A 56,468-nucleotide genomic window follows, 5' to 3' on the forward strand; every position below is an offset into this window, starting at 1 on the left:
CGGCACCGCTCATTAACGGAGAAAGGCATGCAATTCGACAAGCGCGCCTGGCTCGACAAGATCAAGCAGATGTTCGCGGGCTTCGACCGCCCGCTCGCCCTCATCGTGTTCCTGCTGCTGTGCGTCGGCATCGTCACGCTGTACAGCGCATCGATCGACATGCCGGGCCGCGTCGAGGACCAGCTGCGCAACATCCTGCTGACGTTCGTGCTGATGTGGGTGATCGCCAACATCCCGCCAACGACGCTGATGCGCTTCGCGGTCCCGCTCTACACGTTCGGGGTCACGCTATTGGTCGCGGTCGCGCTGTTCGGGATGACCAAGAAGGGCGCGAAGCGCTGGCTGAACGTCGGCGTCGTGATCCAGCCGTCGGAAATCCTCAAGATCGCGACACCGCTGATGCTCGCGTGGTACTACCAGCGCCGTGAAGGCGGGCTGCGCTGGTACGACTTCATCGCCGCGTTCGGGATCCTGCTGGTGCCGGTCGGGCTGATCGCGAAGCAGCCCGACCTCGGCACCGGCCTGCTCGTGTTCGCAGCCGGCTTCTTCGTGATCTACCTCGCCGGCCTGTCGTTCAAGCTGATCGTGCCGGTGCTCGTCGCGGGCGTGATCGCGGTCGGCTCGATCGCCGTGTTCGAAGAGCGCATCTGTCAGCCCGAAGTACAGTGGCCGCTGATGCACGATTACCAGAAGCACCGCGTGTGTACGCTGCTCGACCCGACCTCCGACCCGCTCGGCAAGGGCTTCCACACGATCCAGGCCGTGATCGCGATCGGCTCGGGCGGCGTGCTCGGCAAGGGTTACCTGAAAGGCACGCAGGCGCACCTCGAATTCATTCCGGAGAAGCACACCGACTTCATCTTCGCGGTGTTCTCCGAGGAATGGGGGCTCGTCGGCGGGCTCGTGCTGTTGACGCTGTACATGGCGCTGATCGCACGCGGGCTCTATATCGCCGCGCAGGGCGCGACGCTGTTCGGCCGCCTGCTCGCGGGCTCGCTCACGCTCGCGTTCTTCGTCTATGCGTTCGTCAACATCGGGATGGTGAGCGGCGTGCTGCCGGTCGTCGGCGTGCCGCTGCCGTTCATGAGTTATGGCGGCACCGCGCTCACGACGCTCGGCATCGCGATCGGGATGATCATGAGCGTCGGGCGGCAGCGGCGGCTGATGAAGAGCTGACCGCGCGACATGCATCGCACAAAGAAAACGGCGCCTCGGCGCCGTTTTTTTCGACTGCTCATGCCGAACGCGGTCCCGCTCACTGCGCCGGCGCGTGCGGCCCGCCCGGTTCGGCACCGGCGCCCGATGCCGGCCCCTGCGCCTTCAGCCGCGCGCTCAGTTCCTTGAATTTCAGCCCGGCCGTCTCGTCGCCCTGCGCGGCCGCCGCCGCGTAATACGCCCGCGCGATGTTCAGGTTCTGTGCGACGCCGTCGCCGCCGCGCTCGTAGAACGACGCGGTCACGTACTGCGCGGTCGGCTCGCCCGCGTCGGCGGCCTGCTTGTACCACGTGAACGCCTGCCGGTTGTCGCGCGGCGTGCCGCGCCCGTCGAGGAACTGGTTCGCAAGCGACAGCTCGGCCTGTACATGCCCCTGCCTGGCCGCCCGCAGGAACCAGCGATGCGCTTCGGCCGGATTGCGCGCGACGAACTCGCCGTCGTCGAGCATCCGGCCGTACACGTACTGCGCGTGCGACATGTTCGCGTCGGCCGCGCGCTTCAGCCAGCGCAGCCCTTCGTCGACGTTCGCCGTCACGCCTTCGCCCGTCAGCAGCATCATCGCGTAGTTGAATTGCGCGAGACGATCGCCGCGCTCGGCCGCGTCATGGAACTGCACCAGCGCCGCGCGATAGTCGCCGGCGTTGTAGTCGGCGACCGCCGATTGCGTCTCGCGCGACGGATCGGGTTTCGCTTGCGGCGCGCCCTGCGCGGCGGCCGCGATACACACGACCCACAGGCCGAGCATCGCGCCGATCCGCCCGCGCACCCCGATCCCGCCCTGCGCGCGCCCGCGGCACGCGCCGTCGCCACCGTTCATGATCTCACCTCCTGCAGCGCCTGCCGCGTCGCACGCAACAGCCAGCTGACGTCGGCCGACAGCGTGATCATCCGGTAGCCGGCCTCGCGATACTGGCGCGCGGCCGCCGTATCGCCCGCGAAGATCCCGACCGCGACGCCGGCCTGCCTGCCGGCCGCGAGCACGCGCGCCATCGCGGTTTCGACGTCCGGGTGGCGGACGTCGCCGAGATGCCCGAGGCTCGCCGCGAGATCGGCCGGGCCGACGAACAGGCAGTCGACGCCGGGCAGCGCCGCGATCCGCTCGACTTCGTCGACGCCGCGCGCCGATTCGATCTGCACGATCACCGCGACCTGCGCGTTCGCCGTCTGCACGTAATCGCGGCGCATCCCGAACGCTGCCGCGCGCACCATGCCCGCGACGCCGCGCAGCCCGTCGGGCGATTCGGGCGACGGATAGCGCGTCAGCCGCACCGCGTGCGCGGCGTCGTCGAGCGTCTCGATGCACGGGAACATCAGCGTGCGTGCGCCCGCATCGAGCGCACGCTTCACGAGCCACGGCTCGCGCGCCGGCACGCGCACGACGGGTTCGCTCGGCAGATGGGCGGCGGCAATCGCGCGCAGCTGCGATGCAACATCGCGACTGTCGTTCGGCGCGTGCTCCATGTCGATGCAGAGCCAGTCGTAGCCGGCATGCGCGAGCGCTTCCGCAGCCGAGTCGCTGCCGAGCGACAGCCACAGGCCGTACAGCGGATCGTCGCCGTCGCGCAGGCGTTGTTTGAGGGAATTGGTGAGCGTGCTCATCGATACGGCCTCCTGGACGGAACGGCAATCGAACGGGACAAGCAACGGGCAAAGCGGGGCGCGACACGCCGGGCAGCGAAGCACGGCGGCGCCAGGACCGGGCCCTGGAACGTTGGTCGGCCGTGGGCGGCCGATCTGGCAGCGCCGGCCGCGCAATGGCGCACGGCTGCGTTTTTCGGCGCCACGCAACGATCATAGCGCGGCGTTACGCGGAATGTGGGAACGGACGGGGAGCGCGGCGGAACGAAGCCGCGAGGTGCGGCGTCAGGCAGCCCGCGCCGGCTGGCGGGGCTGCCGGGAAGGCGGGATCAGCGGCCGGGCTGGCGCTCGACGTCGGCCCAGCAGTTCGGCGTTTCGTACAGGCGCACGCGCTCGAGCCGCAGGTTCACGCCGTAGTGTGCGTCGTACACGTTCGCGAGGATGTCGAACGCAATCGCCGCGAGGTTCTCGACGGTCGGGATCCGGTCGATCACGACGGTCTTGTGGTCGGCCATCTGCTCGAGGAACGAGCGCACGACGTCGTCGCGCGCGTAGACCAGGAATGCGTGGTCCCACTTGCCGACCAGGTGCTCCATCGCGAGCGCCTTCACGTCGGCGAAATCCATCACCATGCCGCGGTCGGGCGCCCCCTCGGTATCGACGAGATCGCCGCGCAGCGTGACTTCGAGCACGTAGCGATGGCCATGCAGGTTCCGGCACTGGCTGCGGTGATCGGGAATGCGGTGGCCCGCGTCGAATTCGAGTTTTCGGGTAATCAGCACGATGTCAAAAGCCGTGGCTCAGGGAATGTTCAGATATTTGTGGGTCTGCATCGACAGCCGCCACTGCGGATGACGCTTGCACCAGTCGATCGCGAGCTTCGTATTGAGGTCGCGCGACGGGCCGTCCATCGGCTGGACGAGGAAGTACTCGAAGTCGAGCTTCGCGTAGTCGGCCAGCCGCTGGTTGTCCTGCGGGATCACGACCTTCAGCTCGTTGCCCTTCGTGACGACGAGCGGCGCATCGGCCTTCGGGCTCACGCAGATCCAGTCGATCGATTCGAGCACCGGCAGCGAGCCGTTGGTCTCGATCGCGATCTCGAAGCCGGCCGCGTGCAATGCGTCGACGAGCGGCTGGTCGAGCTGCAGCATCGGCTCGCCGCCCGTACAGACGACGAAGCGGTGCGCCTCGCCCTCCGGCCACAGGCCGGCAATCGTCGCGACGAGCGCTTCGGCATCCTTGAACTTGCCGCCGTTCTCGCCGTCGGTGCCGACGAAGTCCGTATCGCAGAAGCGGCACACGGCCTCCGCACGATCCTCTTCGCGGCCCGACCACAGGTTGCAGCCGGCGAACCGGCAGAACACGGCCGGCCGGCCCGCATTCGCGCCCTCGCCCTGCAACGTGTAGAAAATTTCCTTGACCGCGTAAGTCATCGTCCTTCGTCCGGCTCGTGCCGCTCGTTGTCGATCAGAATCCGTTATCCATCCAGCGCTGCCGGCGCACCCGCGTCACAGCGGCGCTTCGGTCACCCGCTCGCCCTTCAGGTAAGCCTCGTAGCCGCGCTTGCGCAGCTTGCAGGCCGGGCATTCGCCGCAGCCGAAGCCCCAGTCGTGCAGTTCAGCGCGCTCGCCCACGTAGCACGTGTGCGTCTCGACGCGGATCAGTTCGACAAGCGCTTCGCCGCCGAGCTGTTCGGCGAGTTGCCAGGTCTGCGCCTTGTCGAGCCACATCAGCGGCGTCTCGAGCACGAAACGCGTGTCCATTCCGAGGTTCAGCGCGACCTGCAGCGCCTTCATCGTGTCGTCGCGGCAATCGGGATAGCCCGAGAAATCCGTCTCGCACATCCCGCCGACCAGCACGCGCAGCCCGCGGCGATAGGCGATCGCCGCGGCGATCGTCATGAACATCAGGTTGCGGCCCGGCACGAACGTGTTCGGCAGGCCGTTCGCCGCCGTCTCGATCTCGATCGTGCGCGTCATCGCGGTATCGCTGATCGCACCGAGCACCGACAGGTCGACCATGTGATCGTCGCCGAGCCGCTCCGACCATGCGGGAAACTCGCGCTTCAGCGCTTCGCGCACGCCTTCGCGGCATTCGAGCTCGACGCGATGGCGCTGGCCGTAATCGAAGCCGAGCGTCTCGACCGTCTGGTAGCGTTCGAGGGCCCACGCCACGCATGTGGCCGAGTCCTGCCCGCCGGAAAACAACACGAGCGCGCCGTCTTTAGCGTCTGTCCGAATCACCGTGAAACTCCGTGAATGTGTAGGCTCGCGTCGCGCTGCGCCCCGGGGCCGGCTGCCGCCGGGCGGCCCGACGCGTGCCGGCCTGGGCCGGCTCGACCAGTATAGGCAGCGCAATCGGCCGCGAACGCGGCGGAGCGCTTATACCGCCCATCGCGCGGCATCGTTGCCGCGCGCCACGGCGGCGCCACGCTGGCAGCCTGCCGTGCGCATGAAGCGATGCGCTAAGTCATTGAGCGGACACGGATTTTATCATGCCCTCACGAATGCTGCCGGGCACGCGCCCATGACGCAAACCTCACCACAAACGAAAAACCCCAAGAACCTTCCGATTCTTGGGGTTTTAATTCTGGTGGCCTGGGACGGAATCGAACCATCGACACGCGGATTTTCAATCCGCTGCTCTACCAACTGAGCTACCGGGCCAACGAAGAAGAGAAAGTATATCCACCCTTCGTTACTTGATCAAGTGTTTTCGCGAAATATTTTATACGGCGCCTTCGGACGGCTTCTTGCCGAGCTCGACACCGAGCTGCTTGAGCTTGCGATACAGGTGCGTCCGTTCGAGGCCCGTCTTCTCCGCGACGCGCGTCATGCTGCCGTTTTCGCGCGCGAGGTGATATTCGAAGTACGCGCGCTCGAACGCATCGCGCGCTTCGCGCAACGGGATGTCGAATGGGATCGCGGCCGTCTGCCCCGAGAGGCCGAGTGCCGAAGCCATGTCGTCGCCGAGCGTCGGCAGCGCGGCCGCGGACGCAACCGCCGCGGGCCCCGCCGCCGGCCCTGCACCGGCCTTCGCCGCCGCGTTCGCGGACACCGGCGCTGCGCCGCGTGCGAGACCGTGCTCGACGGACTTCAGCAGCTTCTGCAGCGCGATGGGCTTCTCGAGGAAATCGAGCGCGCCGATCTTCGTCGCCTCGACGGCCGTATCGATCGTCGCGTGCCCGGACATCATGATCACGGGCATCGTCAGCAGCCCCTGCGCCGCCCACTCCTTGAGCAACGTCACGCCGTCGGTATCGGGCATCCAGATATCGAGCAGCACGAGATCGGGCGCCTGATTCAACCGGTATTCCCGCGCGGCCTGCGCGTTCTCCGCCGCCTCGACGACATGTCCTTCATCGCTGAGGATCTCCGAGAGCAATTCCCGGATGCCCATTTCATCATCTACCACCAGGATGGTTGCCATTTACGCTGCCTTTGTCTGCTCACTTGCTTTTGTCTTGGCGGGGGCCGTCCCGTCCTGCACGCCCGATTCGGCGCCTGGCGCATCGCTCGCCATCTGCAGGAACAGGATCGACACCTGCGCACCCTCGACGGTCTCGCCGTGCATGCGATTGCGCAGATCGATCCGCGCACCGTGCTCATCGACGATTTTCTTGACCGTGGCCAACCCCAGCCCCGTGCCCTTCGCCTTCGTCGTCACATAAGGCTCGAACGCACGGGTCAGGATGCGCGCCGGAAAACCGGGCCCGTTGTCGGACACGGTAAGACGTACCGCGACGCGCGTTTTGCCCTCGGCGTCGGGATCGCCATATTCTACTGTCTTGGTTTCGATCAACACACGCGGATGCGCCGACTCCGCGACCGAATCCTGCGCATTCTGCAGCAGGTTGTGAATCACCTGGCGCAATTGCGTCGCGTCGCCGCGTATCACCGGCAGCGACGGCGCGAGCTCGGCGACGATCGGGCTCTTGCCTTCGCCCACACCGTACAGCCCGAGCACCTCGCTCGCCAGTTCGTTCAACTGCAGGTTCGCGAGCACCGCCGGCGGCGTGCGCGCGTATTCGCGGAAATCGTCGACCATCCGCTTCATCGCGGCCACCTGGTTGACGATCATCGTCGCGCCGCGCTTGAGCACATCGGCGTCGGACGCCGCGAGCTTGTCGGACAGCTTCATCTGAAGCCGCTCCGCCGACAGCTGAATCGGCGTCAGCGGATTCTTGATCTCGTGCGCGAGCCGGCGCGCGACCTCGCCCCACGCGACCGATCGCTGCGCGGAAATCACGTCGGAGATATCGTCGAACACGACGACGTAACCGGACGTCTGCGGATCGTCGGCCTGCCCCTCGACCGTCGACACGAGGCGCGTGCCGCGCACGAGCAAAGTCAACGGATCGGTTTCGCCCGGCACCTCGATCGCGAACTGCTGCTGCCAGTGGCCGCGATCGCCGCTGCCGCCGTCGGATGCCGCCTCGCGATCGGCGAACGCCTTGCGCACCATCGCACCGAACCCGGCCGCCACGCCGATCCGGTCGAGCGTCGTGCCGATCAGCGCGTTGAACGGCTGCCGGAAGATCCGCTCGGCGCCGCGATTGGCCGTCGTCAGCCGGAACTGGCGGTCGAGCACGAACACGCCGGCCGTCAGGTTCGCGAGGATGCTCTCGAGATACGTCTTCGAATGCTCGAGCGCGACGCGGTTCTTCTCGACCGCGAGCCGCGCCTCGGACAACTGGCGCGTCATCGCATTGAACGACTGCGTGAGGAAGCCGAGCTCGTCGCGCGTCTTGATCTCGCGCTTCGGCGTGTAGTCGCCTTCCGTGACTTCCTTCGTGCCCTGCGCGAGCAGGAACAGCGGCCGCGCGAGCTGCTGGCCGAGCGCAAGCGCGAGCATCATCGCAATGAAGGTCGCGAGGAACAGCGCGAGCGTCAGCGTGCCGATATACATCTTGCGCAGCCCCGTGCGGCCGAGCGACTTTTCCTGGTACTCGCGATACGCACGCTGCACGGCGTCCGCGTTGTGGGCAAGGGTGGGCGGCACCGGCTGCGTGAGCTGCAGGAAGCGCTCCGCCGGCTGCAGCAGCGACGTCGTTGCATCGGGGATCGGCCGCACGACGCGCAAGCGCAGCGCACCCTTCGCGCCGTGCGCGCGCGGGTCGCCGTCGACTTCGCCCTCGATCGCCGCGTACGCGCCGTGTTCGCGCGCCTGGTTCAGCATCAGCGGGGTCGGCAGGTCGTCCGGAATCAGCGCCGCGAAATTGCCCGACGCCTGCGCGACGATGTGCAGGTCGGGCGCCGCACCCGAGCCGCCACGGCTCGGCTCGACGATCGTCGCGTCCTGCACGCCGAACTGGTCGCGCAGCCGCAGCAGCGTGAGTGTCGTGCCGTTGGTGTTCGCATCGACGCTCGCGAGCTGGTCGGACATCAGCCGCGCCTTCGTCTGCAGATCGGACAGCGAAGCATCGAGCATCCCGCGGCCGAGGTTCAGGCCGGCCGTCAGCGCCGTCTCGACGTTCACGTCGAACCACGACTCGATGCTGCGCGACACGAACTGGTACGACACGATGTAGATGATCCCGCCCGGCACCACGCCGACGAGCGCGAAGAACACCGCGAGCTTCGCGAGCAGCCGCGTGCCGAACTTGCCCTTCCTCAGGCGCACGACGATCATCCCGATGAGCCCGAGCACCACCAGCAGGAACACGAGCGCGACGACGATGTTCGTCGCGTACAGCCACGAGTAGTAGCGATCGAAGAATTCGGTGTTCGCGCTCGCCGCCGCGAGCAGCACGAGCAGCAGCAGCGCAGTGAGCGCGACGGTCGAGACGATCACGCGAATGAGGAGGCTCTTCCCGCTGGCCGCGCGGCGCACTTTATTTAGCACGTTCGCTCACCGTGAAGTTGAAGCGCTTCCAGTCCGACCCGAGCGTCCAGTCGCGGTTGTTCACGGCATCGACCTGGAACGGCTTCGGCATCAGCGCCGTGTCGAGCTGCATCCGCACCGATGCCATGTAGGTTTCACCCGAACGCACCTGGTTGCGGTCGATCACGTGCCACGACGTGATGTGCCTGACGACCGCGAGCGCGTCCTTCAGCGACGGGAAACCGAGCTGCAGGCCGCCCGTCGACACGCGATACTCGCGCGTGAGCGGCTGAAACGACAGGCGGATCGTCTGCGTCACCGCCACCGGCTGCTCGTCGAACCAGTACCAGCGCGCACGGCTCAACTCGAAGTCGGTCGTGAAATAAAGCGGAATGCCTTTGTTGACGGCGTCCTCGAGGCTCGGATTCAGTTCGAAATCGAAGCGGGCATCGAGGGCCCAGCCACTTCCGTCGGCCTGGAGCGACGCGCGCTGTACGGCGATCGACTCGGCATGCGCCGGCCGGACGACAGCCAGGCACAGCATCAACGCGACCATCAGGACGGCCGCGAGCCGAAGTGGAAAAAGGTGTTTGATCGTCACCGTTTCTGAAACCGCGCGTAGAAAAATCCGTCGTGATCGGTGTTCTGGTCGAGCGCGCCGGCGGCCGCCCCTCCCTGCACGCCGCCCGGCAGCAGCTGGCCGGGGGCGTCCAATCGTACCGCATCTTCACAGGCCGCTTCAAACCAGCGGGCCTGCAATTCGCCTTCTTCGGGGAAGACCGAACAGGTCACGTAAAGCAGCTCGCCGCCCGGCTTCACGAGCGGCCACAACGCCGACAGGATGCGGCGCTGTTCCGCGACGAGCGCCGGAATGTCGGCCTCGCGGCGCAGCCAGCGAATGTCAGGGTGCCGACGCACGATGCCGGACGCCGAACACGGCACGTCGGCGAGGATGCGGTCGAACGGGCGCCCGTCGTACCACGCGTCGGGTGCGCCCGCATCGCCGACGCGCACGTCCGCTTCGAGCGACAGCCGCACGAGGTTCTCGCCGATCCGTGCCGCGCGCGCGGCGTCGCTTTCGAGCGCGACGACCTCCGCATCGGCGAGTTCGAGAATATGGCCGGTCTTGCCGCCGGGCGCCGCGCACGCATCGAGCACGCGCATGCCGTCGCGCGCGCCAAGCCATTCGGCTGCGAGCTGCGCGCCGGCGTCCTGCACCGACACGACGCCGTCGGCAAACCCCGGAATACGGTCGACCGGCAGTGCCGACGCGAGCCGCACAGCATGCCGGCCGATCGCGGTCGCTTCGATGCCGCTCGCCCGCAGCGTATCGAGATACGCGTCGACGCTCGCGCGGCGCGCATTCACGCGCAGCGTCAGCGGCCCCTGGCGCTCGCCGGCCGCGAGGATCGCCTGCCAGGCGTCGGGCCATGCGCGCTTCATCGAATCGACCCACCACGCGCGGTAGTTCCAGCGCGCGACGACGTCGTCCTGCAGCGCCGCGCCGAGCGCGTCGCGCTCGCGCAGGAAACGGCGCAGCACCGCGTTGACCATCCCCTTCGCGAACGCGCATTCGCGGCGGGCGCCGATCACGGTCACGGCCTGGTCGACCACCGTGAACGCCGGATACGCGGCGGCGTCCGCCGGGTCGAGCAGCAGCGCGAGCGCACCGGCAAGTACCGCGTGCACGTGCGCGGGCGGCGCCTTGCTGACGAGCCGGCCGATCAGCCAGTCCGCACTGCCGAGGCGGCGCATCGTCCGGTACGCGACGTCCTGCGTCGCCCCGCGCGCGAGTGCCTGCGTACCGGACGCCATCTGCGCGAATACCGCCGAGAGTGCCGCCGGCAGCGCGGTGCCGCGTCGCACTGCATCGACCGCCTGCCCGGCCGCGTCGAGTGCGAAGCCGAGCGAATCGGGCGCGAGATGCAGCGCGGACAGGTGCGCCGGGCGGCCGGAAGAAGTCGGAGCGGTAGAACGGGTTCGTGTCATCGGAGCAAATTCGGCAAACAAGCGCGGCAAACAGGCAAGGCAAACCAATACGGCAAACGGCGGGATCGCGGCGCCTGCGTGGCCCTGCGGTCCCAAACCGGGCATTGTAGCGTGCGACGCTGCAGCCCCTTTGGCCCCTTTACGGCACGCACAAATGAAACACCCCGCAGCGCGAAGCGTGCGGGGTGGCATGGCAGCCCCGCGCGGCAACTGCCGCGCGGCGTGCCGTGGCTTAGTCGAAGCGGCCGGTACGCGCCATCTCCATCAGGCGCGCGATGCGCTCCTCGGTGGCCGGGTGCGTCGAGAACAGGTTCTGCAGGCCACCGCCGTGCAGCGGGTTCATGATCATCATCTGCGCGGTGGCCGGATGCTGCTCGGCCGCCTGGAACGGGATACCCGCCGCATAGCGATGAATCTTGTCGAGCGCAGTCGCGAGCGACTGCGGATCGCCGGAAATCTGCGCGCCGCCGCGATCGGCCTCGAACTCGCGTGCCCGCGAAATCGCCATCTGGATCAGCGCGCCGGCGATCGGCGCGAGCAGCGCGACCGCGATACCCGCGATCGGGTTGGCCGGCCGGCCGTTCTCGTCGCGCCCGCCGAAGAACATCGCGAAGTTCGCGAGCGCCGAGATCGCGCCCGCCATCGTCGCGGTGATCGTCGAGATCAGGATGTCGCGGTGCTTCACGTGTGCGAGCTCGTGCGCCATCACGCCGCGCATCTCGCGCTCCGACAGCACGCGCAGGATGCCCGTCGTCGCGGCGACCGCCGCATGCTCGGGGTTGCGGCCCGTCGCGAACGCGTTCGGCGCATCCTCGTTGATCAGGTAGACGCGCGGCATCGGCAGGTTCGCGCGCGTGGCCAGCTCGCGCACCATCCGGTAGAACTGCGGCGCCGTGTTCTCGTCGACTTCCTGCGCGTTGTACATGCGCAGCACCATCTTGTCGGAGAACCAGTAAGAGAAGAAATTCATGCCGAGCGCGAACAGCAGCGCGATCGTCATGCCCCGCGAGCCGCCGATCATCCCGCCGATCACGATGAACAGGGCCGTGATCGCGGCCATCAGCATCGCCGTTTTGACCCAATTGAACATACCCACTCCTTATCCGTCAGGGGACCCGCCGCGCATCACAGGACGCGGCGGAAAATTGTAAGCGATTTGTTAGATAAGGTCTTGCCGGAAAAATTCAATCTCAGCGCTGCGATGTTGCAAGACGAAGGCCGAGGCCGACGAAAGCGCTGCCGACCGTGCGGTCCAGCCACTTCTTGACGCCCGGCTTGCCGGAAAAGCGCGCCGTGACACTGCCCGCGACCCAGGCGACGAGGCTGGTCCACACCGTGCTCATCGCGACGAACACGCCGCCGAGGGTCAGGAACGCCCATGCCTTGTGCGGGCTGTCGGCCGATACGAACTGCGGGAAGAACGACACGAAGAACAGCACGACCTTCGGGTTCAGCACGTTGGTCCAGAAACCTTGCATGAACAGCTGGCGCAGCGGCTTCGCGCCTTGCGTGGCCGCCGTGCCCGACGGCTCGGCCGCCTGCTTCGCGATGATCATCCGCACACCGAGGTAGATCAGGTAGGCCGCGCCGACCAGCTTGATCACCGTGAATGCGGCCGCCGACGCCGCGAGCAGCGCGGTCAGGCCGAATGCGCATGCGAGCGCGTGAACGCAGCAGCCGGCCGAAATGCCGAGCGCCGACATCAGCCCCGCGCCGCGGCCCTGCGCGACGCTACGGCCCACGATATAGGCCGTATCGGGGCCGGGCGTGACGTTCAGCAGGAAGACTGCCAGCACGAAGAAGCCGAAATGGGTGATGCCGAACATGAAAACCTCGAAACCGGAGAGCGCAAGGAAATTCTACGCGCGCCTGCCGCGCCGCGCGACTCGGCCATCCGGCCGATTGCGCACGCCCGGCAGGCCGTGTCGAATGACGGTCAGGCCGCGTCAGGCAACGTCAGTCAGCGCAAAACGCTGGCCCGCGGCAAGCGGCGAGCCGGCCAGGAATTCGCGGGCGGGTAGCCGCTTGCCGCCCGGCTTCTGCAACTGCGTGACGCGCAGCGCACCGCTGCCGCATGCAACGACCACGCCTTCCGGCGCGGCTTCGACGATCGTGCCGGGCGCCGCGTCGCCGCGCGCCGCCACGGGCTCGGCCGCCCACAGCTTGATCGCCGCGCCGTCGAGCGTCGCGACGCCGCCGGGGAACGGATCGAACGCACGCACCTGGCGCGCGAGCACGTCGGCGGGCTTGCGCCAGTCGAGCACCGCTTCGTGCTTGCCGATCTTTTCCGCATAGGTCACGCCGTCGGCCGGTTGCGGCGTCGCCGGCAGCACGCCATCGCGCTCGAGCTGCACGAGCGCATCGACGATCAGTCGCGCGCCTTCGGCCGCGAGCCGGTCGTGCAGCGTCGTGGTCGTCTCGTCAGGCGCGATCGCGACGCGCGCCGCCTCGATCATCGCGCCGGTATCGAGGCCGATGTCCATCTGCATCAGCGTGACGCCCGTCTCGGCATCGCCGGCCTCGATCGCGCGGTGGATCGGCGCGGCGCCGCGCCAGCGCGGCAACAGCGATGCATGGATGTTGATGCAGCCGTCACGCGGAATGTCGAGCACTTCCTGCGGCAGCAGCAAACCGTATGCGGCGACCACCATCACGTCATGCGGGGTCGAGCGCAGCAGCTCGATCGCGTCGGCCGCCTCGGCCGGGTACTTGCCCGCGCGGCGCAGCGACGGCGGCTGCGCGACGGGCATCCCGTGCTCGACCGCGTAGCGCTTCACCGCGCTCGCCTGCAGCTTCATCCCGCGCCCGGCAGGGCGATCGGGCTGGGTGAGTACGAGCGGCACCGGAAAACCGGCCTCGTGGATCGCGGCGAGGGCCGCCGCGGCAAATTCCGGCGTGCCGGCAAAAACTACGCGCAACGTATGGGTCATGACAGCGTTCGGGGTCGGGCAGGGCGAACGCGCGTCACATCGCGCGTTCGAGTTTCTTCATCTTCGTCTTGATGCGCGTCTGCTTGAGCGGCGACAGGTATTCGACGAACACGCGCCCCATCAGGTGATCCATCTCGTGCTGGACGCACACGGCCAGCAGACCCTCGCAGTCGAGCTCGAACGGCTCGCCCTGCTCGTTGAGCGCGCGCACGCGCACGTGGTCCGGGCGCTCGACTTCGTCGTAGATGCCGGGCACCGACAGGCAGCCCTCTTCATAGATCTGCTTCGCGTCGCTCGACCACACGATCTCGGGGTTGATGAACGCGCGCAGCTCGTTCTTCTCCTCGGAGACGTCGATCACGATCACGCGCTCGTGCACGTCGACCTGCGTGGCCGCCAGGCCGATGCCGGGGGCCGCGTACATGGTCTCGGCCATGTCGGCGACGAGCTTGCGGATCCGGTCGTCGACCTTGTCGACGGGCTTCGCGACCTTGTGCAGCCGCTTGTCGGGGTAATGAAGAATATTGAGTAAAGCCATGGCGTTCGGTATTCGGTGGAGCGGCGGGCCGCATCGGCCATCCGGCCGGCTGGCGCTGCCGCCGGGATGCAATGAAGATGAGGCAGACGCGCGGCGAATCAATGCCGCGGATCATGCCTCCTGCAATTGGCCGGGCGCCTGTGCGCACGGCCCTGTCTAGTATTTCGGATGATGAAAATTTTATCATGGCGCCACGCGGTTCGCTGGCCACCGCATTCGAGGGGCGCCTCATGTCGCCGCAAGCGCTGACCACCTCCGCGGTGCGCGCGTGGCTGCAGCTCGCACATGCGCCAGGCCTCGCCCCCGCCGTGCTGCAGGCACTGCTCGATGCATTCGGCTCGCCGGCCGCGCTGCTGCGCGCGTCCGACCAGGCCATCGCCGCCACCGCCAGCCCCGCCGCCGCCCAGGCCGTACGCGCGAGCGAGCGCGGCGATCTCGACGCGCGCACCGACGCCGCGCTCGCGTGGCTCGACGCGCCGGGCAATTTGCTCGTCACGCTCAACGATCCAGCCTACCCGCCGCGGCTGCGCGACCTGCACGATCCGCCGCCGCTGCTATATGTAAAGGGCCGGCTCGACTTGCTGCACGCGCGCTCGCTGGCCGTGGTCGGCAGCCGTCACGCAACGCCGCAGGGGCTCGCCGACGCGACGCGCTTCGCACGCGAGCTATCCGATGCCGGGCTTCCGATCGTATCGGGCCTCGCGCTCGGGATCGACGGCGCCGCGCATCGCGGCGGGCTTGACGGCCGGTCGGGCACGGTCGCGGTGATCGCGACGGGCGCCGATCTCGTCTATCCGGCGCGGCACCGCGCGCTCGCCCACGAGATCGCCGCACACGGCGCGATCGTGTCGGAATGGCCGCTCGGCACGCCGGCCCGCGCCGCGCACTTCCCGCAGCGCAACCGTCTGATCGCCGCGCTCGCGATCGGCGCGCTCGTCGTCGAGGCCGCGCCGCGCTCCGGATCGCTGATCACCGCGCGGCTCGCGAACGAACTGGGGCGCGATGTGTTCGCGGTGCCGGGCTCGATCCACGCGCCGCTCGCGCAGGGCTGCCACGCACTGATTCGCGACGGCGCGAAGCTGACGGCGGCGCCGCTCGACGTGCTCGAGGAATACGGGCTGGGCGAACCGAATACCGGCGTCGCGGGCGGTGCGGCGCGCGCCGGGCATCCGGGCGCAAACCCGGGCGACAACCACGAAACCGAGGCCGCCATTCAGCACGCCGCCGCTGGCGCCACACAAACGGGTGACGCCGCTCCGGCCGTCACGCCCGCCCCTGTCGAAGCACCGTCGTCGGCGCCACCGCTGCCCGGCAACCCGTCCGAACAGGCCGTGCTTGCCGCATTGGGATACGGCCCCGTCACGTACGAATGGCTCGCCGACCACAGCGGCCTGCCCGACGACGTGCTGCATCGCGCGCTGCTTGCGCTGGAACTGGCCGGCCGCGTCGCCAGCCTCCCCGGCGGACGCTTCGCGCGGCTTGACGCAGCGCGCACCCCGCCCGTGCACGGCGTGCTACATTCCCCCGCATAGGGGCGGCCAAGCCGCCGACGATACCCAAGGAAATCCATGCCCGCGCTGAATCTCGACACCGATGCGGATCGGATCGCCGAGCGCCTCGCCGATCCCGGCACGTTGCTCGTCGCCTGCCTGTGCGCCGAGTGGTGCGGCACGTGCCGCGACTACCGGACGGCCTTCGACCAGCTCGCCGACGCGCATCCGGACGCCTGCTTCGCCTGGATCGACATCGAAACGCATGCCGACCAGCTCGACGATCTCGACGTCGAGAACTTCCCGACGATCCTGATCGAAGATACCCACACCGCCCGCTTCTTCGGCACGGTGCTGCCGCATGCGGCGATCGTCGAGCGGATGCTGTCCGATCTGAGTGCAGTACCCGGTGCGCCGCACGCACCGAAATTGCGCAACGTCCTGACCGTCGAAGCCTGAATTTCGCGAGCCGGCCCGGTGGTTTTGCGCGCGCTTGCGCGCCCCGCCGCGCCGGGCGCTTGCCGCCGTTGCGCCCCCCCCTCTATGATGAGCCGCTTTTTGCACGCTGATCCGCCATCGCTGCGGCGTGTGCTATAAAGCGGTCGTAAAAGGGACCCACAACCGGCGAACCCGGTCTACCAACACACACCTGTCATGTCCAAAGCACTGATCATTGCGGAAAAGCCTTCTGTCGCGAACGACATCGCACGCGCTTTGGGCGGCTTTACCAAGCATGACGAGTATTACGAGAGCGACGATTTCGTCCTTTCGTCCGCTGTCGGCCACCTGCTGGAAATCGCCGCCCCGGAAGAGTACGAGGTCAAGCGCGGGAAATGGAGCTTCGCGCATCTACCCGTCATCCCCCCGCATTTCGACCTGAACCCGATCGCAAAAAGCGAATCGCGTCTCAAGGTGCTCACCAAGCTGTTGAAGCGCAAGGACGTCGACCGCCTGATCAACGCATGCGATGCTGGGCGCGAGGGCGAGCTGATTTTCCGCCTGATCGCACAGCACGCGAAGGCGAAGCAGCCGGTCCAGCGCCTGTGGCTGCAGTCGATGACGCCGCAGGCAATCCGCGACGGCTTCGCGAACCTGCGCAGCGACGCGGACATGCTGCCGCTCGCCGACGCCGCTCGCTGCCGCTCGGAAGCCGACTGGCTCGTCGGGATCAACGGCACCCGCGCGATGACCGCGTTCAACAGCAAGGGCGGCGGCTTCTTCCTGACGACAGTCGGCCGCGTTCAGACGCCAACGTTGTCGATCGTCGTCGAACGCGAAGAGAAAATCCGCCGCTTCATCCCGCGCGACTACTGGGAAGTGAAGGCCGAATTCGCGTGCGCGGGCGGCTTCTACGAAGGCAAGTGGTACGACCCGAAATTCAAGCGCGACGAATTCGATCCGGAAAAACGCGACTCCCGCCTGTGGAGCCTGCCGGCTGCCGAAACGATCGTCGCCGCATGCCGCGACCAGGTCGGTACGGTCTCCGAGGAATCAAAGCCGTCGACGCAACTGTCGCCGCTGCTGTTCGACCTGACCAGCCTGCAGCGTGAGGCGAACAGCCGCTTCGGCTTCTCCGCGAAGAACACGCTTGGCCTCGCGCAGGCGCTGTATGAAAAGCACAAGGTGCTGACCTACCCGCGTACCGATGCGCGCGCGCTGCCGGAAGACTATCTGTCGACGGTCCAGTCCACGCTCGAGATGCTCAAGGAGAGCCACAACTACCTGCCGCATGCGAAGCAGGTGCTCGACAAGGGCTGGGTGAAGCCGAACAAGCGGATCTTCGACAACTCGAAGATCAGCGACCACTTTGCAATCATCCCGACGCTGCAGGCGCCGAAGTCGCTGTCCGAGCCGGAGCAGAAGCTGTACGACATGGTCGTGAAGCGCTTCCTCGCCGTGTTCTTCCCGGCCGCCGAATTCCGCGTCACGACGCGGATCACCGAAGTCGCCGGCCATCACTTCAAGACCGAAGGCAAGGTGCTCGTCGAGCCGGGCTGGCTGCAGGTGTACGGCCGCGACGCCGAAGGCGCGGATGCGAACCTCGTGCCGGTGCAGAAGGACGAGAAGGTGAAGACGGACGAAATCGCCGCCGTCGCGCTCGTCACGAAGCCGCCCGCCCGCTACTCGGAAGCGACGCTGCTGTCCGCGATGGAAGGCGCCGGCAAGCTCGTCGAGGACGACGAACTGCGCGAGGCGATGGCCGCGAAGGGCCTCGGCACGCCGGCCACGCGCGCGGCGATCATCGAAGGCCTGCTCGGCGAGAAATACCTCGTGCGCGAAGGCCGCGAACTGATCCCGACCGCGAAGGCGTTCCAGCTGATGACGCTGCTGCGCGGGCTCGGCGTGAAGGAACTCACCGCGCCCGAACTCACCGGCGAATGGGAATACAAGCTGTCGCAGATGGAGCGCGGCAACCTCGGGCGCGAAGCGTTCATGCAGGAAATCGCCCGCATGACGCAGCAGATCGTCAAGCGCGCGAAGGAATACGATTCCGACACGATCCCCGGCGATTACGCGACGCTCGAGACGCCGTGCCCGAACTGCGGCGGCCAGGTGAAGGAAAACTATCGCCGCTTCGCGTGCACGAAGTGCGAGTTCTCGATCTCGAAGATCCCGGGCAGCCGGCAGTTCGAGATCGCGGAAGTCGAGGAGTTGCTGCGGGAGAAGACGATCGGCCCGCTGTCCGGCTTCCGCAGCAAGATGGGCCGCCCGTTCTCGGCGATCCTCAAGCTGTCCTTCGACGACGAGACGAAGAACTACAAGCTCGAGTTCGATTTCGGCCAGGACTCAGGCGGCGAGGAAGGCGAGGCGCCCGACTTCTCCGCGCAGGAGCCGGTCGGCGCGTGCCCGAAGTGCAAGGGCCGCGTGTTCGAGCACGGGATGAGCTACGTGTGCGAGCACTCGGTGGCCAACCCGAAGACCTGCGACTTCCGCTCGGGCAAGGTGATCCTGCAGCAGGAAATCACGCGCGAGCAGATGGGCAAGCTGCTTGCCGACGGCCGCACGGATCTGCTGCCGAACTTCAAGTCGTCGCGCACGGGCCGCAACTTCAAGGCCTTCCTCGTGAAGCAGCCGGACGGCAAGATCGGCTTCGAATTCGAGAAGAAGGAGCCGAAGGCCGCCGCCGCGAAGAAGACGGCAAAATCGGCGACGAAGGATGCCGAAACCGTGACGGAAGGCGCCGAAGAGAAACCGGCACCGGCTCGCAAGACCGCCGCCAAGACCGCCGCCCGCAAGACGACGGCACGCAAGACGGGCTCGTAACGGCCTGGCAGCCGGGGCTCCCCCGGCCACGCCAGGCTCCGGCAAGCAGCCCTGAAAAAAACGCGGATCGATTGCTCGATCCGCGTTTTTTATTTGTGCCGGCGGCAACCGCCGCCCGGCCGTCGCGGCGTTACAGCGGCGACGGCACCGCGACGCGCGTGCGCGACGAACGCGGCAGGCGCGGCGACAGGTTCGGGTCGGCCGATTCAGGCTGCTCCGCACGCGTCTCGACACCGATCGGCGCGAGCGCAGAACCCTGCGCGGCCCACTGCTCGCCCATCGTCGCATCGGTCGAGTGGCTGAAATGCTCGACGAGGTGGTCGATGAACGTGCGCACCTTCGCGGGCAGATGGCGCCGGCTCGGGTAAGCGATGTTGATCTCGACCTGCGGCAGCCGGAAATCCGGCAGCAGCCGCACGAGTGCGCCACGCGCGATGTCGCCGCCGATCAGGTAGCTCGGCAGGATCGCGACCCCCATCCCGAGCAGCGCGAACTGCCGCAGCATCGCGGTGTTGTTCGCGACGATCACGTTGGTCGGGCGCACGCGCACTTCGCCGTCCGGCCCCGTGAACACGCGCTCGTCGCCCCAGTATTCGGCCGGCAGGCTCAGGCTCGGGTGCTCGGCGAGATGCTCTGGATGAGTCGGCACACCGTGCTTCTCCAGGTAGCTCGGCGTCGCGCACACGGTCATGCAGCCGGTGGTCAGGCGCCGCGTGACGATGCTCGCGCTGCGCATCTGGCGCGTGACGACGATGCCGACGTCGAAGCCTTCCTCGACGAGATCGACCTGCCGGTCGACCAGCGTGAGATCCGGCACCACTTTCGGGAAATTCTCCGTGTACGACTGCAACACGGGCGCGAGGTTATGCAGGCCGAACACGACCGGCGCGACGATGCGCAGCGTGCCGACCGGCTCGTGATTGCGCGCGACGACCATCTGCTCGACGTCCTCGAGCTCATCGAGGATCTGGCGAGCACGCTCCAGATAGACCTGGCCCGACTCCGTCAGGGAAAGGCTGCGCGTGGTGCGGTTCAGCAAACGCGTGCCGAGCCGGCCTTCCAGATCGGCGACGTGACGCGTCGCGACCGCGTTGGAGATATCCATTGCACTCGCGGCCCGCGCAAAACTGCCGAGATCTGCAACCTTGACGAACACGCGCATCGACTGCAAATGATCCATAAACGACTCCTGCCGCTGTTACAACTTCAAAAAGATGAAGCAAATGCGTAATTCTCCTACGACAGCGGAAAAGATGCAGAGTTGCCTAACAGGCGGCAGAATCGAGATAAAAATAGTCAAAAATCCTCGCGTTGGGCGGATAGTTGATCCAATTATTCTGATTGAAGCAACAATTGGGTGAACCTCGTCGAGTAAGCGGCCGAATCAGGAAGGACGTATTTGATGCGACACAACAGCGCACCCTTCCGCCTGTCGCGCAAGCGGCTCCGGGTCAGGCTGCCGCCGATTGCGGCGGAGCGTAACAACCTGTTAAAAAGACACCATGAAGGCGGCCGACGTAGCATCATGTCGGCCCCGGCCGGGCGGGACGGGTGCGCGACGTGCGCCGCCGCCACCGCCGCTTTCAACGCGCGACACCCGCTCACCATGAAAATTGCCATCCTCGACGACTACCAGGACGCCGTCCGCAAGCTGAACTGCTTCGAGATGCTTGCCGACCACGACGTGAAGGTCTTCAACAATACGGTGCGCGGATTGGGACAGCTCGCCAGCCGTCTGGCGGAAGTCGAGGCGCTCGTGCTGATTCGCGAACGGACCCCGATTTCGTCGCAACTGCTCGCCAAGCTGCCGAACCTGCGCATGATCAGCCAGACCGGCCGTATTTCGAGCCACATCGATCTCGAAGCCTGTACCGACCGCGGCATCGCGGTGCTCGAAGGCACGGGTTCGCCGGTTGCCCCCGCCGAGCTGACCTGGGCGCTCGTGATGGCCGCCCAGCGCCGCATTCCTCAGTACGTCGCGAACCTGAAGCAGGGCGCCTGGCAGCAGTCGGGCCTGAAGACGTCGGCGATGCCGCCGAACTTCGGCCTCGGCCAGGTGCTGCGCGGCCAGACGCTCGGCATCTGGGGCTACGGCAAGATCGGCCGGCTCGTCGCCGGCTACGGCAAGGCGTTCGGGATGAACGTGCTGATCTGGGGCCGCGAGCATTCGCTCGAGGCCGCGCGCGCCGACGGCTATACGGCCGCCGAAAGCCGCGAAGCGCTGTTCGAGCAGAGCGACGTGCTGTCGCTGCACCTGCGCATGCATGACGACACGCGCGGAATCGTGAAACAGGAAGACCTGATGCGGATGAAGCCGACGTCGCTGCTCGTCAACACGAGCCGCGCCGAGCTGCTCGAGGAAAACGCGCTGGTCAACGCACTGTCGCACAACCGTCCGGGGATGGTCGCGATCGACGTGTTCGAGAGCGAGCCGATCCTGCAGGGCTACAGCCTGCTGCGGATGGAAAACGTGATCTGCACGCCGCACATCGGCTATGTCGAGCGCGAAAGCTACGAGCTCTACTTCAGCGCGGCATTCAGGAACATCCTCGCGTTCGACCAGGGCGACATGTCGAGCGTCGTCAACCCGGAAGCGCTGACGCCGCGCCGCGTGCGCTGAGCGACGCGGGCTGCGCCCGCCGCGCGGCCCCGCTTCCTGCTTCCCGTCTTCAGGCGGCCGCGCGGCCGCCCGTCATCGCGCCGACGCGCGTGAGGAAATGCTCGCCGTCGCGCCGCCCGAGGTCGTACGCATGCCGCATCTGCGACGGGCTCGTGTAATCCCAACTCGAAATCGGCACCTTGCTCGACGGCTGGACGTACAGCCGCCGCTGCTCGCCGTGCGCGACCGTGAACATCTGCGGGCGCGGATACAGCCGCGTGACGAGCACCAGCACGTCGCCCGGCGTCGGGTCGAGCGCGTCGACCGGCACGTTGTCGACCATCCCGCCGTCGAGCACGGGCCGGCCGCCGCGGCGCAGCACCGGCGTGAACGGTGGCGTGCAGGACGACTGCAGGATCAGGTCGGCAAGTTCGTCGACTTGCGTGCAGGCCTGCGCACGCACGAATTCGGGCCGAAAGCCGAGCGTGCGCCCGAGCGTCGGGTGCAGCGTCTTGCGCACGTACTTCTCGATGTTGTACGCGACGAGGCCGGCGGCAACCGCGCTGCGCGCGCCGAGCCAGCGCGGCACGTGCGACACGCCGATGCGGATCTCCGGCGCCGCGGCAAGCTTCGCGAACGGCTCGCCGTAGATGTCGAGCAGCGCCTGACGATAAATCCGGTAATGCGGAAACACGGGCTCGCGCCCGAACAGGTTGCCCCAGTAAGCGTTCTTCCGATTGTGGCGCAGCGCCTCTTCGTAATAGCGCATGACCCAGGCGGCGTCGCGCGTATACAGCATGCACGCGGTCGCCGCGCCGGCCGAGATGCCGGTGATCACGCGCGGGCGCAGGCCGAGCGCCGGCTGGGCGACGTCCCAGAAGCCGGCCTGCCACCAGCAGCGATTGCCGCCGCCCGCGAAGACGATCTGGTCGAACATCGCGCTACTCAGTTGACGAGCGCGTAGGTCGACGTCGCGTGGACGGCCATCTTGCCGTCTTCGTCGAACAGCTCGACTTCGCCGAATACGAGATTGCGGCCCATCCGCAGCACGCGCGCGGTGACGAGCACGTCGCCCTTGCGCACGGGACGCATGAAGTTCGTGTTCAACGACACGGTCGTCATCGGCCGGAATTCGCCGAGCGCGGCCGAGATCGCGACGACCATCGCGGTGTCGGCGGCCGCCGTGAACACCTGGCCGCAGATCACACCGCCCGAATGGCGAAATTCACCGGAAAACGGCAGGCGCAGCGTGACGCTGTCGTCGCCGATCGATACGGGGACCAGACCGAGCGAGCGGACCCAGGGGGCCAGCAGGCGATCCAGCAATTCGCGGACTGCGTTTTCGTCCATCTTCGAAAGCCCAGAAAGTGTTGCGCGACCGCCGCGCAACACGTGTGGCGTCATCATACCGGGAGCACGGAAACTGCGATCGCCCGTTATCGGGCCGACAGCTGCCGTCGCCGTGACGAAATATTTTCAGGAAATTTGCAGAAAGGGCTTGCAAGGTCTGAAATACCCATGCATAATCTTTCTTCTGTTGGGGGCGTTAGCTCAGTTGGTAGAGCAGCGGACTCTTAATCCGTAGGTCGAGTGTTCGAGTCACTCACGCCCCACCAGGAATTCCGAAGCCCGGTTAGCGAAAGCTAACCGGGCTTTTTCCTTTTCCGCCGCACTCGCGGCGCGCACCCTGTCGCAATACGTCACCGTACGCCCGTTCCGCATCGTTTCCGCTAGAATCGTCCGACAAATATCACACAACCGGCGCAGGCACTGCCGTTTGCCCGCTGGCACTGAGAGAACGTGGGACGTCAGACATGGAAGCATGTAACCGAGACGCGACCATTCATAGAGCCTGGTTGCGCCGAATTCGGCCGGTCCATCGGGACACGCCATTTCCCCGATCACACTGGAATCCGCGATGCGACGCACGAACCGGATCCAATCATGCGGGGTAAGGACGCGCTCGTCGCCATGGCGCTCGGCGTCATGCTGCTCGTGCTGGCCAGCCTGCTCGCCTTCACGGCCGGCCAGGCGACCGGCCACCTGGTCCGCGCACCGGGCACGGTCGTGCGCATCGTGCAGGACAGCGACGCGATGCGCGCGTACCGGCCGATCGTCGCGTACCTCGCGAACGACGGCCAGCGCCGCGAAGTCGCCGGCAACATCGCATCGACCGTCCCCGCCTTCGATATCGGCGAGAACGTCGAGGTATGGCTCGACCCCACCCACCCCGACCGCCCCGCACTGATCGACGATTTCACGCAACGCTGGTTTCCGGCGGCCGTGTCGGCACTGCTCGCCATCGCGTCGCTCGCGATCGGCGGCCTCCTGGTCGTCGGCGAGCGCCGTCGCGCGGCCTCCAAGCCACCGCCGACCCGCGCCGCCCCCAAGCATGTGCGGAGCCGCTGGCATATCGCGATCGCGCTGATTCCGATCGCGATCGGCACGGGCTTCGTCGCCGGCGCCGGCGCGGCCGGCCTGCGCCAGTGGCAGATCGTCCACCACTATGCGCGTTCGACCGGGCATGTCGTCGAGATCGCGAAAAACGCGCGCTCGCCCCGTGCGCGCACGTCGCTGAATTCGGCGATCGTCGCGTTCACGACCGACAGCGGACGCCAGATCACGTTCGCCCAGGGCTCGGCGTCGTCGCATCCGGGCCTGCACGAAGGCGAAGCGGTCAACGTGCTGTACGACCCCGTCACCCCCGAGCGCGCGGTCGTCGACCGCTTCTGGGATCGCTGGGGCCTCACGGCCATCCTGTTCGCGATCGGCGCGCCGTTCCTCGCGGCCGGGCTGTTCGTCGCCGCGACGCTGTGGCCGGAACACCCGCCGCACGAAGCCGCTCAATGACGCTCGCGCACCCGCCGCGCACCGCGTGGCACGACCACCGGCACGGCGCGCACGTCACCGCTCCCTGAACGCCTCCACCTTCGCGCGGTTTCCGCACGTGCGCATGTCGCACCAGCGGCGCCCGACGCCGCGGCCGCGATCGACGAAAAACCACGTGCACCGGCCGCACTGCCGCACCCGCGCGAAATCGTCGCTGCGCAGCAGTTGCTCGAAGCCGAGTGCGGCCGCATCGACCCAGCGCGACGCGGCGCGTGCGTCGGGCCGCCACGCAAACCGGCCGCCGACCGCATCGAACGCGCTGCGCCCGATCGCCTCGCGGATCGCGACGGTGAGCCGGTCCGCCGCGCGCGCACCGGCCCTGCCGCCACCGCCGGCCGTCAGGTGCGCAATCGCGATGTAGGCGTCCTCGCGAAAGCAATGCAGCGCCGCCAGCGCGTCAGCATGGTCCTGCCGTGCATGACGCAGAAGCCGCGCCAGATCGGCCGGCGCCAGCAACCCCGATCGTTCCGCCCACGCATGCACGGCCGGCCAGTCGACGAGCTTGTCCACGTCGCGCGTCTTGCCCGTGTCGGCCACCGTGTTGAGGAAGTCAAGCGCCGGATGGCCGCCGACGAAATCGACTGCGCCCCATTCCTGCGCGTGTCGCGCGGGCTCGTGTCGAGTAACCATTTATTCTCACCTATCGGTTTCACATCCGGACGATCCGGAGTAACCTGTTAACAACCAAAACAGGTTAGCACGGAGATGCCGATGCTCGAACTCGCCAACCGCTTCAATTTCGAAGGCCACCGGATTGCCTGGGGAACACTCGGCGAAGGCCCGCCGCTCGTGCTCGTGCACGGCACGCCGTTTTCGTCGCAGGTGTGGCGCCGGATCGCACCGTGGCTCGCGCGGCGTCATCGCGTGTTCTTCTACGACCTGCTCGGCTACGGTCAATCCGACATGCCCGACGCGGACGTGTCGCTCGGACGCCAGAACGTGCTGTTCGGTGCACTGCTCGATGAGTGGAACATTTCTCGCCCGCGCGTGCTCGCCCATGACTACGGCGGTGCAACCGTGCTGCGCGCGCACTTCCTCGACGGCGTCGCCTATGCGGATCTCACGCTCGTGAATCCGGTTGCGATCGCGCCGCAGGGTTCGCCGTTCGTGCGCCACGTCGCGCAGCACGAAGCCGCATTCACCGGATTGCCCGCGTATGCGCATCACGCGCTCTTGTCCGCCTATCTCGGCAATGCGGTCGTCCGGCCGCTGAGCGACGACGCGCTGTCGATCTATCGCGCACCGTGGCTCACGCCGGCCGGTCAGGCCGCGTTCTATCGCCAGATCGCGCAGATGCGCCAGCACTACATCGAGGAAGCCGAGGCCCGTTACGCGCCGCCGGACTTTCCGGTGCGCATCGTGTGGGGCGAGGACGACGGGTGGATTCCGCTCGAACAGGGGCAGGCACTCGCCGATCGCATCGCGGACGGCCAGCTGATCAGGGTGCCGCGCGCGGGCCACCTGGTACAGGAAGATGCGCCTGAGGCGATCGTCGCGGCGGTGCTCGACGGGCCACGGCACGGTTGATCGCCACCGGTATCGCGTGTCGCGTGTCGCGTCAGAACACCGGCACGCCCTGCGCGAGCGTCGAGATGAACTTCGCGGTGCGCGGATCGCGCGGGTCGCCAAACAGGTCGCGCGATGCACCGGCCTCGACGACGCGGCCTTCCGCGAGAAACACCGCGTCGTGCGCGATCGATGCGGCCAGGCGCAGGTCGTGCGTGGCCATCAGCATCGTCGTGCCTTCGCGTGCGAGCTGGCGCAGCACCTCGACCACTTCGACGGACAGTTCCGGATCGAGCGCCGACGTCGGCTCGTCGCACAGCAGCACCTGCGGCGACGGCGCGAGTGCACGTGCAATCGCGACGCGTTGCTGCTGGCCACCCGACAACGTACCGGGCCACGCATCGGCCTTGTCCGCGATGCCGACCTTCTCGAGCAGCGCGAGCGCACGCTCGCGGGCCCGTTCGCGCGGCCAGCGCTGTACGGTGACGAGTCCTTCCATCACGTTCTGCACGACGCTCAGGTGCGGAAACAGCTGGAAGTTCTGGAACACCATGCCGGTCTGGCGGCGCACCGCGAACACGGCGTCGCGCGCCGGCCGGTGCGCCGGCGAGAAGTCGATGCGTGCGTCGCCGACCGTCAGCGCACCCGTCTCGGGCACTTCGAGCAGGTTCACGCAACGCAGCAGCGTGCTCTTGCCGCTGCCGGACGGCCCGATCAGCGCCGTCACGCTGCCGGGCTGCAACGCGAGGTCGATCCCGTGCAACACGCGATGCGTGCCGAACGACTTGTCGATGCGTTCGAGCCGGATCATCGCCACTCCGCCTGGAACAGCGCGTGACGGCCGAAGCGGGTTTCGAGGCGGCGCTGCAGCGTGGACAGCACCGAGCTGAGCAGCAGATAGATCAGCGCGGCTTCCGTATAGAGAATCATCGGCTCGTAGGTCACGGCCGCGATCCGCTGCGCGGCCTGGAAGATTTCCGGCACGGTCAGCACGGCCGCGAGCGACGTGTCCTTCACGAGCGAAATGAACGAATTCGACAGCGCGGGCAGCGCGACGCGCGCGGCCTGCGGCAGGATCGCGCGGCGCAGCGCCTGCGGGCGCGTCATCGCCATCGAGTACGCGGCTTCCCACTGCCCCTTCGGAATCGATTCGATCACGCCGCGGATCACCTCGGCGTTGTAGGCGCCGACGTTCAGCGAGAAGCCGATCACGGCAGCCGTCAGCGGATCGAGCACGATGCCGACGCTCGGCAAGCCGTAGAAGATCACGAACAGCTGCACGAGCAGCGGCGAACCGCGAAACAGCCAGATATAGAAGCGCACGGCGGCCTGCGCCCAGCGCGGCCCGAACAGCCGCACGAGCGCCGCGCCGAATGCGAGCAGCAGGCCGATCGCGAACGACGCGAGCGTGAGCGGAACCGTGAACACGAGCCCCGCGACGAGCAGGGGCCGCAGCGATTCCACCATCAGGTGAAGCCAGGCCGGCATCGTTCAGCCCCGCGTCACGGCTGCGACACGTCGCGGCCGAAATACTTCTGCGAGATCTTCGCGTAGGTACCGTCGGCCTTGATGTCCGCGAGCGCCTTGTCGATCGCGGCCACCAACGCGGGGCTGCCCTTGCGCAGCAGCACGCCCGATGCGTCGCTGGCGCCGCCCGTGTCGGTCGCCGCGATCTTCAGTTTCGCGTCCGGCTTGTGCTTGCGGAAATCGAGGTACGACAGCGAATCGTTGATCGTCGCGTCGACGCGCCCCGAGCTCAGCAGGTCGATCGATTCGTTGAAGCCCTGCACGGGCACGACGTCCGCGCCGTGCGCGGCCGCGAGCTTGCCGAAATTGCTGGTCAGCGTGTTCGCGGATTTCTTGCCCTTGAGGTCGTCGAACGAGCGGATCGTCGTGTTGTCCGCGCGCACGATCAGCACCGCGTGCGACGTGATGTACGGCGTCGAGAAATCGTATTTCGCCTTGCGCGCGTCGGTAATCGACACTTCGTTGACGACCGCGTCGTAGCGGTTCACGTCGAGGCCCGCGATCAGCCCGTCCCACTTGCCTTCGACGAACTGCGGCTTCACGCCGAGGCGCTGCGCGATCGCAGTCGCGATGTCGACGTCGAAGCCCGTCAGCTTGCCGGTTTCGTCGTGGTACGTGAACGGCGCGTACGTCCCTTCGGTACCGACCCGGAACACGCCGGACGACTTGATCTGCGACAGGTCGTCGGCGGCCAGTGCGCCCGTGACCGAAACGGCCTGCAGCATGGCGACGACCAGGATGGAACGAAGGAATTTCATGGTGCGGACCCCGAATGATTGGAGGGAATGATCCCGCGGCACGCGTGTGCCGTTCGAGCGGTCCGCGAATTCTACCGACGCGTCGAGGCCCGGCAAAAACGCAAATCGGCTAACGATATGAGCCGATCGAATAACGCGCCGGCCAGCCACGCTCATCCCGAAGATGAAATTCGTCGCGATGCAGCACGGCGTTCGTCCGACGATTCGTTACCGGCGGTTACAGAAGCGACACCGCAGTATCACCCATTCGGCATGCGCTACTTACCATGAAGACAGGTGAACCTATTGCTCGCGGGCCTTACCCCCACGAACGGAGTGAACGGCAAATGAAACGCATCCTGTTGTCCAGTGCTCTCGGCATCGCGGCCGCCTGCCTGTCGGCAAGCGCGTTCGCACGTGCCGACGTCGGCGTGTACTTCGGCGTACCGGGGCCGGTGATCGAGGCGCCGCCGCCTGTCTACTACACGCCGCCGCCCGTCGTGTACGAGCCGGCGCCCGTCTATTACGGCCCGTACTACGGCGAATATCGCTATCGCCGCTACCGGCACGACAACGGCTGGCATCGCGGCTGGCGACATCACCGCGACGACGACGATTGACCGTCGCCCGGCGCCTGTCGCAGCCGCATCCCGCCGGGGGGACATTCCGCGCGCCGGCCTTCGAGCCGGCGCGTCCGCATTACCCATCGCTTACCACGGCAGCGAATAGGTCTTCGTATTCGTGAAGCTCTTCATCGCTTCCTGCACGCCTTCCTTGTAGCCGAGCCCCGAATCCTTCACGCCGCCGAACGGCGTCAGCTCGAGCCGGTAGCCCGGCACCTCGCGCACGTTCACGCTGCCGACTTCCAGCTCGGTGATGAAGCGCGTGATGTTGTCGAAGCGGTTCGTGCAGACCGACGACGACAACGCATAGTCGGTGCTGTTCGACATCCGGATCGCTTCGTCGATATCGCGGAAACGCATGATCGGCGATACGGGGCCGAAGGTTTCGTATTTCACGAGCGGCATGTCGGGCGTCACGCGATCGATCACCGTCGGCGAATACAGCGCGCCGTCGCGGACGTTGCCGACCAGCAGCCGCGCGCCGCGTGAAATCGCATCGTTCACCTGTTGCTCGCAGAACTTCGCGGCCGCCTCGTCGATCACCGTGCCCATGTCCACCGACGGATCGGACGGATTGCCGTACGACCACGCGCGCGTCTTCTCGACGACGAGCTCGGTGAACCGATCGGCCACCGACTCGTGCACGAGCATCCGCTTGATCGCCGTGCAACGCTGCCCCGAGTTCTTGTACGAACCCGACACCGCGAGCGTGCTCGCTTCGTCGAGATCGGCGTCTTCCATCACGATGATCGGATCGTTGCCGCCGAGTTCGAGCACCGCGCGCCGGTAGCCCATCCGCGCCGCGATCGACTTGCCGATCGATACGCCGCCGGTGAACGTGATGAGGTCGATCGCCGGGTTCGTGATCAGCTCGTCGGCAATCTCCGTCGGGTCGCCGGTAATCACCTGCAGCATCTGCGGTGGCAAACCGGCTTCGTACAGGATGTCCGCGAACAGGTAGCACGACAGCGGCACCTTCTCCGACGGCTTCACGACGATCCGGTTGTTCGTCGCGACCGACGGCACGATCTTGTGCGCGACCTGGTTCATCGGGTGGTTGAACGGCGTGATCGCGGAAATCACGCCGAGCAACGGATCGCGCTGCGTGTACACGCGGCGCTTCTTGCCGTGCGGTGTCAGGTCGCACGAGAAGATCTGCCCGTCGTCCTTCAGCACTTCACCGGCGCCGAACGTCAGCACGTCGGCCACGCGCCCTGCTTCGTATGTCGAATCCTTGATGCACAACCCGGCCTCGGCCGTGATCAACGCCGCGATCTCGGCCGTGCGCGAGCGCACGATGTCGGCCGCGCGGCGCAGGATCGCCGCGCGATCGTGGCGCGTGAGTGTCGGCCGGTAGGCGCGCGCAGCCGCGAACGCGCGCCGCACGTCGTCCAGCGTCGCCTTCGGCACGGTGCCGACGAGCGAGCCGTCGTACGGGTTGCGCACTTCGATTACCGCATCCCGGTGAATCCGTTCGCCGTCGATTCGCAGTGCTTCGCGACGCATCTCGCGGACGTCCGTCGATGCTGCCATGGCGTTCATGAGTGTGTCCCCTTGCAGATGCGTACGCATCACTGCAGATGGTTGAGCGCGATGTCGACGATGTCGAAGTTGCGCAGCCGCGCGCGGCCCGTGACGTCGCTGGCGACCGGCTTGCTGAAGATCATCGGCACGATCTGCTCGGAGATCCCGCCGTGCGAGCGCAGCGGCACGTCGAGGCCCGACAGGTCGTGCCTGATGCGGCGCGTGCCGAGCACGACGTCCTGCTTCGAGATCACGATGAGGTCGCCCATCCGCGCCGGCGGCAGCTCGAAACGCGCGCAGCCCTCGGCGCCCGTCAGCACGACCTCGATGCCGTCGACCGCGGCGAGCCGTGCGCACAGCGCGTCGGCATCGGCCGACGCCGGCACGTAGACGGTCGCGAACGAGCCGAGCGCACCGTGGTGCACCACGTACGGATCGGTGATCGGCAGGATCACGCGCGCCGCATCTTCGCCGAGCCACTCGTCGAACAGCTCCTGCAGGTAGATCACGTTCGGCTCGCCGGTTTCATCGTCGTGCTTCGCGTTCATCCCGTGGTCGGCCGTGATCGCGACGATCGCACCGAGTTCGTCCAGGCGCTGCAGGTACTTGTCCACCATCGCGTAGAACGCGTTCGCGCCTTCCGTGCCGGGCGCGCACTTGTGCTGCACGTAGTCGGTCGTCGACAGGTACATCAGGTCGATCGGGCGCGTCTCGAGCAGGCGCACGCCGGCCGCGAACACGAATTCCGACAGGTCCGCGCTGTACACGCTCGGCACCGGCTTGCCGACCAGCTCGAGCACGTTGTCGATGCCGTTTTCCTCGACGCTCGCCTCATCGGCCTTTTCCGACGAGAAGCAGATGCCCTTCAGCCCCTTGCCGAGCAGGCGGCGCAGCTTGTCCTTCGCGGTGACGACCGCGACGCGCGCGCCTTGCTCCGCGAAGGTCGCGAGGACGGTGGGGGCGACCAGGTACTTCGGATCGTTCATCAGCACCTCGGCGCCGGCGTCGCGATCGTAGAAGTAGTTGCCGCTTATCCCATGCACCGCCGGCGGCACGCCCGTCACGATCGACAGGTTGTTGGGGTTCGTGAAGCTCGGCACCACGCACTCGCCCTTGAGCGCCGTGCCGGGTTTCAACAGCGTGCGCAGGAACGGCGCGACGCCGGCCTCGGCCGCTTCTTCCAGATATTCGTATGCGCAGCCATCGACGCAGACGACCACCACGGGCCGGCTCATCCAGTTGTAGCGGCGGCCGTTCACTTCCACGGATACAGGCGTTTCAGTCATGACGTTCATTCCTTTCCGGTCGACGAGCAGAGCCGTCGGCGCCCGCGTCGCGCCGAAGGGAGGTGTTTTCCATGCTCGCCATTAAAATCGATGAACTGTAGATTGTCAACAACATGCAGAGAACAGAAAGCAAAAGGCGGGCGGGTGAAGAACCGGAAGGAAGGCGATTACCCGGCCGCGCCGCGGCGCGGTTTTTATCAGGCGGTCAAAAAGCGCAGCTACATTCGGCCTCGGGGCAAGCTCGCCCAGGTCGATGCGTTCCGCGTCGGCTGCATCGCCCACGTCGGCGAAGCCGGTATTCCGGGAGCAGGCGCCGCGATCACCGACACGCTGAAGGCGATAGCGTGCGCCGCATGTCCGCGGGCGTGGTGGCCTGATTCGACGAATCGGGCCGCACGGCGGCGCGCGGCCCCGCTGACGTGCATCGCGGTGCGGCGGTATCGGTTTCGCGTTCGCACTGGTTTTCGTTTTTGCGCCGTGTGCGGCACGGCGACCTCCCTCCCTCACTGATACGGCACCCGATGCGCCCCTTCTGAATCGAAGAAGCGCTGTTCAACGACGGCGATCTCGCCCCCGCGCTGCAAGGCGCGACGCAGGCCGACGTGTGCATCGTCGGCGGCGGCTTCACGGCCGGGCCGCCGGCCGTCGTGCACACGCCGTCGGGTAGCGTCGCCGCGGGCAAGCTGGTGTTCGCGATCAACGCGTGGACGGCGAGCCGCTTTCCGCAGTTCGAGCGCACGATCGCGGTCGTGTCGAGCGACATGGTGATCACCGAGAAATGCCCGGAGCTGCTCGAGAAGACCGGGCTCGTGGACGGCGTGTCGGTGCTCGATTCGCGGATCTTCGTCTACTACTACCGCACGACGGCCGACGGCCGGCTGATGCTCGGCAAGGGCGGCAACACGTTCTCGTGGCGCAGCCGTATCGCACCGGTGTTCGACCGGCGCTCGCCGTACGAGGCGCAGCTCACGCACAGCCTGCGCGAATTCTTCCCGTCGCTCGCCGGCGTGCCGGTCACCGCGAGCTGGAACGGGCCGTCTGATCGCTCGGTCACGGGCTTCCCGTTCTTCGGCTGCCTCGACTGCGCCGAACGTGTTCTACGGCTTCGGCTATTCGGGCAACGGCGTCGGGCCGACCTACATGGCGGGCAGATCCTGTCGTCGCTCGTCCCCGGCCTCGACAACGCGTGGACGCGCAGCCCGATCGTGAGCGGCCCGCTCGGCCATTTCCCGCCGGAGCCGATCCGCTTTGTCGGCGCGCACGTCGTGCGCAACGCGATCCGCCGAAAGGAGCGCGCGGAAGACGAGAGCCGGCAGCCGTCGGCGGTCGATACGTGGCTCGCGACGTTTGCGAGCGCGGCGGGAAAGGCGGACAAGGCGTGACGGGCGAGTGCAATGCGGCGGGGAGCAGGAAAGGCCAGCGGCTCGCCAGCACCATCACCATCACGTCGCCAGCTTCTGTCGAACCCGCACATCGACCGGACAACAAGTGAGGGAATCCCGCTAATAGAACAAGTCCAATCCCTTGCGCCGCGTTTTCTCCTAAACGAGATACTCCCCGCAAAAACAATCACGCATCGATAAGACAAGTCTCATCTAAAATAGAACTTATAAAACAGCATACGGCACTACGCATTTATTTTTGTCATTTCATTATCTCGATTTTATTATATAAAGCCGCATGATAGGATTTCAAAAAATCGACGAATAGAAATCCTCCCTTTCTTTCATGCACTCATCAACAACCATCGAAATCTTGATTAGCGACTCCCGCTCCATCTCAAGAGGGTCACAGTTCGGACATGCCGCGATTGCAGTCGATGGAGTCGTATATGGTAGAGCGGACCCCGGATGGGACATCGATAACATCCTGAACTACCTAAATCGCCAGCAGACCAAGATGCAACGCGATACGATCGGCTATCTCCTTCATACATCCAAGGATGAGAAAAGGATCATCGTTTCCGAGATAAAAAGACGACGACACGAAAACAAACCATACTCTCTCGTCGACAATAATTGCTCATCGAACATAGCCGAAGTACTTGGCAAGGCGGGAATTCTGGCTTACGACCCACGGTGGCAACTGCCGGGTATCATAGCCCCCGCAGACTTGATGACCGGTCTGCGCCATTCGAGACGCCTGATTGGAATCCGACGATATCCGAAGAAATGACACGCCTCCTGATATTTGCCACACTCGCTGTGATGATCAGCGCGTGCTCGAAATACAAAGATGAGGAATGGACGGCGCTTCAGGATATGCCTGCGTTTGCCGAACCAAACGACGACAGGACCCAACCGATCTTTACGATCAGGAAAGGCGAGTCTTGTGTTCCACTGACGGATCGTGTTGCCAAAATCTACGCATACACGCAAGTGGACTGCAAATCTGGTACCGGCTGGGTGCTGGATGATGCCTTCGATAAACGACACCGCAAATAATCGCCTGCTGGCGACCATGGCCTTTGGCCCAGGCCACGTCGATTTCGACCGAGGCTACGCCCGCCCGGCGTAACGAGCGGCTGGCCCGTAACCGAGCGGTGTGACGGCACGCATCGTGTCCGTTCACGCGCCCGCCTTCTCCCGCGCCGCCTTGCCCGTCGCCGGCAGCCCCTGCTCGTGCGTGCGGCGCATCCGCGCGAGGCCGTGCGCAACGTGCTCGCGCACGAGCGCCACGGCCTGCTCCTCGTCGCCGCCCGCGAGCGCCTGCACGATCTTGTCGTGCTCGGCGGCGGACACGGCGATCGCATCCTCCTCGGCCTCGATCGCGGCCTGGCGCAGCAGGCCGAGCTGGCGCACGAGCCGGCGGTAGGTATCGGTGAGATGCGTATTGCCGACGCCGACGACCATCGCATCGTGGAACTGCACGTTCAGCTCGGTGTAGCGCGTGACGTCGTGCGTCTTCGCGGCGCCCTTCATCGACTGGATGAGGCCCTTCAGCACCTTCAGCGTGTCGGGCGAGATGCGCTTCGCGAGCGCGCGCGCGACCGACTCGTCGAGCATCGCGCGCACTTCGTAGATCTCCTCGGCCTCGCGCAGCGGCACGACGCGCACCGTCACGCCGCGGTTCTTCTCGTTGCGCAGCAGGCCGGCCTGTTCGAGCGCGCGGAACGCTTCGCGCACAGGGCCGCGCGACACGTTCAGCTTGGTCGCGATCTCGACTTCGTTGAGCTTCTCGCCAGGCGCGTATTCGCCGGAGACGATCGCGCGCTCGAGCATGTCCTGGACGAGCATCGCAAGCGACTGGCTTTGCAGGAGTTCGATGGCGCTGAGCGCGTTCGGGGTTGTCATGGTCGGGCAGGCAGCAAGGCTGCGGTAGAGAACGAGGGCGCCATATCGGCGAATGACCGTTGTATACCCCTCGGCCCGACACATTGTCAACAGTTTTCAGTTTCCAAAAACCCATTCCGCCTGCCGGAACGCGACTGGAACACAGCCGGCAGGCGGCGGCCGCGCGGCGGGCCGACCTCGCCCGCATCGCGCGACGCATACCGGCCGTCAGGCCGTCGGGTGCTTCATCGGCCCCGGATCGCTGTGGCTCGGCCGGCCCGTCTCGACGTGGCCCGCGAAGCGGCGCACGACCTTGTCGTCGCCGCCGCGCAGCGTCGTCGCGGTGATCGTCAGGTCGTACCAGCCGTGGCTCGACGACAGCTCGAAGTGATCCTCGACGCGCTCGCCCGGCTCCAGCGTGTAGGTCCGCGCATGCTTGTGGCTGTACGCGTTGTCGACCGTCACGCGGCACGTCGCGCGCCCGCTGTTGCGCAGTTGCAGGTACACGTGGCGGTTGCGTACGTCGTAGCCGATCCGCGCTTCGGGGTTCGCGTGACGGCCGTCCGCGGCGAGCCGCGTGTTGCCCTGGAACTCGCACAGGTAACCGTTCGGGCCGTATGCCGCGAGATGGTAATCGCCGCGCGCGGCCGACGTGTTCCACGTGTCGACGAAGCGGTCGTGCGCGGACACCGCATAGCGGCGCGGCGGCGTCGCCGGGTTGCGGCGGTCGTACACGTAGAACGCCGCGCCTGCGTCACCGGTGTTCGCGAAGTCGAGCGATACGGTGTCGTCATGCCCGCTCACGCGGCTGTGCACGAACAGCTCGTACGGCAGCGCACGTGCCGGACGCGTGCCGGGCTCCTGCGCCGGCATCGACTGCTGCGCGGGCACCTGGTACGCCTGGCCGGCCGTCGCGATGTGCTGCGGCACCGTGAAGCTCACCGTGCGCGTGTCGGGGCGCGCGGAGAAGTCGAATGCCGACGTCAGGTCGCCGCAGATCGAGCGGCGCCATGCGCTGATGTTCGGCTCCTTCACGCCGAAACGCGCTTCGAGAAAACGCAGCACCGACGTATGGTCGAACGTCTCCGAGCAGACCCAGCCGCCCTTCGTCCACGGCGAAATGATGATCAGCGGCACGCGCGGTCCGAGGCCGATCGGCTGGATGCCGCCCGGATCCGCGCCCGGCACGAGCGGGCTCATCTCGCCCGGGTACTTGTTCAGGTCGAGCAGCTCGTCGCCGAGATTCGACAGCAGGTTCGACGACACGATGCCCTGGCCGCCCACGCCACTCGTCACCGGCGGCACTGGCGGCACGACGTGGTCGAACAGCCCGTCGTTTTCGTCGTAGTTGAGGATGAACACCGTCTTCGCCCACACCTCGGGGTTCGATGTGAGCGCTTCCAGCACCATGTTGATGTAGAACGCGCCGTCGGTCGGCGATGCCTGCGGGTGCTCGCTGTACTTGTACGGCGACACGATCCACGACACCTGCGGCAGCCGATTCGCCTGCACGTCGGCCTTCAGCTCGGCGAGCGTGTGATCCGATGCGCCCTTGTCGACCAGCGGGCCGCTCGCCCCCTCCTTCACCTGGAAGCGCTTGAAGAACATCAGCGAATTGTCGGTGTAGTTGTCGGTCGGGTCACCCGGGATGCCCGTGCCGCCCTGGTACACCTTCCAGCTGATCTTCGCGTTCTCGAGGCGTTCGGCGTAGGTCGTCCACGTGTAGCCGTTCACGTCGTTGCGCTCGCCGATGCCCGGGCCGTTCGGCTGCGTGCCGTAGACGTTGCGCGAGTCGACCGTGCCGGTCCACAGGTAGATGCGGTTCGGCGCGGTGTCGGCGTGCGCGGAGCAGAAGTACGAATCGCAGATCGTGAACGCGTCGGCCAGTGCGTAGTGGTACGTGAGATCCTGGCGCTTCAGGTAGCCCATCGTCAGCACGTCCTGCTTCTGGTTCACCCACTGGTCCCACTGGCCGTTGTTCCAGGACAGGTGGCCGCTGCTCCAGCCGTGGTTGGTGCCCGGCTGGAATTCGGTCGTCTGCTTCGGATCGAGGTAGAACGGCAGCACGTACGGCGCCGACGGATCGAGGCCGCGCGAATGGTAGTTCTTCGTGAACACCGACGCCGGCGGCTGCTGCCACACCGGCGCGCCGCTCGGCAGCAGGTGCGGGCGCGGGTCGTTGAAGCCGCGCACGCCGCGCAGCCCACCGAAGTAATGGTCGAACGAACGGTTTTCCTGCATGAAGATCACGACGTGTTCGACGTCGCGGATCGTGCCCGTGCGATAGGCGGCCGGCATCGCCAGCGCATTGCGGATCGCGGGCGGGAAGCCCGCGTAGGCGGCCATCGCGCCGGCCGACTGCGCGGCGAGGCGCAGGAAATCGCGTCGATTGTTCGAGGACATGAAGAGAACCCTGTTGTCGGTAGGAATGGGGGGGCCGGTCGAGCGGGGCCGGCGACTGCTGCATTGCCGTTATTACCCCGCACCGGCATGTCCCGGCCGTGACCGGTTCCAGCAGGTTTCTTGCGGTCACCCCCAGCTTTTTTTCGAAGCGGCGCACGACACGCCTTTCATCCGGCCGACACATGCATGCGCTACGCTGACGCGCGATAAAGAGGGGGAGAAGCCGAGTCGTGTTCGATCAGCTGAAGGCATTCCACGCGACCGTCCGGCAGGGCAGCATCACGCGCGCCGCGCGCCACCTGGGCGTGAGCCAGCCGACGATTGCCGCGCAGATCCGGCAGGTCGAGCAGGTGTACGGCGTCGAGCTGTTCTACCGCAGCGGCCGCAAGCTCGAGGTCACCGAGACGGGCATCGAGCTGCTGCCGCTCGTCGAGAAGATGATCGCGCTCGAGGCGCAGGCCGACATCATGCTGCGCAACGTCGGCGGCCTGTTCGAAGGCCACCTGCGGATCGGTGCGACGGGGCCGTACTACATCATGGACGCGGTCGGCCGCTTCTCGCACGCGCATCCGTCGATCGCGCTCACGTGCCGGATCGGCAACTCCGAGGAAATCCTGCAGGCGCTGCAGGAATTCCGCATCGATCTCGCCGTCTCGTCGCAGCGCAACGATGCCGAAGGCCTCGAACGCAAGGTGATCTCGACCGACCCGCTCGTGCTCGTCGTGCATCGCACGCATCCGCTCGCGCGTTTCGACGCGATCGACCCGGCGCAGCTCGCCGACGTGCGGCTGCTGATTCGCGAGGAAGGCTCGGTGACGCGCCGCTGCGCGGAGACGATCCTCGCGACGGCCGGGGTCGCCGCCGTATCGGTGGCCGAAATCGGCAGCCGCGAAGCGATCCGCGAGGCGATCCTGCATGGCGTGGGCGGCAGCCTGTTTCCGCTCGGCGAGGCCGAGCGCCACCCGGATTTGCGCGTGATCGCGCTGCGGGGCGTCGACACGACGATCGACGAATACGTGTACTACCTGAAAGCGCGCCGCCAGAGCCCCGCAATCGACGCGTTCCTCGCGTGCATCCTGCCGGCCGGCAGCGATGCGGCCGGGACGGATGAAGCAGGACGAACGGTGCGGCGGGCGAACGCGCGCTGAACTGCCGCGCGTTCGCCGGTTCCGCACTTGACTGGCGCTTTTCCCGCGCCTTCCCTCGTTTTTCCTCGTGCCTTCCTTCTGTCGTTGCGCTCAACTCACTTCGGCAACGCCGGAATCATCCACGTCAGGACGTGCTGCTGCAGGAACACGAGCACGCCGAGCAGCAGCGTGAGGATCACGCTGTGCCAGAACGTGCGCGCGAACACGACGCCCTCCTGCCCCTTCAGGTCCGTCGTCGACACGCCCGTCGCGATGTTCTGCGGCGAGATCATCTTGCCCATCACGCCGCCCGACGAGTTGGTCGCGGCCATCAGCACCGGATCGAGGCCGAGCTGCCGCGCGGCGACGACCTGCAGGTTGCCGAACAGCGCGTTGCCCGACGTGTCGCTGCCGGACAGGAACACGGCGATCCAGCCGAGCGACGCGGACACGAGCGGGAACAGCGCGCCCGTCGACGCGACGCCCGTGCCGAGCGTGTAGCTGATCCCCGAGTAGTTCAGCAGGTATGCGAGCCCGACGATCATCATCACCGTGACGATCGCGATCCACGTCTGCCGCCAGGTCTTCGCCACGCATTCGAAGAAATCGCCGACGCCGGTGCGCGTCAGCGCGGCCGTGACGATCGCCGACAAGAGGATCGCGGTGCCGGTGCCGAGCGGCTGGAAGTCCCAGATCGCCGCATACGGCTTGTGGTACAGCGACACGAACACCGCGTTGTGCAGGCCGGGCCACTTGATCTTCACGTCGCCGATCGCCGCGATGTTCGCGTGCACCCACACGATCACGATCACCGACACGACGAGCCACGGCAGCCAGCCGCCAAAGCCCGCGCGCGCGGCGCCGGCCGTTGCCGGCACGCTGCGCGCGAGCGCGTATTGCGGATCGGGCTGCGGCTTCCATACCTGCAGGAAGCCGATCGTGACGATCAGCGACGTGAGCGACGACAGCACGTCGGTGAGCTGGTACCCGAGGAAGTTCGACGTGACGAACTGCGCGATCGCGAAGCTGCCGCCCGACACGAGCAGCGCGGGCCACAGCTTCGAGATCGAGCGCAGCCCGCCGTACGCGCCGACCACATAGAACGGCAGCAGCAGCGCGAAGAACGGCAACTGGCGGCCGACCATCTGTGCGAGTGTCGCGGGCGGCAGCGACGTCACCGCGCCGAGCACGGTGATCGGCACGCCGAGCGCGCCGAACGCAACCGGCGCCGTGTTGAACAGCAGCGTATAGGTGAGCGCTTCGAGCGCAGGGAAGCCGAGCGCGATCAAGAGTGCGCTCGTGATCGCGACCGGCGTGCCGAACCCCGAGATCCCTTCGAGCAGGCAGCCGAACGAGAACGCGACGACGAGCAGCACGAGGCGGCGATCGTCGGGCAGGTTGTCGAGCATCCACTGCCGGAACTGGTCGAAGCGGCCCGACTTCACCGCGATGTTGTACAGCAGCAGCGCGTTGAAGACGATCCACATCACCGGCACGACCGCGAGCGCCATGCCCGCGCCGACCGCGTTGAACGCGAGCCCGGCCGGCATGCCCCACGCGCCGATCGCGACCGCGAGGCCCGCGACGAGCCCGGCGAGCGACGCCTGCCACGCGGGGCGGCGCAGCACGCCGAGTGCGATCAGCGCGACCGCGATCGGGATCGCGGCGACGAGGAAGGACAGCAGCAGCGAGTTGGCGACGGGTGTCAGCGGCTGCGCGAAGACGATGCCGGGCGGTAGGGCGTCGGTGGGGTTCATCGTGTCTCCTGTCGGCCAGAGTTGGCGCTTTAGCGCTTACTCTGGTCCCATGGCGTGGCGGGTTGGAGTTGGCGCTTCAGCGCTTACTCCAACCCGACGGCGGTCGACCCGGGTAGGCATCCGGATGCCCCGGTTTCGGTACAAGGCGATGTCCTGCGGTCACGACGACGATCAGGCGCTTGCGCACGCAACGACGTCGCACGGCCAACCGATCGGTCGCTTAAAAGAGGTTAGGAGGCGCGCTGCGCTTGTACAAGGGGGACAAGCCCGATGCGTGCCGCCCCGATACGGACCGGCCGCCGCCCGCTGACCGGCAGCAGGCGGGCCGCTGTCGCGTTCGACAGGAAGCCCGTCTCGAGCGGCGCAGCGCGACGCCGCCACCCGCGCAATGTTGCACGTGCGGCAAAGGTGCCTGACGGCGGGCGGGATGTTTCGTCTGGCGTCCGAAGCCTAGACTGGCCGCATCGATTCCGCCCGCGCCGGCCACGGCACGGCACCGGAACCTCACGGAGTGAACACGATGAAGACGATGAAACAGGCGGCATGTGCATTGGTGCTGATCGGTGCGGCCTTCGCCGCTCACGCGCAGGCCGCGTCGACACTGACGCGCGCCGAGGTCCGCCAGGAACTCGTGGAGCTGCAGGCCGCCGGCTACCGGACGAGCCTCGCTAGCAGTCCCGACTTTCCGGAACACATGCAGGCGATCATGCACCGTGCCGCGCAGGCGCGCGGCGAGCACGCCGGCTACGGCAGCGACGGCGGGGCAAACGTGGAATCGGGCAAGCCGGCGCTGCCGCACGCGATCGATCGCGGCACGTACGCCCATCACTGACGGCTGATTGAACCGGACCGAGCGCACAACGGTGCGCCCCGACCGGCGACGGAGATGCGCATCGCACACCGCGCCGACCGACGCGGTGCACGTGCGCCAGGCATCACACGCTGAAGCGGTTCAGCGTATAGGCGCGATAGGCCGCGACGAACGCGTCGAACGATCCGGCCTCCTTCGCTTCGAGCTCGGCCTGCTCGGCCAGCGATTTCGCGGCGAGCGCCTGCTCGGTGCGCAGCGTGTCCGCCGACGGCGGATGCGCGCGGAAATGCGCGGCATGCGCTTCGCTCTGCGCCAGCGCGAACCCGAGGAACGACTGCCCGTGCTCACGCATCGTGCGCAGCACGCGCGCGGACGGCGTACGCTCCGGATCGGCGAGCTTCTCGCGCTGTGCGGCAATCGCACGCGCATGCTCGTCGCCGCCGCGGATTTCGTCGAGACGACGGCCGATGGTTTCGATATCGGCCATCAGCTCGTCCGCCCACGCCTGCAGCGTGACCGACTCGCCGTCGCGCTGCAGCGTGAGCCCCGGCTTGCGCCCTTCCATCGTCACGCTGCCGAAGTTCGCATTCGCTTCCTTGTACGCGGGACAGTCGAGCGCCGGGCTCTCGTCGAGCGCGCACGCGAGCAGGAACGCGTCGATGAAGCGTGCGGTTTCCAGCGCGATGCCGATCGGCTCGAACGGGTCGATGTCGAGACAGCGCACCTCGATGTACTGCACACCGCGCGACGCGAGCGCATGCAGCGGCCGCTCGCCCGAATACGTGACGCGCTTCGGCCGGATCGTCGAGTAGAACTCGTTCTCGATCTGCAGCACGTTCGTGTTGATCTGGATCCACTCGCCGTCGCGATGCGTGCCGATCGCCTCGTAGGCCGGATACGGCTCGCTCACCGCCGTCGACAGCGCGTCGAGATAACCGGGCAGCGTGTTGTAGTCGACGTGCAGCGCGGCCTGGGCGGTCGTGTTCGAGTAGCCGAGATCGCTCATCCGCAGGCTCGTCGCATACGGCAGGTACAGCGTATCGGCATCGAACGTGTCGAGCTTGTGCGGCTTGCCGCGCAGGAACTTCGTGTCGAGCGCGGGTGACGCGCCGAACAGGTACATCAGCAGCCAGCTGCGGCGGCGGAAATTGCGGATCTGCGCGAGATAGCGCTCGGACTGGTAATCGACGAGCGTGGCCGTCGAACCTTCTTCCGCGTGCAGGCGCCGCCACACTTCCTCGTGCAGCGAGTAGTTGTAGTGGATGCCGGCGATGCACTGCATCGTGCGGCCGTAGCGATACGCGAGGCCGCGCCGGTACACCGTCTTCAGGCGGCCGATGTTCGACGTGCCGTAGTCGGCGATCGGAATCTGGTCGTCGGCCGGCAGCAGGCCGGGCATCGAGTCGTTCCACAGCATCTCGTCGCCAAGCGACGCATATACGTAGCGGTGCAGATCGTCGAGACGTTCGAGCGTGATCGCGGCGTCGCCTTCCGCGGGCGTGATCAGCTCGATCAGCGCTTCGGAATAGTCGGTCGTCAGCGACGGATGCGTGAGCGCGGAACCGAGCGCGCGCGGATGCGGCGTGAACGCGATCATCCCGTCGCGCGTCACGCGCAGGCTTTCCTTTTCGATGCCGCGCAGGCCGTCGGGCAGATGCTGCCGCGTCGGGCCCGAGCTCAGTGCTTCGAGGCGATTCAGCAGCAGTTCGGACTGGCGGTGAGTCATGGTGTTCGACATGGAGACGCAAGTGCGTGACGGCCGCGCGCAGAACGCCGCGCGCGGCCGGCTGGATTGTTGGTCGCTTCGTTGGTAGCGGGCACTTTAACATCTCGCCGGGACACGCGCTTGAGGTGGCTCCGGGCACGGTGCGCGGGCCGGAGCGGGCCGCCGGATGGGCCGGTCGCGGCGGTCGCCGCATTTGCGACCGGTTTCAGGCGACGGCAACGGGCACGCCGGTTACGCGAATTCGTCCGACGGAACGTGATGCGCAAACGGGTGGCGGCAGGTGCAACCGTGCCGCCGAATCGACCGCGGAAAGGGGGATAAGCGTGCGTCGCGCATCCGGCAATCGGCGGGCGACGGATTCACGGAATGGCCGTGACGGCCGGTGCCCGGCAGGTGGCCTGTCGGCACGACCTGCGCAACGGGTTGCATCGCTGCCTCGTCAGGTCGCACCCGGCCGCGAGCCGCCGCGATCACCCGCCGCGCGCGCCGCCCGCCCGGTCGGCCACTTCGTTCCACAAATGCAGCGCCGCGTATGCGCGCCACGGCCGCCAGCCTTCGGTGCGGTGCTTCTGGGTCGCGAGCCGGTCGAGCGCCGGATCGCGCGCCGCGATCGACTGCATCAGCACGAGATCGGAGGCCGGCCACGCGTCCGGATCGCGCCACGCGCGCATCGCGATGTATTCGACGGTCCACGGGCCGATGCCGGGCAGATCGAGCCACGCACGACGCAGCGTCGCGAGATCGGCGTGCGCGCGATCGACCGGCACGTCGCCGGCCGCCACCGCGCGCGCCACGCCCGTCAGTGCCGCCACTCGCTTGCCGGGCATCCCGATCTTGTCGAGATCGCACGCGGCCAGCGCGTCGGGCGTCGGGAAACGCCACGCGGGCGCGCCGTCGTCTTCATGAACCACACGTTCGCCGGCCCGTTCGACGAGCCGGCCGACGATCGTCGTCGCGGCCTTCACGCTCACCTGCTGGCCGACGATCGCGCGCACGGCCAGCTCGAACCCCGACCATGCGCCCGGCACGCGCAGCCCCGGCGCGGCCTCGACGAGCGGCGCGAACCACGGATCGCGCGCCAGCCCGCTACCGATGGCGCCCGGATCGGCACCGAGGTCGAACATCGTCGCGACGCGCGTGGCGAACGCGTCATCGACATGACGCGCCACCGCGCCTTCGACCGTCGCGACCAGGCAATGCTTGCGCGGATGTTTCGCAACCGTGAGCCGGCCAGCGTCGCCGTGCAGATCGACGATGCGGCGATACACGCCGTCCGCCACCTGCTCGACACCCGGAATCGCGCGCCCGCTGAAGAAACGCAGCACGCGCGCCCAGTCGTAAGGCGCATTGAAGCGCAGTTCCATTTGCGCGGACGGCGGCACCTGGCCGCCGTTCACGATGGACGTAATCGTTGTTTTTGCGATGCTCAAACTGCGCTGCCCTCCGCAACGGATTCGGTTTCATCGTCGTGCGCATGACGCGCCTCGGACGCGAGCAGCGTCGCCTTGCGGCGCACGCCCCAACGATACCCGGAAAGCGCGCCGCCCTTCTGTACGACGCGGTGGCACGGGATCGCGAGCGCGACCGGGTTCGACGCGCACGCGGACGCGACGGCCCGCACCGCGCGCGGCGCGCCCAGCGCCTCGGCGATCTCCGAGTAGCTGCGCGTTTCGCCGTACGGAATATGTGTCAGTGCTTCCCATACGCGCTGCTGGAACGCGGTCGGCGCGATGTCGAGCGGCAGGTCGAACGCGTGCCGCGTGCCGTCCAGGTACGCGCGGATCTGCGCGACGAACGGCGCGAGCCGTGCCGGCGCTTCGACCAGCTCGGCGCGCGCGAACGCGTCCTTCAGCTCGCCGACGAGCGCGGCCGGTTCGTCGCCGAACGCGATCCGGCAGATACCCTGTTCGGTCGCGGCGACGAGCACCGTGCCGAGCGACGTCGATGCGGTCGCATAGTCGATCCGCAGGCCGGCACCCTGGCGGCGGAACGCCGACGGCGCCATCCCGAGCTCGCGCGGCACCGACGCATAGAGCCGCGACGGCGAGTTGAAGCCCGCATCGACGGCCGCCTGCGTGACCGGTTGCCCGCTTTGCAGCGCCTGCCGCAGCGCGGCGCCGCGCTGCGCGGCCTGGTACTGCCGCGGCGACACGCCGACCACGCGCTTGAAGAGCCGCTGAAGGTGAAACGGGCTCACGTGCACGGCATCGCTCAGTTGCTGCAGCGTGAGGCGCTCGGCGTGCGCATCGAGCACCGCGCACGCGCGGTTGACGATCTCGAGCTCGCGCGGCAGCCCTTCCGGCTGGCAGCGCTTGCAGGGCCGGAAGCCGGCCGCACGCGCGGCGGCCGTATCGGCAAAGAAGGACACATGTTCGCGGCGCGGCAGCCGCGACGCGCAGGTCGGACGGCAGAACACGCCGGTCGTGCTCACGGCGTAGAAGAACGCGCCGTCCGCATGCGGATCGCGCTCGGTGACGGCACCCCAGCGGGCATCATCGGTCGGATAGGCGGTTTTCATCTGAACCTCGCACTCTCTAGTGTAGATGGTGCCTACTCTAGACATCGGCACGTGCCGTCGCGCCCTGAATCTTGCTCTATGATTCGCGCCGGCGAACCGGGGACGCATCAATTGAACACAAATCCGGCAAAACGCGCGCGCCGGCTGTTCCAGCGCGGTTTTCGTCATCGTCCCGTCACCCATTTGCTGCACTGCGGATGCGACAAATCGCCGTCCTGACGTTTTTTTGCATTCGGAATATTGCGTCGCACCATCGCCGTGTGTATAGTTGGAACTGTCTCCTCCATGTCTCCTCCTGATATGGATTAAGCCCGTTCCGCTCTGCGTGAACGGGCTTTTTTTCGTCTGTCGATTGTGCCGCGTTCCGGCGGGCGGCGCAGACGCGATGCGTCTACACTCGATGCTCGTCGACTGCGAAGGAGTGCCTGCCCATGAAACCGACCATCCGCGCGATCGATCACATCGTGCTGCGCGTGACCGACATGGCTGCGATGACGCGCTTTTACTGCGACGCCGTCGGCTGCCATGTGGAGAAGGAACAGCCCGATCTGGGCCTCGTGCAGTTGCGTGCCGGCGACGCGCTGATCGACCTGCTGACGGTCGGCGGCCCGATCGACCGTCCCGACAGCGGCCCGCCCGGTACGGGACGCAATCTCGATCACCTGTGCCTGCGCGTCGAGCCGTTCGATCCCGACGCCTTGATCGCCCATTTCGCCGAGCATGGCGCACGGCCGGGCGCGCCCGCGGAACGCTACGGCGCCGGCGGCTACGGGCCGTCGATCTACCTGTTCGACCCGGAAGGCAACATGCTCGAATTCAAGGGGCCGCCGGCCGCGATCGGCTGAACGTGGCCGGCCTGCGCGCGGGCCGTCACGCGTCGGCGCGCGCCTTCAGCACCGTCCATTCGACCGCGACCGGATCGTGGTCGGCGCTCGAGATCCACGCGGCGCCGTCCTGCACCGTGCACTGCAGGCGCATCGTGCGCTCCGCGAGCCGCCCGAGCGCGGCCGCGACACCGTCGGCCAGCGACAGCACCTGCACGTTGCGCAGCCGCTCGACCTTGCTGCGCACGCCCTGCCACCAGATATCCGACGTCTTGCCGCCGTACGCGATTACCGTGACCTGCCCGGCGCGGCCGGCCGCCTTCGAGATGCGCCGTTCGTCCGGCTGGCCGGCTTCGATCCAGACGTCGATCGCGCCCGTCAGGTCCTTCTGCCACAGGTCGGGTTCGTCGACGTCCGACAGCCCCTTGCAGAATTCGAGCCGCTCGTGCGCGAACAGCGCGAACGCGACGATGCGCACCATCATCCGGTCGTCGGTTTCCGACGGATGGCGCGCCACCGTCAGCGCGTGATCGGCGTAGTAATGCCGATCCATGTCGGCGATTTGGAGTTCGGCTTTGTAGATCGTGGATTTCAGCGCCATGCGGATGCGGCCCAGGCGGGCATTCGGTTCGGTCGGGCCGTGATGATACCGAATGCGCGCCGCCCGGCGCATGTCATGCGCAACGACCCACAGTGCAACGGCCCGGCATGGGCCGGGCCGTGTTGGGTTCGCGCCGCCGGCTCATCGGGCCGGCGCGCTCGCGTCGTACGACGGCGCGGCGTCTACGCGGTTACTGTTTGACGAAGCGCGAATCGGCCCAGAGACCCTGCTGGTCGCTGTTGTCGGCACTGACGAACTGCACGTCGCCCTGGTCGACCGACACCACGCGGAAGCGCTGGCCTTCCGGCACCGACAGGCAACGGAAGTCGTCGAAGTATTGCTGCTTCGCCTGCGACTTGCCGTCACGCTCGTGGTTCAGTACGGAGTCCAGATTGTCTTTCGACAGGCAGCCCCATGCGTTCTTCGTCAACTGGATTTCCTGCGTCGGCTTGACGGCCGAATCACCGCCGGCCTGGGCAATCGACACCGCGCAAAATGCGCCGACGAGGGCAAAAAGGATACCGGTACGTTTCATCATGTTCTGTCTCCAGGCTTGCGTGCACCAGGCTCGGGTTAGCTATGTGTTTAAAGGTGATCGTGAAGCCACGTTTTTCACTTTAGAAGACCGGCAAACGATAGCAAGCACATTTGTTGTGCGACCGCAATAGCGGCGGATTGTCGCACCCCGTGCGCAGCCGCTTTTTCGCGCCAAGCGCAAGCAGAGCGACTCGCGCCGCCCGGCAGACAGGCCCGAGCCGTCGGGCGGAAAGCATTGCGCAGCAAGGCTTTCATCAAAGTTACAATGCGGCGATTGAACGGTTTGGATAATCCATTTCGCTCTCCGGATCATTTTGATGCGTTGCACATAAAGTCATCCGAAACGATTCGACTTTACCGCAGCGCGGAATCGCATTTACCTGATACAAGAAAAATGCCAGGTATAAGCGAATCCGTATTTATCCGTACTTCTCCGCATGGATTCAGCGCCCGCGGAAGCCCCGCCGCAAGCGCCTTTCGCCAGCGCGTTTACCCTGCGTTATTCTGGCCGGATTGCTGACGTTCGAAATAATCGCGCTGGAAGATGCACATGCGATAAGCGTTGTGATACGCGCCGTTTCCGAAAAATTCTTCCTTCAATTCGGCCTCGTGCTGGAATCCGCATTTCTCGTACACGTGAATCGCCGCCGCATTCGACGTATCGACGATCAGGTACAGCTTGCGCATGTTCAGCACCTTGAACGCGTACTCGATCGCAAGGCGCGTCGCCTGGCCCGCATAGCCGCGCCCCTGGCATTGCGGCGCGATGATGATCTGGAACTCGCCGCGGCGATGGATGTAGTCGAGCTCGATCAGCTCCACGAGGCCGACCAGTTCGCCTTGCGCGTCGACCGCGACGAAACGGCGCTCGCGCTGGTCGTGCACGTGGCGGTCGTACAGTTGTGACAGTTCCGAGAAGGTTTCGTACGGCTCCTCGAACCAGTAGCGCATGATCTTGGCGTCGTTGTTCAGTTCGTGGACGAAGCGCAGGTCCTGGCGCTCCAGCGGCCGCAGCGCGAGCGTGTTGGTATCGTTCTGGAGTTGCATGTTCATGTCCTTTTTGAGCCCGGCGCACGTGCGGTAAGGCCGCGTCCGGACCTGTTCCGCACTGTAAGAAATTGAACGGGGGCGAAGTTCAGAGCCTAGAATGGGAGCAAGGGTTCCTGCCACCGCAAGGAGGCTATCGTGATCGAGCAAGTCATACTCGGAATTTTCCTCGTGCTGCCGCTCGTGATCGTGGCGGCGCTGTTTTCCGACGAACTTTGGCAGGAACATCGGCGTCAGCATCCGCGCGACGAAAACGCACCGCATATCGACTGGAAGCATCCGTGGCGACGCGTGCGACGCGGGCATTGAGCCGATCGCCGTTCATCCACGGGTCGCGCCGGCCTGGCCGCCCCGGAATGTGAACGCGCGACGCGCACCGTTACGCACCCGAATACCGCCTCGATCCGATTCCCGTTCAACCCGCTCACTCCGCGAGACACCGCCGTGAACGACCAGCCCGCCCAGCCTCCGCACGACATTCCCAACGAAACGATCGACCTGCAGATCGCCGACGTGCTGGCGGCCGTCCGCTACCCGGCCAACAAGGATGCGATCGTCGATGCCGCGCGCGACGCCGGCGCCAGCAACGAAGTGCTGTCGATGCTCGACGGCCTGCCCGAACAGGACTACGCAGACGTCAACGCCGTCACGCACTGGGTCGCCGGCAACTTCGGTCCTGGCCTCGGAGTTTGAGCGCGCACGCATAACGCGATAGGATCAGGCCGCACCGGTCGCGGAGCGGCCGGCTGCCTGTCGCCCGGCGCAAGACCGGGCGTTTCCGCCTACGTGCCCGGGGAATTCCATGGAAGGCATCCTGATCCAGCACACGACACGCCGGCAGCTCTGGTTCGGCGCCCTCACGGCCCTCGTCATCGTGCTCGCGCTCGGGATCGCCGCGCCGCACGCGAACGTCGCGCTGCCGGCCGTCGAGCCGTTCATGCCGATGTGCGCGCTCACCGTGTTCACCACCGCGAGCATTGCCGCGTTCTTTCTCGGCGCGCAGTTCACCGTGACGCGCCAGCCGGTGCTCGGCGCGCTCGGCGGCGCCTACGCGTTCACCGCGCTCGCCGTCGCGCTGCAGTTGCTCACCTTTCCCGGGGTGTTCGCGCCGCACGGGCTGTTCGGCGCGCAACCGCAAAGCGCCGCGTGGATGTGGATCTTCTGGCATGCCGGCTTCCCGAGTTTCGTGATGGTTGCGCTGCTCGCGCGCGAGCGGCTGGCGCGCGCACCGATCGGCACGCAGCAGACACGCTGGTGGACGCTCGCGCTGATTGGCGGGCCGGCTGTCGTCGCCGGGCTGCTGTGCCTGTTCGCGCTGAATGTGTCGCTGCCGCCCGCGTTTCACCCTCCGGGCGACGCGGCCGTGCTGCCCGTCAACGCCGTCGCGCTGGTCGTGTGGCTGCTCAATGCGCTGGCGCTCGTGGCCGTGCTGGCCACCGGCCGGCTGCGCACGACGCTCGACCTGTGGCTCGCGATCGCGGTGCTCGCGTGCCTCACCGACACCACGCTGAACCTGATGAGCACCAATCGCTTCACGGTCGGCTGGTATCTCGCGCGGATCTTCAGCATGTTCACGCCGGGCGTGCTCGTGTGCGTGCTCGCGTGGGAAGTGACGATGCTGTACCAGCGGCTGTTCGAGGCGCATGCGACGCTGATCCGTTCGTCCGCGCGCGACGGTCTGACTGGCGCGTTCAACCGCATGCACTTCAACGATCATTTCCACACGCTGTTCCTGCAGGCGCGACGGCAAGGCGAACCGCTGTCGCTGCTGATGATCGACGTCGATCGCTTCAAGGCGTACAACGACGCGTTCGGTCACGTGAAGGGCGACGCGTGCCTGATCGCGGTCGCGAATGCGCTGGCCGGCGCGGTGAGGCGGCCAGCGGACATCGTCGCGCGTTACGGCGGCGAGGAGTTCGCGATCGTGCTGCCGAACACGGGGGCGCGGGGTGCGCGGGTGGTGGCCGAGGAAGCCCGCGAAGCGGTGCTGCGGCTCGATCTCGCGATGCCGGCTTCACCCGCCGGGCGGGTGAGCGTGAGCGTCGGTTGCGCGACCGTGTCGGCCGACGATCTGTCGACACCCGATGCGTTGATCGAAGCCGCCGATGCCGCACTGTATCGGGCGAAGGATACGGGGCGAAACAGGGTCGTCACGGCCTGAAAACGTCTGCGGTTTCGGGAATTTGTTACGGTCATTTTGACCGGAATAATCCGCCGTTACGGATTGCGGATCGGGGAAACGATCGCTTACAGCCGGTGTTGCGCGTGCTCGCTATGCTGGGTTCCATATTGAACCCGAGCAGGTGAACGCGATGAAGAAGACCCTTTTGCTGATTGCCGGCGTCGCCGTGCTGTTGAGCGGCTGTATCGTGGTGCCGGATGGCGGCGGGTATTACGGTGGTGGCGGGTATCACCATCATCGGCATTGGGATTGACGTGCGTGACGGTCCGGATATGTTGATCCGGGTCCTCACGCAATCAGGCCGGCGAGGTCAGCTCGGCATGCATCAGAAATACCTGTAGGACGGTAAGCGTTTCGTGGGGGAGACGCTCGACGCGCGTGTCCCTTTTCAGCGTCTTCGATCAGATTGCCTCTGACGCCCCGCTTGTCGGGCTCGCCCAGCAGTTCGGCCAGGTCGATCTGGAAGCCGGTGCGATCGCCGTACGGCTGCTTGCCATCGATGTAGGGCATTGGCCAGAAATCACCCTCTCTCAACACGTCGTCGATCGAATGCACATCGACGATCGTCCAGTTGGTACCCTTCAGTCCGGCATTGGGAGAGAAGGTCCGGTTACCGTGAGCGGCCCACTCACTTCCCAATACAGAACCTGCTGAAAATCACCCCCAGCAGATCATCCGAAGTGAACTCCCCGGTAATCGAATTCAGCTGTTCCTGCGCGAGCCGCAGTTCCTCGGCAAACAGATCGAGCGACTGCGCGCGCTGCTCCGCGTGATCCGCCGCCTGGGCCAAATGCTCCTGCGCAGCCCGCAGCGCGATCAAATGCCGCTCGCGCGCGAGATACACACCCTCGGCCCCCGCCTGCCACCCCGCAATCCGCAGCAGCTCCGCACGCAGCATGTCGATCCCGTCGCCGCGCTTCGCCGACAGATGCACCTCGGTCAAATCGCCTTCCGCCGCCGGATGCTCGACGCACGCCGCCACACCGGTCAGATCCGTCTTGTTCAGCACGCGCACCACCGGCACGCCGCCCGGAAACCGCGCAGCAATCGCCTCGTCATCCGCCGTCATCCCCGTGCGCGAATCCAGCAGATGCAGCACGACGTCCGCGCGCTCGATCTCGCTCCACGTGCGCGCGATGCCGATCCGCTCGACCTCGTCCTCCGTCTCGCGCAACCCGGCCGTATCGATGATGTGCAGCGGAATCCCTTCGACCTGGATCGTCTGCGCAACCTTGTCGCGCGTCGTGCCCGCAATCGGCGTGACGATCGCCAGCTCCGCGCCGGCCAGCGCATTCAGCAGCGACGACTTGCCGACGTTCGGCTGCCCCGCGAGCACGACCGACAGCCCTTCGCGCAGCAACGCCCCCTGCCGCGCGTCGCCCAGCACGTGCGCGAGTTGCGCGCGAATCTTCGCGAGCTTGCCGCGCGCATCGGCCGCTTCCAGGAAATCGATCTCTTCTTCGGGAAAATCGAGCGTCGCCTCGACCAGCATCCGCAGCGTGATCACGTCTTCGACGAGCGCATGGATCTGCCGCGAGAACGCGCCGTCGAGCGAACGCCCGGCCGAGCGCGCGGCGGCTTCGGTGCTCGCCTCGATCAGATCGGCAACGGCCTCGGCCTGCGCGAGATCGAGCTTGTCGTTCAGGAACGCGCGCCGCGTGAATTCGCCGGGCTCCGCGAGCCGCAGCCCGAAACCGCGCCCCGCATCGAGGCAGCGCTGCAGCAGCAGTTGCATCACGATCGGCCCGCCATGCCCCTGCAGCTCGAGCACGTGCTCGCCGGTGTACGAATGCGGCGCCGGGAAATACAGCGCGATCCCGCGGTCGAGCGGCGCGCCGTGCGCGTCGAGGAACGGCACGTAGCTCGCATGGCGCGGTGCGAGCTTCTGCCCGCACAACGCGTCGATCAGCGGCAACGCGGCCGCCTCGCCGCCGCGCCCGAACGATACGCGGACGACCCCGATGCCACCCCGGCCGGCAGCAGTGGCAATGGCGACGATCGGATCGGAATCGGTAGCGAGCATGGGAATCGGATGAATCGGGTAATCAGTGAATATGGTGCGCCCGCGCAACAGTTCGAGCATCGGAACGCCGGCATTGTAGCGTGCCGGCACACACGCCACCGGCCGCCTCGCAGGATTCGGACACACCCGAATTTATCCCGTCGGGGATAAGCCGAGTATCAACCTAGGGCAATGTCACAGCCACCGTTTCGGACGAGTATGCCTGCTGGAGCGGCCCAACGCTGCGGCCCTCAATTTCACCACGCCCCCCGACCAAGACCGGGATTCATCCGAACGGGATATGTTTATCCCAAATGGTTGTCTGAAATGCGTCGATGGAATTGCACAATCTCCTCCATGCCGACATCCGAAGAAAAAGCCGCGTTCTCGGAACGCCTGAAATTCGCCCTGCGGCGCAGCCCGGAGAAGGTCACCGGTGCGACGGAGCTGGCGAACCGATTCAATCTGCGCCACCGCGGAGCGCAGCCCGTTTCGCCGCAAACCGCGCATAAATGGCTGACGGGCCGCACGATTCCGACATCGGACAAACTCGCGACGCTCGCCGAATGGCTGCGCGTCGAAGTCCACTGGCTGCATTACGGCCCGTCGCCGAGCGTGATCGAGCACCCGACGCCGCAACCGCTGCCGCGCGACGAGCGCTATCCGCCGACGCCCGAGACGATCGAACTCGCGTCGAAGATCGAAGCGTTGTCGCCGCATCATCGCTATCTCGTGCAGGAACTGGTCGAGCAGTTCTACGGCGACTCGGGCGAATCGAAGAAGGGCTGAACCCGCACCGGAACCGCAAAAAGCAAAAAGCCGCATGGGCGAACCATGCGGCTTTTTTGCGTGCCTCGCGGGCGGCTCGCGCCCGCGTGTGCACCTGGCGTCAGGCCGGCTTCTTCTTGGCCCCGCCGAGCTTGCGCGTGATGTAGTACTGCTGCGCGATCGACAGCACGTTGTTCACGACGTAGTACAGCACGAGGCCGGCCGGGAAGAAGAAGAACATCACCGAGAACGCGATCGGCATGAACTTCATCATCTTCGCCTGGACAGGGTCCGGCGGGGTCGGGTTCAGGCTCGTCTGCACGTACATCGACACGGCCATCAGCACCGGCAGGATGAAGAACGGATCGCGCTGCGACAGGTCGTGAATCCACAGCACCCACGGCGCGCCGCGCATTTCAACCGATGCGAGCAGCACCCAGTACAGCGAGATGAACACCGGGATCTGGATCACGACCGGCAGGCAGCCGCCGAACGGATTGACCTTCTCGGTCTTGTACAGCTCCATCAGCGCCGAGTTCATCTTCTGCGGATCGCTCTTGAAGCGTTCACGCAGCGCCTGCATGCGCGGCGTGATCTCCTTCATGCGCGCCATCGACTTGTAGCTCGCGGCCGACAGCGGGAAGAACACGGCCTTGATCAGGATCGTCAGCAGCACGATCGACCAGCCCCAGTTGCCGACGTAGCTGTGGATCTTCTCGAGCAGCCAGAACAGCGGCTTCGCGATGATCGTCACCCAGCCGTAGTCCTTCACGAGTTCCAGGCCCGGCGCGATGCCTTCGAGCATGCGCTCTTCTTCCGGACCGGCGAACAGGCGCGCCTGCACGTCGGCCGACTGGCCCGGTGCGATCGCGGCGACCGGCTGCTTCACACCGACGCGGTACAGCGTCGGATCGATCTTCTCGGCGTAGATGTCGCGCTTCGCGCCCTGCTGCGGAATCCAGGCCGACGCGAAGTAGTGCTGCACCATCGCGACCCAGCCGTTGTCGGCGGACTTCTCGAAGTTCGCCTTGTTCTTGTCGAGGTCGCTGAAGTCGATCTTCTGGAAGTGCTTCGCGTCCGTGTAGACCGCCGGCCCGAGGAACGTATGCGAGAACATCGGCGTTTCGACGGCCGTGTTGTCGCGCACCAGTTCCATGTAGACCGTCGGCGTGACAGGCGCCGTGCCGACGTTGTCGATCTTCGTATCGACGCCGATCACGTAGCTGCCGCGCGTGAACGTGTAGGTCTTCACGACCTTCACGCCGCCCTTCACCGGCGATTCGAACGACAGCTTCAGCGAATTCTGGTCACCCGTCAGCGACGTCGAGCCGGGGTTCAGCTGCGTGTAGACGTCGTTGTGGTTCGGGAAATCACCGCCGAGCAGGCCCGTGCGCGCGAGATACGTGTGGCCGGCCGTGTGGTCGAACAGCGTGATGTACAGGTCGGGCTGCTTGCCGTCGCCTTGCTTCTTCAGCGTCAGCTTCGCGAGCGTGCCGCCGCGCGTGTCGATTTCGCCGTCATACACGTCGGTCGAGAACTTCACGAGCTGCGCCTGGGCGGCCGGTGCCGTCGTCGACGGTGCGGCGCCGGCTGCGGCGGCAGGCACTTCACCTGCGGTCGTCGTCGCGCCCGTGCCCGATGCACCGCCGGCAGCGGCCGCGGGGGCCGTCTGCGTGGCACTCGGGAAGAACATCGACGGGCGTCCATGGGAGCGCTGCCAGTTGTCGTACAGCATGACAGCTGACATGAAGAAGATCACCCATAGGACGGTGCGTTTGATATCCATGCGTTGTCTCAGAGTCGATGGGACCGCGCGTCGGCTTCGCCGCGAGCGCGAGTGTCGGAGTTGGGCGGCGGGACGAGGTCGATGCCGCCCGCGGAAAACGGATGGCATCGGCACACGCGCCTGACGGCGAGATACGTGCCGCGCGCGGCGCCATGATACTGGATTGCCTCGCGCGCGTAATCCGAACAGGAAGGATAAAAACGGCAACGGTTGCCGAGCATCGGGCTCACGGCAACCTTGTAGAAGCGCAGCAAGGCGATCAATACCGTTTCCATACCTTGGGCGACGCCGTTCGGCGCCGCGTCAAAACCGGCCGGGCAGGCGCGAACGCCGCACTGCGGACGGATGCGTCACTCGGACGCGGGCTTCGACGCACGGCGGGCGATCTCCCGGACTGCCCTGTCGAGCAGTTCGCGGATCTCGGCCGCACACATCGCCGCGAGCGGGGCGGAAGCCGCGCTCGGCAGCGCTTTCTTGTCGAAGCGCGTGTGCTGCCGCAGCAGCAGGTCGTAACCGGCGAATTCGGCCCGGCGCAAGCGAAACGCGTCGCGCGCCAGCCGCTTCACGAGGTTACGTGTTACTGCACGCGGCGCATACTTCTTGCCGACGACGAGCCCCAGACGGGCAGGCTGGCCGGTCGGCTTGCCGTAAATCACGAAGTGCGCGGAGCGCCGCCAGGGACGCAAACGAAAAACGGATGAAAATTCATCCGTTTTCAGAAGTCGCGCAGCTTTCGGGAAGGCGGCTTTCGTCTGCGACGGATTCGCACCCGGCTCGACGGTACCTTCCGCAGGACTGCGGACGGCGGACACAGCGCGCAACCTGCCTTAGATGGCGAGGCGCTTGCGGCCCTTCGCGCGGCGAGCGTTGATGACCTTGCGGCCACCTGCCGTCTTCATGCGGACACGGAAGCCATGGGTGCGCTTGCGGCGCGTCACGGACGGTTGGTAAGTACGTTTCATGATGTTCTCACTTGTTCGAGAATGTCGAAATTCAGGGGACCGCGTGCCCTTAACCGGAGGCATTCGGGCGAACGCAATCGCCGGGAATACAGGATTGGTTTTCGCGGAACCCGCTATTTAAACCGTTTTTCTCTTGACGGTCAATACTTTAGGCGTCGCTCGCCTGTGCACGCCTCGGGCGATCCGGCCCCGCACCCCACACAACCAGCCTGTGGATAACTCCCGCTGTGGCCGCGTTTGGCGGTAGAATCTCGCCTTATCTCCAAGAATCCCGCACGCCGCTTCGGCTCGCGCCTGCCCCTCCAAGACTGTGACGCAGGCGTCCGAGGCACGCTCGCACGACCGCTTCGGGCCTTGTTGCGCTACCGCGACAAGGGCGCCGGCGAGCCGCGCTGTGCACGCAAAAAACGACAGTTACTTGATGAACGATTTCTGGCAACACTGTTCCGCACTGCTGGAGCGCGAGCTGACGCCCCAGCAGTACGTGACGTGGATCAAACCCTTGGCCCCGGTGGCCTTCGATGCGTCGGCGAACACGCTGTCCATCGCCGCGCCAAACCGCTTCAAGCTGGACTGGGTCAAGAGCCAGTTTTCGGGACGGATCTCCGATCTGGCCCGGGATTTCTG

The 56,468-nt window shown here is 66.5% G+C and carries 55 protein-coding genes, 2 tRNA genes and 2 pseudogenes; 21 read left to right on the plus strand and 38 right to left on the minus strand.

Annotated features, from left to right (window positions below; genetic code table 11):
- Positions 1-27 precede the first annotated feature (27 nt).
- The gene (gene rodA, locus G3N64_RS15645; protein ID WP_205784749.1) at positions 28-1,176 is read left to right on the plus strand and encodes a rod shape-determining protein RodA; all 1,149 of its coding nucleotides are present in this window, start codon (positions 28-30) and stop codon (positions 1,174-1,176) included.
- A gap of 79 nt (positions 1,177-1,255) precedes the next feature.
- Here rodA and G3N64_RS15650 read toward each other — a convergent pair whose 3' ends face one another.
- The 14 genes from G3N64_RS15650 to def all read right to left on the minus strand — a co-directional run bounded on the left by G3N64_RS15650 (position 1,256) and on the right by def (position 14,073).
- Complete coding sequence (locus tag G3N64_RS15650; protein WP_205784750.1) at positions 1,256-2,032, minus strand: tetratricopeptide repeat protein; 777 nt, start codon at positions 2,030-2,032, stop codon at positions 1,256-1,258.
- A complete protein-coding gene (locus tag G3N64_RS15655) occupies positions 2,029-2,814 on the minus strand; it encodes an aldolase/citrate lyase family protein (protein ID WP_205784751.1) in 786 nt (261 codons plus the stop codon). The genes G3N64_RS15650 and G3N64_RS15655 overlap by 4 nt, the downstream gene beginning before the upstream one ends.
- Positions 2,815-3,122: 308 nt before the next feature.
- Positions 3,123-3,575, minus strand: coding sequence for a 6-carboxytetrahydropterin synthase QueD (gene queD / locus G3N64_RS15660; RefSeq protein WP_011353563.1), 453 nt, complete (start codon positions 3,573-3,575; stop codon positions 3,123-3,125).
- A gap of 18 nt (positions 3,576-3,593) precedes the next feature.
- A complete protein-coding gene (queE, locus tag G3N64_RS15665) occupies positions 3,594-4,226 on the minus strand; it encodes a 7-carboxy-7-deazaguanine synthase (RefSeq protein ID WP_021163976.1) in 633 nt (210 codons plus the stop codon).
- A 75-nt stretch (positions 4,227-4,301) separates the two neighbouring features.
- Entirely contained in the window at positions 4,302-5,036 is a 735-nt protein-coding gene (gene queC, locus G3N64_RS15670; protein WP_205784752.1) for a 7-cyano-7-deazaguanine synthase QueC, read from the minus strand.
- A gap of 347 nt (positions 5,037-5,383) precedes the next feature.
- Positions 5,384-5,459, minus strand: a tRNA-Phe gene (locus G3N64_RS15675).
- 61 nt (positions 5,460-5,520) lie between these two features.
- Positions 5,521-6,222 carry a response regulator transcription factor EsaR gene (gene esaR, locus G3N64_RS15680; RefSeq protein ID WP_205784753.1) on the minus strand — a complete coding sequence of 234 codons (702 nt, stop codon included), beginning with the start codon at positions 6,220-6,222 and terminating at the stop codon, positions 5,521-5,523.
- Positions 6,223-8,637 (minus strand): sensor histidine kinase EsaS, encoded by a 2,415-nt coding sequence (esaS, locus tag G3N64_RS15685; RefSeq protein WP_205784754.1) that lies wholly within the window; start codon positions 8,635-8,637, stop codon positions 6,223-6,225.
- The gene (locus G3N64_RS15690) at positions 8,627-9,217 is read right to left on the minus strand and encodes a DUF4390 domain-containing protein (RefSeq protein WP_205784755.1); all 591 of its coding nucleotides are present in this window, start codon (positions 9,215-9,217) and stop codon (positions 8,627-8,629) included. Before G3N64_RS15690 ends, esaS begins: the two co-directional genes overlap by 11 nt.
- Complete coding sequence (rsmB, locus tag G3N64_RS15695; protein WP_205784756.1) at positions 9,214-10,605, minus strand: 16S rRNA (cytosine(967)-C(5))-methyltransferase RsmB; 1,392 nt, start codon at positions 10,603-10,605, stop codon at positions 9,214-9,216. The genes G3N64_RS15690 and rsmB overlap by 4 nt, the downstream gene beginning before the upstream one ends.
- A 232-nt stretch (positions 10,606-10,837) precedes the next feature.
- Entirely contained in the window at positions 10,838-11,695 is an 858-nt protein-coding gene (htpX, locus tag G3N64_RS15700; RefSeq protein ID WP_205784757.1) for a zinc metalloprotease HtpX, read from the minus strand.
- 100 nt (positions 11,696-11,795) lie between these two features.
- A complete protein-coding gene (locus tag G3N64_RS15705; RefSeq protein ID WP_205784758.1) occupies positions 11,796-12,431 on the minus strand; it encodes a LysE family translocator in 636 nt (211 codons plus the stop codon).
- A 120-nt stretch (positions 12,432-12,551) separates the two neighbouring features.
- The gene (gene fmt / locus G3N64_RS15710) at positions 12,552-13,535 is read right to left on the minus strand and encodes a methionyl-tRNA formyltransferase (RefSeq protein WP_205784759.1); all 984 of its coding nucleotides are present in this window, start codon (positions 13,533-13,535) and stop codon (positions 12,552-12,554) included.
- Positions 13,536-13,569: 34 nt separating this feature from the next.
- Positions 13,570-14,073: a peptide deformylase gene (def, locus tag G3N64_RS15715; protein WP_205784760.1), complete on the minus strand. Its 504-nt coding sequence runs from the start codon at positions 14,071-14,073 to the stop codon at positions 13,570-13,572.
- A 185-nt stretch (positions 14,074-14,258) separates the two neighbouring features.
- Here def and dprA point away from each other — a divergent pair, with 185 nt between their 5' ends.
- From dprA to G3N64_RS15730, 3 genes are all read left to right on the plus strand, one after another.
- On the plus strand, positions 14,259-15,605 hold the full coding sequence (gene dprA, locus G3N64_RS15720; protein ID WP_241020995.1) for a DNA-processing protein DprA: 1,347 nt from the start codon (positions 14,259-14,261) through the stop codon (positions 15,603-15,605).
- Between the two features lie 36 nt (positions 15,606-15,641).
- Positions 15,642-16,022 (plus strand): thioredoxin family protein, encoded by a 381-nt coding sequence (locus tag G3N64_RS15725; protein WP_021159864.1) that lies wholly within the window; start codon positions 15,642-15,644, stop codon positions 16,020-16,022.
- 195 nt (positions 16,023-16,217) lie between these two features.
- On the plus strand, positions 16,218-18,827 hold the full coding sequence (locus G3N64_RS15730) for a DNA topoisomerase III (RefSeq protein WP_205784762.1): 2,610 nt from the start codon (positions 16,218-16,220) through the stop codon (positions 18,825-18,827).
- A 130-nt stretch (positions 18,828-18,957) separates the two neighbouring features.
- Here G3N64_RS15730 and G3N64_RS15735 read toward each other — a convergent pair whose 3' ends face one another.
- On the minus strand, positions 18,958-20,007 hold the full coding sequence (locus tag G3N64_RS15735; RefSeq protein WP_205784763.1) for a LysR family transcriptional regulator: 1,050 nt from the start codon (positions 20,005-20,007) through the stop codon (positions 18,958-18,960).
- Between the two features lie 426 nt (positions 20,008-20,433).
- Here G3N64_RS15735 and G3N64_RS15740 point away from each other — a divergent pair, with 426 nt between their 5' ends.
- A complete protein-coding gene (locus G3N64_RS15740; protein WP_085041950.1) occupies positions 20,434-21,447 on the plus strand; it encodes a D-2-hydroxyacid dehydrogenase family protein in 1,014 nt (337 codons plus the stop codon).
- Positions 21,448-21,496: 49 nt separating this feature from the next.
- On the opposite strand, the gene G3N64_RS15745 is transcribed toward G3N64_RS15740, so the two are convergent.
- Together G3N64_RS15745 and G3N64_RS15750 are read right to left on the minus strand one after the other, a co-directional pair.
- Entirely contained in the window at positions 21,497-22,363 is an 867-nt protein-coding gene (locus G3N64_RS15745; protein ID WP_205784764.1) for a patatin-like phospholipase family protein, read from the minus strand.
- Between the two features lie 8 nt (positions 22,364-22,371).
- Positions 22,372-22,776: a PaaI family thioesterase gene (locus G3N64_RS15750; RefSeq protein WP_205784765.1), complete on the minus strand. Its 405-nt coding sequence runs from the start codon at positions 22,774-22,776 to the stop codon at positions 22,372-22,374.
- A gap of 190 nt (positions 22,777-22,966) precedes the next feature.
- On the opposite strand from G3N64_RS15750, the gene G3N64_RS15755 reads away from it, so the two are divergent.
- Both G3N64_RS15755 and G3N64_RS15760 read left to right on the plus strand, forming a co-directional pair.
- Positions 22,967-23,042: transfer RNA gene (locus G3N64_RS15755), tRNA-Lys, on the plus strand.
- Positions 23,043-23,370: 328 nt separating this feature from the next.
- Positions 23,371-24,276 (plus strand): DUF3592 domain-containing protein, encoded by a 906-nt coding sequence (locus G3N64_RS15760; protein ID WP_241020997.1) that lies wholly within the window; start codon positions 23,371-23,373, stop codon positions 24,274-24,276.
- Between the two features lie 54 nt (positions 24,277-24,330).
- Here G3N64_RS15760 and G3N64_RS15765 read toward each other — a convergent pair whose 3' ends face one another.
- Complete coding sequence (locus G3N64_RS15765) at positions 24,331-24,945, minus strand: CGNR zinc finger domain-containing protein (protein WP_205784767.1); 615 nt, start codon at positions 24,943-24,945, stop codon at positions 24,331-24,333.
- An 81-nt stretch (positions 24,946-25,026) separates the two neighbouring features.
- Between G3N64_RS15765 and G3N64_RS15770 the strand changes: the two genes are divergently transcribed.
- A complete protein-coding gene (locus tag G3N64_RS15770) occupies positions 25,027-25,842 on the plus strand; it encodes an alpha/beta hydrolase (RefSeq protein ID WP_205784768.1) in 816 nt (271 codons plus the stop codon).
- A 31-nt stretch (positions 25,843-25,873) separates the two neighbouring features.
- Here G3N64_RS15770 and G3N64_RS15775 read toward each other — a convergent pair whose 3' ends face one another.
- The 3 genes from G3N64_RS15775 to G3N64_RS15785 are packed head-to-tail and all read right to left on the minus strand — an operon-like array spanning position 25,874 to position 28,106.
- The gene (locus G3N64_RS15775) at positions 25,874-26,632 is read right to left on the minus strand and encodes an amino acid ABC transporter ATP-binding protein (RefSeq protein ID WP_085041954.1); all 759 of its coding nucleotides are present in this window, start codon (positions 26,630-26,632) and stop codon (positions 25,874-25,876) included.
- On the minus strand, positions 26,629-27,309 hold the full coding sequence (locus tag G3N64_RS15780; RefSeq protein WP_205784769.1) for an amino acid ABC transporter permease: 681 nt from the start codon (positions 27,307-27,309) through the stop codon (positions 26,629-26,631). Before G3N64_RS15780 ends, G3N64_RS15775 begins: the two co-directional genes overlap by 4 nt.
- 14 nt (positions 27,310-27,323) lie before the next feature.
- Positions 27,324-28,106, minus strand: coding sequence for an amino acid ABC transporter substrate-binding protein (locus G3N64_RS15785; protein ID WP_205784770.1), 783 nt, complete (start codon positions 28,104-28,106; stop codon positions 27,324-27,326).
- Positions 28,107-28,432: 326 nt separating this feature from the next.
- Here G3N64_RS15785 and G3N64_RS15790 point away from each other — a divergent pair, with 326 nt between their 5' ends.
- Entirely contained in the window at positions 28,433-28,705 is a 273-nt protein-coding gene (locus G3N64_RS15790; protein WP_205784771.1) for a hypothetical protein, read from the plus strand.
- Positions 28,706-28,795: 90 nt separating this feature from the next.
- On the opposite strand, the gene phnY is transcribed toward G3N64_RS15790, so the two are convergent.
- Both phnY and phnA read right to left on the minus strand, forming a co-directional pair.
- The gene (phnY, locus tag G3N64_RS15795; protein ID WP_205784772.1) at positions 28,796-30,250 is read right to left on the minus strand and encodes a phosphonoacetaldehyde dehydrogenase; all 1,455 of its coding nucleotides are present in this window, start codon (positions 30,248-30,250) and stop codon (positions 28,796-28,798) included.
- A 29-nt stretch (positions 30,251-30,279) separates the two neighbouring features.
- Positions 30,280-31,518 (minus strand): phosphonoacetate hydrolase, encoded by a 1,239-nt coding sequence (gene phnA / locus G3N64_RS15800; protein WP_205784773.1) that lies wholly within the window; start codon positions 31,516-31,518, stop codon positions 30,280-30,282.
- Positions 31,519-31,704: 186 nt separating this feature from the next.
- On the opposite strand from phnA, the pseudogene G3N64_RS40410 reads away from it, so the two are divergent.
- From G3N64_RS40410 to G3N64_RS15820, 3 genes and pseudogenes are all read left to right on the plus strand, one after another.
- Positions 31,705-31,895: pseudogene (locus G3N64_RS40410) on the plus strand (2-aminoethylphosphonate--pyruvate aminotransferase); the annotation flags it as partial.
- Between the two features lie 246 nt (positions 31,896-32,141).
- Positions 32,142-32,900: pseudogene (locus G3N64_RS15810) on the plus strand (FAD-dependent oxidoreductase); the annotation flags it as partial.
- Positions 32,901-33,689: 789 nt separating this feature from the next.
- Entirely contained in the window at positions 33,690-33,962 is a 273-nt protein-coding gene (locus G3N64_RS15820) for a hypothetical protein (RefSeq protein ID WP_205784776.1), read from the plus strand.
- Positions 33,963-34,085: 123 nt separating this feature from the next.
- On the opposite strand, the gene G3N64_RS15825 is transcribed toward G3N64_RS15820, so the two are convergent.
- The gene (locus tag G3N64_RS15825) at positions 34,086-34,811 is read right to left on the minus strand and encodes a phosphonate utilization associated transcriptional regulator (RefSeq protein ID WP_205784777.1); all 726 of its coding nucleotides are present in this window, start codon (positions 34,809-34,811) and stop codon (positions 34,086-34,088) included.
- A 207-nt stretch (positions 34,812-35,018) separates the two neighbouring features.
- Complete coding sequence (locus G3N64_RS15830) at positions 35,019-37,193, minus strand: phospholipase C, phosphocholine-specific (protein ID WP_205784778.1); 2,175 nt, start codon at positions 37,191-37,193, stop codon at positions 35,019-35,021.
- A gap of 230 nt (positions 37,194-37,423) precedes the next feature.
- Here G3N64_RS15830 and G3N64_RS15835 point away from each other — a divergent pair, with 230 nt between their 5' ends.
- Complete coding sequence (locus G3N64_RS15835; RefSeq protein ID WP_205784779.1) at positions 37,424-38,341, plus strand: LysR family transcriptional regulator; 918 nt, start codon at positions 37,424-37,426, stop codon at positions 38,339-38,341.
- 95 nt (positions 38,342-38,436) lie between these two features.
- Here G3N64_RS15835 and G3N64_RS15840 read toward each other — a convergent pair whose 3' ends face one another.
- Positions 38,437-40,077 carry an L-lactate permease gene (locus G3N64_RS15840; protein ID WP_205784780.1) on the minus strand — a complete coding sequence of 547 codons (1,641 nt, stop codon included), beginning with the start codon at positions 40,075-40,077 and terminating at the stop codon, positions 38,437-38,439.
- A 520-nt stretch (positions 40,078-40,597) separates the two neighbouring features.
- Here G3N64_RS15840 and G3N64_RS15845 point away from each other — a divergent pair.
- Entirely contained in the window at positions 40,598-40,909 is a 312-nt protein-coding gene (locus tag G3N64_RS15845) for a DUF4148 domain-containing protein (RefSeq protein WP_205784781.1), read from the plus strand.
- A gap of 103 nt (positions 40,910-41,012) precedes the next feature.
- Here G3N64_RS15845 and gshA read toward each other — a convergent pair whose 3' ends face one another.
- The 3 genes from gshA to ada all read right to left on the minus strand — a co-directional run bounded on the left by gshA (position 41,013) and on the right by ada (position 45,132).
- Positions 41,013-42,626, minus strand: coding sequence for a glutamate--cysteine ligase (gene gshA, locus G3N64_RS15850; protein ID WP_205784782.1), 1,614 nt, complete (start codon positions 42,624-42,626; stop codon positions 41,013-41,015).
- A gap of 458 nt (positions 42,627-43,084) precedes the next feature.
- Entirely contained in the window at positions 43,085-44,044 is a 960-nt protein-coding gene (locus G3N64_RS15855) for an AlkA N-terminal domain-containing protein (protein ID WP_205784783.1), read from the minus strand.
- Positions 44,041-45,132, minus strand: coding sequence for a bifunctional DNA-binding transcriptional regulator/O6-methylguanine-DNA methyltransferase Ada (gene ada, locus G3N64_RS15860; RefSeq protein ID WP_205784784.1), 1,092 nt, complete (start codon positions 45,130-45,132; stop codon positions 44,041-44,043). Before ada ends, G3N64_RS15855 begins: the two co-directional genes overlap by 4 nt.
- A 431-nt stretch (positions 45,133-45,563) precedes the next feature.
- Here ada and G3N64_RS15865 point away from each other — a divergent pair, with 431 nt between their 5' ends.
- Entirely contained in the window at positions 45,564-45,977 is a 414-nt protein-coding gene (locus G3N64_RS15865) for a VOC family protein (RefSeq protein WP_205784785.1), read from the plus strand.
- A gap of 25 nt (positions 45,978-46,002) precedes the next feature.
- Here the strand turns inward: G3N64_RS15865 and G3N64_RS15870 are convergent, their stop codons facing one another.
- The 3 genes from G3N64_RS15870 to speG form a co-directional block, all read right to left on the minus strand.
- The gene (locus tag G3N64_RS15870; RefSeq protein ID WP_006498691.1) at positions 46,003-46,557 is read right to left on the minus strand and encodes a YaeQ family protein; all 555 of its coding nucleotides are present in this window, start codon (positions 46,555-46,557) and stop codon (positions 46,003-46,005) included.
- A 190-nt stretch (positions 46,558-46,747) separates the two neighbouring features.
- On the minus strand, positions 46,748-47,095 hold the full coding sequence (locus G3N64_RS15875; protein WP_205784786.1) for a hypothetical protein: 348 nt from the start codon (positions 47,093-47,095) through the stop codon (positions 46,748-46,750).
- A gap of 488 nt (positions 47,096-47,583) precedes the next feature.
- Positions 47,584-48,141 carry a spermidine N1-acetyltransferase gene (gene speG / locus G3N64_RS15880; protein WP_205784787.1) on the minus strand — a complete coding sequence of 186 codons (558 nt, stop codon included), beginning with the start codon at positions 48,139-48,141 and terminating at the stop codon, positions 47,584-47,586.
- 171 nt (positions 48,142-48,312) lie between these two features.
- Here speG and G3N64_RS15885 point away from each other — a divergent pair, with 171 nt between their 5' ends.
- The 4 genes from G3N64_RS15885 (at position 48,313) to G3N64_RS40210 (ending at position 50,576) form a co-directional block, all read left to right on the plus strand.
- Positions 48,313-48,450, plus strand: a complete 138-nt coding sequence (locus G3N64_RS15885) for a hypothetical protein (protein ID WP_162489606.1) — start codon at positions 48,313-48,315, stop codon at positions 48,448-48,450.
- Positions 48,451-48,585: 135 nt separating this feature from the next.
- On the plus strand, positions 48,586-48,834 hold the full coding sequence (locus G3N64_RS15890) for a DUF2795 domain-containing protein (protein WP_043184773.1): 249 nt from the start codon (positions 48,586-48,588) through the stop codon (positions 48,832-48,834).
- Between the two features lie 109 nt (positions 48,835-48,943).
- Positions 48,944-50,302, plus strand: coding sequence for a sensor domain-containing diguanylate cyclase (locus G3N64_RS15895; protein ID WP_205784788.1), 1,359 nt, complete (start codon positions 48,944-48,946; stop codon positions 50,300-50,302).
- A gap of 151 nt (positions 50,303-50,453) precedes the next feature.
- Positions 50,454-50,576: a hypothetical protein gene (locus tag G3N64_RS40210; protein ID WP_277399110.1), complete on the plus strand. Its 123-nt coding sequence runs from the start codon at positions 50,454-50,456 to the stop codon at positions 50,574-50,576.
- 35 nt (positions 50,577-50,611) lie between these two features.
- Here the strand turns inward: G3N64_RS40210 and G3N64_RS15900 are convergent, their stop codons facing one another.
- Positions 50,612-50,878, minus strand: coding sequence for a hypothetical protein (locus G3N64_RS15900; protein ID WP_205784789.1), 267 nt, complete (start codon positions 50,876-50,878; stop codon positions 50,612-50,614).
- Positions 50,879-50,951: 73 nt separating this feature from the next.
- A complete protein-coding gene (mnmE, locus tag G3N64_RS15905; RefSeq protein ID WP_205784790.1) occupies positions 50,952-52,346 on the minus strand; it encodes a tRNA uridine-5-carboxymethylaminomethyl(34) synthesis GTPase MnmE in 1,395 nt (464 codons plus the stop codon).
- 336 nt (positions 52,347-52,682) lie between these two features.
- Here mnmE and G3N64_RS15910 point away from each other — a divergent pair, with 336 nt between their 5' ends.
- Positions 52,683-53,114 (plus strand): transcriptional regulator, encoded by a 432-nt coding sequence (locus G3N64_RS15910; RefSeq protein WP_085043236.1) that lies wholly within the window; start codon positions 52,683-52,685, stop codon positions 53,112-53,114.
- 100 nt (positions 53,115-53,214) lie between these two features.
- On the opposite strand, the gene yidC is transcribed toward G3N64_RS15910, so the two are convergent.
- The 4 genes from yidC to rpmH all read right to left on the minus strand — a co-directional run bounded on the left by yidC (position 53,215) and on the right by rpmH (position 55,841).
- Entirely contained in the window at positions 53,215-54,879 is a 1,665-nt protein-coding gene (yidC, locus tag G3N64_RS15915; RefSeq protein WP_205784791.1) for a membrane protein insertase YidC, read from the minus strand.
- 8 nt (positions 54,880-54,887) lie between these two features.
- Entirely contained in the window at positions 54,888-55,154 is a 267-nt protein-coding gene (gene yidD / locus G3N64_RS15920; RefSeq protein WP_006750110.1) for a membrane protein insertion efficiency factor YidD, read from the minus strand.
- Between the two features lie 75 nt (positions 55,155-55,229).
- Positions 55,230-55,691: a ribonuclease P protein component gene (gene rnpA, locus G3N64_RS15925; protein WP_006756936.1), complete on the minus strand. Its 462-nt coding sequence runs from the start codon at positions 55,689-55,691 to the stop codon at positions 55,230-55,232.
- A 15-nt stretch (positions 55,692-55,706) separates the two neighbouring features.
- Complete coding sequence (rpmH, locus tag G3N64_RS15930) at positions 55,707-55,841, minus strand: 50S ribosomal protein L34 (RefSeq protein ID WP_004198824.1); 135 nt, start codon at positions 55,839-55,841, stop codon at positions 55,707-55,709.
- Positions 55,842-56,259: 418 nt separating this feature from the next.
- On the opposite strand from rpmH, the gene G3N64_RS15935 reads away from it, so the two are divergent.
- Positions 56,260-56,468 (plus strand): DnaA N-terminal domain-containing protein (locus G3N64_RS15935; RefSeq protein ID WP_277399111.1); only part of this gene is annotated, 209 nt, incomplete at its 3' end.

Source organism: Burkholderia sp. Ac-20344 (genome assembly GCF_017104975.1).
Taxonomy (GTDB): domain Bacteria; phylum Pseudomonadota; class Gammaproteobacteria; order Burkholderiales; family Burkholderiaceae; genus Burkholderia.

Coding starts and splice junctions, on each gene's coding strand:
- G3N64_RS15825 (WP_205784777.1), bottom strand. CDS start 34,811: ATGACAACCCCGAACGCGCTCAGCGCCATCGAACTCCTGCAAAGCCAG.
- queE (WP_021163976.1), bottom strand. CDS start 4,226: ATGACTTACGCGGTCAAGGAAATTTTCTACACGTTGCAGGGCGAGGGC.
- G3N64_RS15765 (WP_205784767.1), bottom strand. CDS start 24,945: ATGGTTACTCGACACGAGCCCGCGCGACACGCGCAGGAATGGGGCGCA.
- rpmH (WP_004198824.1), bottom strand. CDS start 55,841: ATGAAACGTACTTACCAACCGTCCGTGACGCGCCGCAAGCGCACCCAT.
- G3N64_RS15910 (WP_085043236.1), top strand. CDS start 52,683: ATGCCGACATCCGAAGAAAAAGCCGCGTTCTCGGAACGCCTGAAATTC.
- G3N64_RS15725 (WP_021159864.1), top strand. CDS start 15,642: ATGCCCGCGCTGAATCTCGACACCGATGCGGATCGGATCGCCGAGCGC.
- G3N64_RS15775 (WP_085041954.1), bottom strand. CDS start 26,632: ATGATCCGGCTCGAACGCATCGACAAGTCGTTCGGCACGCATCGCGTG.
- G3N64_RS15875 (WP_205784786.1), bottom strand. CDS start 47,095: ATGATGAAACGTACCGGTATCCTTTTTGCCCTCGTCGGCGCATTTTGC.
- htpX (WP_205784757.1), bottom strand. CDS start 11,695: ATGTTCAATTGGGTCAAAACGGCGATGCTGATGGCCGCGATCACGGCC.
- G3N64_RS15730 (WP_205784762.1), top strand. CDS start 16,218: ATGTCCAAAGCACTGATCATTGCGGAAAAGCCTTCTGTCGCGAACGAC.
- G3N64_RS15865 (WP_205784785.1), top strand. CDS start 45,564: ATGAAACCGACCATCCGCGCGATCGATCACATCGTGCTGCGCGTGACC.
- ada (WP_205784784.1), bottom strand. CDS start 45,132: ATGAAAACCGCCTATCCGACCGATGATGCCCGCTGGGGTGCCGTCACC.
- gshA (WP_205784782.1), bottom strand. CDS start 42,626: ATGTCGAACACCATGACTCACCGCCAGTCCGAACTGCTGCTGAATCGC.
- G3N64_RS15655 (WP_205784751.1), bottom strand. CDS start 2,814: ATGAGCACGCTCACCAATTCCCTCAAACAACGCCTGCGCGACGGCGAC.
- G3N64_RS15650 (WP_205784750.1), bottom strand. CDS start 2,032: ATGAACGGTGGCGACGGCGCGTGCCGCGGGCGCGCGCAGGGCGGGATC.
- G3N64_RS15895 (WP_205784788.1), top strand. CDS start 48,944: ATGGAAGGCATCCTGATCCAGCACACGACACGCCGGCAGCTCTGGTTC.
- G3N64_RS40210 (WP_277399110.1), top strand. CDS start 50,454: ATGAAGAAGACCCTTTTGCTGATTGCCGGCGTCGCCGTGCTGTTGAGC.
- G3N64_RS15820 (WP_205784776.1), top strand. CDS start 33,690: ATGACACGCCTCCTGATATTTGCCACACTCGCTGTGATGATCAGCGCG.
- yidD (WP_006750110.1), bottom strand. CDS start 55,154: ATGGAAACGGTATTGATCGCCTTGCTGCGCTTCTACAAGGTTGCCGTG.
- rodA (WP_205784749.1), top strand. CDS start 28: ATGCAATTCGACAAGCGCGCCTGGCTCGACAAGATCAAGCAGATGTTC.
- phnA (WP_205784773.1), bottom strand. CDS start 31,518: ATGACTGAAACGCCTGTATCCGTGGAAGTGAACGGCCGCCGCTACAAC.
- G3N64_RS15830 (WP_205784778.1), bottom strand. CDS start 37,193: ATGTCCTCGAACAATCGACGCGATTTCCTGCGCCTCGCCGCGCAGTCG.
- G3N64_RS15770 (WP_205784768.1), top strand. CDS start 25,027: ATGCTCGAACTCGCCAACCGCTTCAATTTCGAAGGCCACCGGATTGCC.
- G3N64_RS15740 (WP_085041950.1), top strand. CDS start 20,434: ATGAAAATTGCCATCCTCGACGACTACCAGGACGCCGTCCGCAAGCTG.
- rsmB (WP_205784756.1), bottom strand. CDS start 10,605: ATGACACGAACCCGTTCTACCGCTCCGACTTCTTCCGGCCGCCCGGCG.
- mnmE (WP_205784790.1), bottom strand. CDS start 52,346: ATGCTCGCTACCGATTCCGATCCGATCGTCGCCATTGCCACTGCTGCC.
- phnY (WP_205784772.1), bottom strand. CDS start 30,250: ATGAACGCCATGGCAGCATCGACGGACGTCCGCGAGATGCGTCGCGAA.
- def (WP_205784760.1), bottom strand. CDS start 14,073: ATGGCTTTACTCAATATTCTTCATTACCCCGACAAGCGGCTGCACAAG.
- G3N64_RS15845 (WP_205784781.1), top strand. CDS start 40,598: ATGAAGACGATGAAACAGGCGGCATGTGCATTGGTGCTGATCGGTGCG.
- G3N64_RS15735 (WP_205784763.1), bottom strand. CDS start 20,007: ATGGATCATTTGCAGTCGATGCGCGTGTTCGTCAAGGTTGCAGATCTC.
- G3N64_RS15705 (WP_205784758.1), bottom strand. CDS start 12,431: ATGTTCGGCATCACCCATTTCGGCTTCTTCGTGCTGGCAGTCTTCCTG.
- G3N64_RS15870 (WP_006498691.1), bottom strand. CDS start 46,557: ATGGCGCTGAAATCCACGATCTACAAAGCCGAACTCCAAATCGCCGAC.
- G3N64_RS15760 (WP_241020997.1), top strand. CDS start 23,371: ATGCGGGGTAAGGACGCGCTCGTCGCCATGGCGCTCGGCGTCATGCTG.
- speG (WP_205784787.1), bottom strand. CDS start 48,141: ATGCAACTCCAGAACGATACCAACACGCTCGCGCTGCGGCCGCTGGAG.
- G3N64_RS15780 (WP_205784769.1), bottom strand. CDS start 27,309: ATGCCGGCCTGGCTTCACCTGATGGTGGAATCGCTGCGGCCCCTGCTC.
- G3N64_RS15745 (WP_205784764.1), bottom strand. CDS start 22,363: ATGTTCGACCAGATCGTCTTCGCGGGCGGCGGCAATCGCTGCTGGTGG.
- dprA (WP_241020995.1), top strand. CDS start 14,259: ATGGCGCCACGCGGTTCGCTGGCCACCGCATTCGAGGGGCGCCTCATG.
- G3N64_RS15790 (WP_205784771.1), top strand. CDS start 28,433: ATGAAACGCATCCTGTTGTCCAGTGCTCTCGGCATCGCGGCCGCCTGC.
- esaR (WP_205784753.1), bottom strand. CDS start 6,222: ATGGCAACCATCCTGGTGGTAGATGATGAAATGGGCATCCGGGAATTG.
- yidC (WP_205784791.1), bottom strand. CDS start 54,879: ATGGATATCAAACGCACCGTCCTATGGGTGATCTTCTTCATGTCAGCT.
- fmt (WP_205784759.1), bottom strand. CDS start 13,535: ATGACCCATACGTTGCGCGTAGTTTTTGCCGGCACGCCGGAATTTGCC.
- G3N64_RS15785 (WP_205784770.1), bottom strand. CDS start 28,106: ATGAAATTCCTTCGTTCCATCCTGGTCGTCGCCATGCTGCAGGCCGTT.
- G3N64_RS15750 (WP_205784765.1), bottom strand. CDS start 22,776: ATGGACGAAAACGCAGTCCGCGAATTGCTGGATCGCCTGCTGGCCCCC.
- G3N64_RS15840 (WP_205784780.1), bottom strand. CDS start 40,077: ATGAACCCCACCGACGCCCTACCGCCCGGCATCGTCTTCGCGCAGCCG.